Genomic DNA, 43954 nt, shown 5'->3' with positions numbered 1-43954 from the left:
CGGATTTGGTCGATCAGCCCGGCGCTGTCGACGCCCAAACGGACAGCACTCAGGAGCGCGAGGACATCGGAAACACGGGGCCCATCCGGGGAGCCACCACCCACCGGAGCACGCAGAAGCGCGAGCGCACCAATCGTCTCGTCCTCCGGTATTTGCTCCATGCCCCCACTCTTCCAGCCAGCAGAAGGCGCAATAAGACAGCAATTCTCCTATGTGGAAAACCAACCAGCACGCCCAGCACGCCCCGCCCCCGCCCCGCCCTTGTCCGTGCGGCTCACCCCTTCAACCGCCCGCGCAGCGAACGAACGCGGGTTTCGTAACCAGCGAGCGGACAAACGCTAGCGCCCGGCCAGCACCGCCCGCGTCCGCACTGTGATTGCAGCGCCGAGAACCAGGGCAGCAGCAACAGCCGCCGCGATCGCTGTCGGGAATGACTCGGGTGCGTCGGCGCTGCGGCCCACCGTAATCCACACGAGGCCCCACGCGATTGCGGCCGCCAAAGCGAGGCGCCCGTGGCCCTTGATTGCCAAGGCAATGCCCACGACAGCGACCACCACCAGAACGGCGACGGACCAGACTTCGGGACGCAGCCCGAAGCCCCCAAAGCCTGAGGCCTTCAAAGCAGCCGCGATGTTGGCGCACACCGCCACGCTGGTCCATCCCAAGTACAAGCCGAGGGTTCCATCAACAACAACAGCCTCAACCCATGAGCCGGCCCGGCTCTGGCTGTAGCGCAGGAAAGCCAGCACAAGGGTCACCAGCAACGCCAGGATCACCAGGACGCTAAGCAAGAGCCAGCCAGCCTGAACGGTCAAGATCCATGCCGCATTGAGGATCATGGACACGGCGACGATCCAACCAAGCGACCGCTGCCGGATGCTGGAACGCTGAGACGGCAGCCATTGCCATACCGTGAAAGCGGCAAGCCCCGTGTAAACCACGGACCAAATGGAGAAAGCGGGAGTCGCGGGAGCCAAAAGGGTTGAATCGGCGGCCAAAGCGCCACCAGCTGCCTGCGCAATTGGTGTCCCACCGAAGACGCCAACGCCGATCATCGAACTAACGATGCAGACCACCAGGCTCACGGTGACCGTGATCTGCCGCAAAAGATCTGAGCTTTGGGTTGCCATTTGCCGAGCCTCTTTCCGTGTGGGATGTGCGGTGTCATGCATTCACGAGGTACGTGACCTAGTATCAAAATGCTAGTGAAACGAGCTTTACGCTTATCGAAGGAATATGGGATGGACTCGGAAGGCCACGCAAAGGGCTATTGGTACGGGAAAGACCCAGGTCAGAAGGCCATTGCCATTGATGTCCTGAACGCCTTGCGGGATTACCGCGCCTCCGAGCAAGCGATGCGTCGCAGGACCCGCTCGTCCATGGGAATGGGTGAGAAGGATTTGCTGGCCCTGCGCTATCTCTTCGAAGCCGAGGCCGCGGGCAAAGTGATGAAGCCGAAGGACTTGGGCGACAAACTCGGCATAACCTCGGCGTCCATGACCACGCTGATTGACCGGTTGGTGGAGTCCGGCCACATACGCCGCGAACCCCACCCCACTGATCGTCGGGCCCTGATCCTGAAGGCCACTCCGGGCTCGGACCAGGAAGTGCGGCACACCTTAGGTGGAATGCACCGCCGAATGCTGGATGCAGCGTGCGCCTTAAGCCCTGACGAGTCGCAGGTGGTGGTGAACTTCCTGCAGCACATGCGCGAAGCACTGGACACGATCGATGAAGATCCTGCGAAACCTGAGGCCCCCGAACAAACACCGCCTTCATGACGCAAGGCTCCACTGCAGGATAAAGATGAGCGTCACCAGGAATCCTGAACCGTAGTTGAGCCAGATAAACCGCCGCCATGCCACATTGGTGCGTGCCGCCGTTGTATCCGTGACGTTCCAGTAGGGCGCGCAGTTGACGATGTATGGGATGGCGATGATAGCCGCGAGCGGCCCGGGCCATGGCGTGGCCAGCATCGCGAGGCCGGCAACAAGCCAGAGACCGACGGCGAGCCTCACCGTCCGGCGGGCACCGATGACGGTTGCTATGGAGCCAATGCCCGCTTGCCGGTCGGGTTCGATGTCCTGAACGGCGCCGAAGGCGTGGGCGGCCATTCCCCACAGGAAAAACGCGGCCAGCAGGATGAGCAGCCCCGCCGTCACGTCAGCGCCGGCCAGCGCCAACCCGACGACTGCGGGGCTCACGAAGTGCGTGCTCGACGTCAGCGAGTCCAAGACGGGGCGTTCCTTGAAGCGAAGTCCGGCCACCGAGTAAGCCACCACTGCGAATGCACTTACGGCCAGGCTGATCCACGCGGCAGGCCCACCTGCGAACGCCAACACCAGCAGGAACGGAATGTTGGTGATCGCCGCGAGCCACAGCATGGGCCGGTGAAGGTGTGGCTGGAGGAGCGCGCCTTCGATGCCGCCCTTGCGTGGATTCTTGAGATCCGACTCATAATCAAAGACGTCATTGATGCCGTACATGGCCAGGTTGTACGGGATCAGGAAGTAAAACGTGCCGACGATCAGAACCCAGTCGATCTCGCGGGTGGTCAAGAGCATGGCCGCGGCAAAAGGGTAGGCGGTGTTGATCCAACTGACGGGTCGTGACGCGAGCAGGGCCTGGGGGACGAGGCCTTTGAGGTTGGATGAACTGGAACTGGAACCGTCCCCTTTACGCTTCCGCGTCAGCCAAATCCACAAGCCGGGCAACGCCACGACGCCCGCCAGCGGATAAGCGAAATCCTCGATGGGGGCCAGGCCAATTTTGACGCCGAGGATGTGCGAAGCGTCGTAGTGGAAGAGTTCCATGCCGATCATGACGGAATCGAAAACAGCTGTGAGGACGGCCAGGGCCGCGAACGCGAGTCCTACGGCTTTCCAATGCCTGCCGGCCTCTCCGCGCCGGGCGCCATGATGAGCGAAGAGCACGCCGGCAACGGCTGCTGCGGCGATGAAGGCGAGCGCGAGCCACAGATACGTCATACGGTCTCCCGCTCTTTCTCGCTGCGGGTGGCCGGCACCCGATCAAGCAGCCGCCGCACACCCGTGTACAGGACCATCGTGCACAGCACGAGGAAAACCAGGAAGACGGGTTCTTCAATGGGCAGCTCCGGCGCGAGCAGCACCCCGGTGGCGATGGTGCCTTCCCCGCGCAGGAAGATCCCCAATCCGATTCCGGCCAGGTCCCAAGCAAGGAGGAACAAGACCCCGACGGCGGTCACGATTGCCGCTGCTTTTGCGTCCCGCCAGAAGAACAGGCGGAAACGGTGGTCGAGCAGGAGCATGCAGGTGATACTCAGCAGCAACGAGACCAAGTAGAGAACGCCCATCAGCCAATCCTGCTAGCTACAGGCCTCACAGTGATAGGGCCGCTGCTGTGATCGCCGCGGATTCGCTTCAACACCAGTTCGGCGCTGATGAGGCACATGGGCACACCAACGCCTGGAGAAGTGGTGGCACCCGCGTAGTAGAGACCACGGACGCGTTTGGAGGCATTCTGGGCCCGGAACATCGCGCTTTGCCGGAGGGTGTGGGCGGGGCCAAGCATGCCCCCGCGCCACGAGTTATAGTCTCGGGCGAAGTCGGCCGGGCCGACGGTGTGCCGGACCACCACACGTTCGCGGAGATCCGGAATATTGGCCCATTGGGCGATCTGGTCGATAGCGGCGTCCGCAGTTCTTTCAATCAGCACATCGCCGTTGCCATCAGCTCCACCAGCTCCCAACGATGGGTCGGCAGGGACGGGAACCAGGACAAAAAGGTTCTCGTGGTCCTGCGGTGCGACACCGGCATCCGTTGCGCTGGGTTTACAGACGTAAATGGATGCCGGATCCGGAATGCCCGGATCTTCTCCGAAAATCGAGGAGAAGTTTGCCTCCCAATCCCGGGTGAAGAACAAAGAATGGTGAGGAAGGGCCGGCAGCGAACCCTTCACCCCCAACATCACCAGCACAGCTCCGGGCCCACTGGTGCGGGACTGCCAGTACTTTTTGTTGTAGCTCCGGTCCCTGACGCCCAGGAGCTGGGTTTCGGTGTGGTGCAGGTCGGCGCCGGAGACCACCTGGTCGGCAACGCTGTAGTGCTCTGCCCCGGAGTTGTCTCGCCACTTGACGCCGGTGACCTCCCGGCTGTCCTTGCCGGTAAAGCCAGCGGGTAGGTTCAAGCCGTCAAAGCGCCCCAGCTTCTTGGTGTGTGTCGCCTCGCGGGTGGTGATCTTGAGGGCTTCGGCCCCTGTGTGGATCCTCACCCCGGCATCGACTGCCAGTGCTTCCAAACGTTCAACGAGCGCCCAAAAGCCGCCCATGGGGTACTGCACGCCGTCCCCCAGGTCCAAAGCACTCATCAGGTGATACATGGCCGGCGCATCGGAAGGGTTGGTGCCCAGGAAAACTGCCGGATAGCCAAGGACCTGGCGGAGCACTGGATGCTGGAATCGCTGGGACACGTATTTATCGAGCGGCGTCAGAAGCAGCTGCGCTAGCTTGGGCAGGCTGCGCACAACCTGTGGTTGAAGCAGCGCCTGAAGCTTGGTGAACGGGTTATAGAGGAAGAACCTTTCGGCCATTTCCGTGGTGTGCCGCGCGGAGGCGAGGTAGGACCTGAGCTCTTTGGAGCTCCCGGGCTCCAGGCGTTCGAAGGCTTCCATAACCTCGTCGCTGCCAAACGGGACGGTCAACGGGTCGGGCCGCACGCCGTCGTGGTTTGGTTCGCTGAAGATGCGGTACGCAGGGTTGAGGGTGCGGAGGTCCAACTGTTCGGCGGTGCTGGTGCCGAGCAGGTTGAAGAAGTGGTCGAAGACGCCGGGCATCAGATACCAGGAGGGGCCGGTGTCCCACCGGAAGCCATCCCGCTCGAGGCTGCCGGCACGGCCGCCCACCTGATCGCGCTGTTCGAGGAGCTGGACCTCGTGTCCTTCGTGGGCGAGGAGTGCGGCGGTGGCAAGCCCAGCGATGCCACCGCCGATCACTACTGTCCGGGTCATCGGTGCAACTCCATCCAGGTTGAGGCGACGGCGCGGGCGGCGAGCCCGGCTTTCACGGGATCCGGTACACGGACGCGGGAGCGGTAGAGTTCGTCCACCGTGGTCTGTTCGATCCTGTCGGTGAGCGCTTGGAACAGTGCAAGGGCGCTTCGGACAGCGGCCCTGGCGTCGCGCGGCAGCATGGGAATGACGGCGTTCGCGTCGGCCAGCTGTGCCCGGATCGTGCTGACCCAGCCCATGCGGTCGCGGTCCTCGAGATGGTCTGCGGTTCCAAGGTAGCTGCGTCCCAGCCGGGTGGTGTCGTCCGCAAGATCCCGGAGGAAGTTGATGTTCTGGAAAGCAGCGCCCAACCTGCTGGCGCCGTGCTCCAAAGCCGCAGCGTCGCCGTCGTCGATGTTCTCATCCCGCATGAAGACGCGCAGGCACATCAGCCCCACCACCTCCGCGGAACCGTGGACGTAGCCGTCGTGGGCATCGGCGTCGAAACGAAGTGGCGCGGGTGGGGCGGCATTTCGCTCCAGGAAGTCAGTGCGCTCGCCGAGGTCCATGCGCATGGAGTCAAAGAACGGGTCGATGAGTGAGTCATCGATTCCGGCGGTTCGGGCTGTCTGGGCGAATGCGTGGATGATGAGGTCGCTGCTGTAGCCGAGCTTGACCGCCCGGTGCGTCTCATCGATGAAGTGTTTGAGGGCTTCGCACTGCTCCTGGTAGCTCAGGCCGGCCTCCGCGGTCACACCGTCCACGAGTTCGTCGGCCACCCGTACCAGGGCGTAGATGTTGCGGACGTGCTGGCGGTGCCTGGATCCCAGCAGCCTGCACGCCAAGCCAAACGAGGTTGAGTACGCGGAAATGACCTGATTGGCTGCGCGCTCAGCCGTCCGGGTGAAATGCGTAAACGAGGTATCCATGGCGACGCTCATGATTGCCGCCCCTCAAGCTGTCCTGCGAGGTCAAGCAGGACGTTGCGTACGCTTGCCGGGATGGTGGTGGTCAGCTGATTGTTGAAGGCATGCACTTGTTCCTCGATGAGACCTTGGACGAATGCCTCGGCGCCGCAATCGCTGAGGTGCCGGCGGACGTGCTCGCCTTGGCCGACGCTGAGCTCAGGCATGCCGAAGAAAGGCTCGATGTCCGGCCATGCGTGCGTGGTCCGTGCATGGGCGATGATGGCGGTTTCCTTGCCCTCGCGGAGGTCTGAAAAGGGATCCTTGCCGTGGCGGCGAGGATCCCCGAAAGTTGACAGGAGGTCGTCCTGGAGTTGGAAGGCGAGCCCAAGATGCCTGCCGGCTGTTGCGAGCGAATTCTCGACGGCGAAGTCGGCACCGGCCAGCGTAGCGGCTGCACGCAGCGGGAGCTCGAAGGTGTAAGTGGCGGTTTTGTAGCCGCACATCACCAGGATGGTCTGGAGGTCCGGGGCTATGGCGCCGTCACCGAGGCCCACATCCAGTTGTTCGCCGGCCACTGTCTCGTTGATGGTGTGTTCCAGCAGGTCCAGGAGCCGCAGGCGAAGCTCGTGCGGGAGATCCGCGCGGGCGAAGGACTGGTGCGTAGCCGCGAGGAGCATGTCGCCCATGAGTATCCCGCCGGTTTGGGCCCAGTGGAGGCTGCTCCCGGCGCGGGTTCCACGTACGCCACCAGTACCGTCAGTGCCGGCACGTCCGTCCGTGCGTGCGGTGGCTTCCGCGAGGAGGGAACCGATCAGGTTGGGGTGCCCGCGTCGGACGAGGTCGCCGTCGATCACGTCATCGTGCAGCAGGAAGGCGTAGTGCAGGAGTTCAATGGCGGCGGCAATACTGATCGCTGTCTCGCGCTGACGTGAGTCGTCAGAGTCGTACTGTTGATGCCGCTGGGAGAGTGCGTCGTACGTTTCCATGAGCAACAAGGGCCGGACAAACTTGCCGCCCAGGACGTTCCGGCCCGCGAGCGCCCACAGCCTGGCGAAGTCCGGGCCATAGGCAGTTGCCGCGCTGGCCCGCTTGCCGATGAGTCCGCTCAGCTCGTTTTCGATCGCGGCGCAGAGATCGGTGCGTCCGCGTAAGCCACTTGAGGTGATGGTCATGCTTCGGCTCCAGCTTGGAGTGGCAAGGCGTTCGCCTTGAGGAGCTCCGGAAATTGAAGCCCGAGCCAGGGGCTGAAAGCGGACGGTGTGTGTTCCAAAGCATCGGCCAGCAGCGCGGGTGAGATCCAGGCCCAGTCCGCTACCTCGGAGGGATTCGGCTTCAACACCCCGGTGATGTGGGCTATGTAGACAGGGCAAATTTCGTTTTCCACTATGCCCGTCGGATCTACTGCCCTGTATCGGAAGTGGGGGAGGACCAGTTCGATCCTGGTGGCGTCCACCCCGAGTTCGAACTGGGCACGCCTCAGGACAGCATCCTCGAAGTCTTCACCCGGACCGGGGTGGCCGCAGAAGCTGTTGGTCCACACTCCGGGCCACGTTTTCTTCTCGGGTGAACGGCGGGTCAGGAGAACTTCTCCGGCGTCGTTGAGCAGGTAGCAGGAGAAGGCGAGGTGGAGGGGCGTATCCAGTGTGTGAACTCCTGCTTTGGGGGCCTCGCCAATGGGCGCCCCGGCGTCGTCAAGGAGGACCACCATCTCTGTCGCGTTCATGTTGCGCCTTCCTCCACACCCTGTTTCTGCCCGAAACCTCAATATTGCTAGACAAGCTAGAAGAAAGGCTACCATGTAGGAAGTTAGGTGTAACATACCAAACATGTCCAGTCCTGAAGAGATACCTGAAGAAGCCGGGACCCCGGTTTCCGCTGGCATCTATGACTTGGACGCCAACGATCCTCATCAGGAACTAGTGGATCGCTCCGACCTCTCCGAAGCGGATGTCCAGCAAATCAGCGACGTCATGGCAGCGCTGGGAAGATTGCGCGAGGCTGAACAGCGCCTCTCCGACGCCTCGCTTCGGTACATGAAACTTAACCAGTCCGATATGCGCGCACTGCACTACCTGATTGTCTGTGCCAACCATGGCGTGATAGCCACGCCAGGCGCAATAGCATCCCGGCTCAATATCTCGACGGCGTCAACAACCAAGCTGCTCGACCGGTTGGAACGCGCCGGCCACGTCACGCGACGCGCGCACCCCTCCGACCGCCGCGCCCTAGCCATCGCCATCACACCTGAAACGCACGAGGCTGCCATGAGGACCGTTGGGCGGCAGCAGGCCAAACGGTTCCTCGCGGCTGCCAGGCTGAGCCCTCCCGAGCGGGAATCGGTGATTCGATTCCTCGATGACATGGCACAGGAGATCGAAGTTTCAGATGAAGCGTGGGCAGGTTCGGGGACGTAGGACTGGCACTCCGGCTCGGAAAGATGGACTAGTACAGGAAGATCGGCAGCCAGTCACGGTTGTGTGCATGCACTAGAGCGAGGAACAGGACGAAGTCGAAGAGCAGGTGCACCGACACCACGTACGTGAACGACTTGGTGAGCTTGAACGTGTAGCCCTGCAGCAATGCGAACGGGAACGTCAGGAGCGGACCCCATGCCTGGTAGCCGATCTCCCACAGGAATGACGAGAAAACCACGGCTTGAAGAAGGTTGGCCAGCCAGTCCGGAAAATGTTGCCGCAGCAGGGTGAATGTGGTGCAGATGAAGAACAGTTCATCCCAGATACCCACGGCGTTGACGCCCAGGAACAGCCGCCAGAAGATTTCGGGATCGGAAGCATCCGGCCAGTTTTGGTAGACACCGGTCCTGATCAGGTACACCGGCAGGATGAAGTATCCCAGCGCCACTACACCTATCAGGTACAGCTTCGCTGCCAGCGGCCACTTTCGGCCGGTGTTCACGGGAAACTTGATGATGTCCTCGCGGTAGACGAACCGGGACACCAGCCATGGCACCAGCACAGCCAATGCCAGGGCGCCGCCCATGAGGGCCATGTGCTCTGTGCTGAGGTCGGCGTTGAGCGGTACCAGGCTGAAGATAGTCATACCTGCCGCGATCAACGCGAGGTGTCGCATCAGTCGGTGGTCGATGAAAGCCGCGGTGGCCACGCTCGCCACCAGCAGGCCATAGCCAAGCAGCTCGTTGCCTATTGCAAAGAGAGGCACGCCGGACAAGGAAAGCAACGCCGCCGGCAACAGCTTCCAACTGAGTGCGGTGCGGGGTGATTCCGTTGAAATGGATGTCACCCCTCCAGCATGTCAGGGCTTGCCGTCCAATAACACGTTTTCCCTCGTCAGGAGTCACCCCGGTGTCTCAGATGGGCTGATTCCTCTGTAAGATTCGTGACAAGGCCCACACGTTTCGTGGGGGTCATGTCATGGCTGGCTTCGCCAGTGGGGGACACACAAAGGAATAATTAATGGCTCAAGACGCGGGCTCTTTTAAACCGGAAAGCGGCAGCTCACCGAAGGATGACGCTGCTGCCGCCGATGACGCTGTTACGGCGCCGGCAAGCGAAGACATGACCATGCGCGAACAAGTGCTGGACATCATTGAATCCATCCTTTCCGACAGTGATGCCCGGAGCGAAGGAGCGAGGAACAGCCTTCGTGCGTTGCTTGAGGCACGTCCCGAGGATCCCGAGCGCGCCTTGTTGGAGCACTTGCTAGAGACCCGCAAGACACCAGGTTCAGTGGCCAAGGTCCCCGTTCAGCGTGAAGTTGCCAGCCTGCACTTGGAGTCCTCGGACACAGCCCGGACGGTGTCGGTCCCCGTCAGCCACGAAGTCCGCGAAGGCATCCAGTCGATCCTGGCGGACAAACTCTTGCTGACAGCCTTCCAGCCCGTCCATGCACTGCCCGGCGGCGAGGTGGTTGGCGTAGAGGCGCTCACCAGGTTCGTCGGAGAGGACGGAGCCGGAGCCGATGTCTGGTTCAATGAGGCTGCGGCAGCCGGGTTGGGCACGGAACTCGAAATTGCGGCGCTGCACTGCGCCCTGACGGCAGCGCACGACGTCCCGGAGAACATGTCCGTGGCGCTGAACCTCACCCCCGCAACTTCCAGCGACCCCCGTGTGCGGAACCTTCTGGCTGCGGCGGCACTTGCCCCGGACAGGATCATTGTTGAATTGACGGGCAGCTTGGAATCCGTGGAAGGGCAAACGGGCGACGACGGCCTGGGACCGCTGCGTACCCTGGGCCTGCGGCTGGCCATCAGTGCCTCCGGAGCCGCCTTGGTTTCCATGGAGCGGATTGAACAGTTGCGCCCCGACATCATCAAGCTGGACCGCCATCTGATTGAGGGAATAGAAAGCAGCGACGGTCAGAAAATCCGGGCCAGGGCCATCGTGGAGCTTGCCCGGGAGATCGGCGCGGACATAATTGCGGAAGGCATCGAAACCGCCGCCGAGCTTGACGAAGTCACCGCGCTGAAGGTCACAGCAGCGCAAGGTTACCTCCTGGGGCGACCCTCCGTTCACCCGTTGGATTGGTCCGCATGGAGCATACGCGCGCAGACGGAAGCCCAGCCCGCAGGCTAGGCAACTGCCGGGCGTTTGGGTGACTCGCGTAAAGTAGCATGCGGGGGTTTTTCGGTCCCAAGAAAATTGGGGATTGCTGAGGCAAGGACCCACCTAGCCAGGAAGTTCTTCGTTGATGGACAGTTTTTTCAGTAAGCTCGCGGAAATTCGCGGTAAAACAATCCCAGCGAGGTTGGCGGCACGCATGAACTCCCCGCGGGGCCTGCTCTGGGGCTTCGTGGTGATTCACCTGGTGTTCCTGGTCTTTGGTGCCGTGCTCTCGTTGCGCGGCGAAGCCTTCAGCGACACCTTTATCTACCGTGAATGGGCGCTGGCCGGATTCGACGAAGCAAACCTCACGGGGGGACCCAGCCCTTGGGTCTACCCCATTCTGGCGCTGATCCCCATGGGCTTGGCTGGTGTAGCCGGTCCTGGCCCTTTCTTCTTCCTTTGGGTCCTGCTCACCACACTGTTGAACGGCTGGGCGGTGCTGAAACTCACCGACCGCGGCCGCCGGCAGGAAGCAATCCCGGCTGCTTGGTGGTGGCTGGTATTCGTCTTCCTCATGGGCTGGTTGGGCTTCGCCCGCGTTGACGGACTGACTGCCCCCATAGTCCTCGTGGCCCTTGTTTACGGTGTTACACGGCCCTTCGTCGCGTCGGTCCTCCTGAGCGTCGCCACCTGGGTAAAGGTGTGGCCCGCCGCTGTGATGCTGGCCCTGTTCGCAGTGGTCAGGAAACGCCTGCACGTTGTGGCGGCAGGAATTGCGACGACGGCGGTTGTGGTTGCGCTGGCTGCGGCAGTTGGTGCCGTCCCCAAGTTGCTGAACTTCCTGACACAACAGGGAGATCGCGGCATGCAGCTCGAAGCGACCTTCACCACCCCTTGGTTGTGGTTGTCCGTCCTCGGCATCGGGGATTCCCGCATGTACATGAATACTGACATCAACTCCATGCAGGTGGACGGGCCCGGCACTGCGGTCATGTCCGTGCTGATGCAGCCCCTCCTCCTGCTGGCAGCGGCCGCCGTCGCCGGTTTGACCTTCTGGGCCCTGCACCAAGGCAAGCTCAACGGCGGAGTGGACCGGACGGAACTCCTGCTTTCCGGAGCCCTCACACTGGTGACCGCCTTCATCGTTTTTAACAAGGTGGGTTCACCGCAGTTCATGGTGTGGCTGGCACCGGCGGTTGCTGTGGGGCTGGCGCACAACTGGAAAGAGTGGCGCGTTCCGGCCACCATGCTGATCGTGATCGCCGTTGCTACCTACTTCATTTACCCGCTCTTCTACGATGCACTGAGCCACAACAATCCTTGGATGGCCCTGGTCCTGACCATCCGCAACGTCCTGCTGGTGGTTCTCTTCTTCTGGTCGGCGCGTCGCCTGTATTCACTGGGCCGTAAGCCATCCGTGGTCACCGCACCAGCGGGCAAGGAGCACTAAGATTTCTGCGACGTTCTTTGACCAGCTGGTCCGTATCCGCAGCCGTGTCCTGCCTCCCGCAGTTGTAGCGTGGTTCGCCCGTCCCTCCAGCGTGTGGTGGGGATTTGCCGTGGTGCATTTCTACTTCCTGTGCTGGATGGCTTCCTTCTTCCTCAGCGGCAATACCTTCAGCGACACTGAGCAATACCGCCAATGGGCGATGGATGGCTACAATCCGGAGAACCTCAACGGAAAGATCAGCCCCTGGGTTTATCCCGTGCTGGCCCAGATTCCCATTTTCCTTGCGGGAATTGCCGGTCCGGACCTCTACCTATTGATGTGGACCCTGCTGATCACGGCCCTCAACGCCCTGGGCCTTTGGTACCTGACGCGCGGCCCACGACGGGTCACCGGGATCGCGCCCGCATGGTGGTGGCTGTTCTTCACCGTATTCATGGGGTACCTCAGCTTTGCCCGCGTTGAAGGCATCACCACCTCCATTGTTTTGATTGCCCTGATCTGCGCCGCCCAAAGGCCCGTTGTCGCCTCTGTCCTGTTGAGCATCGCAACGTGGATCAAAGTGTGGCCCGCAGCCGTGCTGGTACCCATCATCATCGCTTCCCGCAATCGGCTGCAGATGATTGCTGCCGGGGTGGGCGTCACCGCCGTCGTAGGTCTTGGAACCTACCTCGCCGGGGGCTTCAGCCACATCCTGGACTTCCTGATCAACCAGGGCGAGCGCGGCATGCAGTTGGAAGCTACCTTCTCAACGCCCTGGGTGTGGCTTAGTGTCTTCAACGTTGCCGGATCCAAGATGGCCGACAACACTGCCATCAACTCCACGGAGGTCTACGGACCCGGTGCCGAGGTTGCGGCGTTCCTGATGCAGCCGCTGCTGATCGTTGCAGCGATCGCGGCCGCCATCCTCCTGATTCGTGCACTCAAGCGCGGAGCCGAGCGTGAGGAGCTGTTCCTCGAAGGCGCCTTGATGATGACAACGGCGTTCATCGTGTTCAACAAGGTGGGCTCGCCGCAGTTCATCATCTGGCTGGCGCCTGTGATCATTGCAGGCTTGACGCACGACTGGAAACGTTGGAAGGTGCCAGCCGCCTTGTTGATGGGGATTGCCATGACCACGTTCGTGATTTATCCGCTGTTTTACACCCCGCTTATCCACGCGCACCCGATCATGGCTGCTGTGCTCACCACCCGGAATGTCCTGTTGGTGGTACTGCTCTGGTGGTCAGTGCAGCGGACTATTGAACTGGGACGCCGCGTGAACCGGGATGGCGCTCAGGCGGTCCCGAAGGCGCTTTAGCGGATAGTCGGAGGGCGGTGGAGCAGGCGACGGTCAGTCTGCCCCACCCAACGCGACAGTTTGCCTTGGACCAGCAGCCTACGGGTATGGATGTCCAGGAACACCAAGTAGAACGCGAACAGAAGCGCGATGGCGAAGGCCAACGAGGACAGGTCCACAGAGACCTCCACGAAGGACCAGACTGACAATTGGTCCTGCGCTCCGAAGACCACAAAGAATGTCACGCCGACGTACAGGCACCGCATCTGCCAGTCGTCCCTGATCCCCGTCACGGCCAGGAAGGGGACGAACCAGAGGATGTACCAAGGCTGGATGATGGGGGAGAGCAGCACGATCGCCGCGAAGGCGAGGGCCATACGCCGCACCACGCGGGAGTGGTCACCGCGGAACATCAGGACGAGGACCAGGGCCACAGCGCCCCACTTCATGGCCGCTCGAAGGACGTCCGCCATTGCATTGCCAGGCAGGCCCAAGGCGTTGCCGAGGAACTCGATTTGCTGGCCCAGGAATCCCGACGGCGAGTAGCCCGTGAACCCGGGAGTGGGGTCCGTGATGGCCCAGGCCCAGCCCAGGCCCAAGCCGTATGGGATGCCGCTGATCACCAGGACAGCGAAGCTGATGCTCGCGGTCGCGGCCCAGATTCCAAACTTCCGCGGCCATGACGCCCCGGCACCCGCCCACATCAGCCCGATGAAGGGCAGCAACAAAACGGTGGCCGGTTTGATCCCGATGGAAAGTGTGACCAGCAGGATGCCCAGTAACGGCCGTTTGGTGGCTGCGAAGTAGGTTCCCGCCACGGCGAAGCCCACCATGATGGCGTCGTTGTGGGCGCTGGCGACGAAGCTGATGAGGAAGAGTGGGTTGGCAACCGCAATCCAGAGCGCCCGGGCACCATTGATCCCGTGAAGCTCCGCGAGTTTGGGGACGTACACAACGCACAACAGCACCCCGCCGGCGGCCAAAAGCCGGAAGAGCAGGACTGACACGTCCGGCTGGGCGCCCGTAATGGCAACCACGGCGTGGGCCATCCACAAGAAGTAAGGCCCGTACGGAGTGCGGGCTTCCGCCCATGCCGGGTCCGCGCCCAAGGCGAACCAGTTGTTCAGAGCCGAGATACCGACGTCGTAAGGGTCTTGGCCTTCCATCATCAGGCGGCCCTGGCCTATGTACGCGTAGACGTCACGCGAATAGACGGGCACAGCGAACAGCAAAGGAAGGGACCACGCCCCGATCGCCGCAACGATCGGTTTGAGCGAATTCCCTTCCCAGTTGCCCATTCGTTGGCCCAACCTCAGCCAGGACCGCACCAACAACATGGCACCCACGGTCAGGAGGACGGCGGAGACGGTCACGCCCCAGCCTTCAGTGCGGAGTGCAATGACTATTGGGTGGCGGATCATGGGGGATCCATTGGCGATCCATCCGATGCCAATGGACCCGGCAAACATGAACAAGGATCCGAGGAAGCCTTGCAGGATGGCGGGATACGCTACTGGCTTTGTCCCGGGAGCTGCTGCCTTCGGGGCTTTAGTAGTGATGGGCTTTGTGATCGCTGAAGCCCCGGGATGCGGACTGGGGGTACTGCCTGCCGTCATGACTGGTCGGTTCCCCCACTCACGGTATGGCGCTCCTAAAAAACAAACGCGGATTGATGCCGAAGAGCTTGTACTTGCGGCAAGTGAAATTTTAGCGTCGATCCAGCCAACACCACCACAGGCGCGGCAAAGGGTGACGGACTCCATAGCTACGCCACGGAATAGTCCGGGGTTTCAGGCCTGGTCCGGGATATGCCTCGGATCTTGGCCTATATATGCGCCGGGAGGCATACTAGCTCCGAAGACAGGCCCTGGCTCCGGTCTTTTGGGTTGGTGTCCGTCTTCGCCGTTTCGCTGCGTCAGGCGACGAACCACCCACGGAAAGAGATGTTCCCGAGCCCAGATGATGTCGCCCACCCGGGCCTCACGCCAGTTCCGCTCCGGTAGGGGCTTGGGCGTCAAAGGCTCCAATGAGTGCGGAACGTTGAGGGTGTCCAGCACCATGATGGCGATGGTGTGCTGACCGAGTGGAGAGAAATGCAGCCTGTCCGGATCCCACATCCGTGGATCGGTTAGCATGCGGAGTGCCCAGAGATCTGCGATCACGGCATCATGGCGGGCGGCGACTACCCGGATGTTTTCGTTGTAGATGGCCACCTTGCCTCGGGTGCGGCCCAGCACAGGCGTCGCTCCCCAGTCCGGGCCGGTAAAGAGCACGATCGTGGCACCGGTGGATGCCAGTCTTTCCACACCCGCGTCCAGTTCAAGGGCAAGCTTGTCCGGATCGCTCCTGTGGAAGAGCAGGTCATTGCCGCCAGCGTTAAGGGTGATCAGATCAGGTTGAAGCTCGATCGCCGGGCCCACCTGCTCCTCGAGAATCTGGTGAAGCAGCCGTCCGCTGATGGCAAGGTTCGCATAAGCGAAATCCTCGTGGCCGGTGCTCAATTCTTCGGCGACCCGGTCCGCCCAGCCGCGGAGGCCTCCGGGGCTCCGTGGTTCAGGATCGCCCAAGCCTTCCGTGAACGAGTCGCCCAGAGCCACATAACGGCTCCACGGGTGCAGGCCAGCCCCGAAGCTACCGGAACCACCCTGCGCCAAACCGCTGGCACCGGGAGCGTTCATGCCTCCATAGTGCGCCGAATTGTCGATTTTTTGTACAGCTATTGCCCTATGGGGCCACATCGTTCTGCCAAAACGAATGATGCGTGAAATAAGTCACTTTGCAGAATCACAATGCTAAGATACATTAAACCAAGAAAGTCAGTACTTGCGTACTTTCGATGGTTCCCGGACGGCATGCCCTGCTTCGACTTTGAAGCCCTCACAACTTTAAGGATGTCCGATGGAGACGATGAGCGAACCCAGAATGCAGGATGAGATCAAACCTAACTGGTGGGTGCTCTGCCTTGCGTTTGCCGCTGTAGTGCTCGATGGATACGACACGGTCGCACTCGGGGTGTCCATACCGTCGATGTCCAAGGAATGGGGAGTTGAGCCCGCCCATTTCACCCCGGCCCTCGCATTTACGAGCGCGGGGGTGGCTCTCGGTTACATGGCGGTAGGACGCTTAGTAGCAAAAATAGGCACAAGGAATGTCATCTTTTCCGCCGTAGTGGTCTTCACGATTGGTTCGCTGCTGACAGCGTGGTCAGGTTCAATAGTGGAGCTGACGATCCTTCGCTTCGTGACCGGGCTGGGGTTAGGGGCCGTTTTGCCTGCGGCTGTCTCACATGCGACCGCCGTCAATCCGTCGCGTTTTCGCCAATCTATTGCGGTGGTCGTGATGACAGGTATTTCATTCGGGGCACTCATTGCTGGACTCGGCGGGGGTATGGTCACAAATGCGCTCGGGTGGGAATGGGTTTTCATTCTCGGAGCCATCGCCTCAGGCTTACTCCTGCCGTTCCTGTGGATCGGCCTATCGGGTAAACAGGCGTCGATCACTCCCATGGATCCTTCAGAGGCCAAGCACCACGCCGCGGTTTCCCGACTTTTCGATGGACCAGTGCGGAGCAGAACCGTTTTGCTGTGGTCTTTCTCATTCCTTATTTTCGCCGTTTACTACGTGTTCTCATCCTGGCTGCCCACCCTGCTCACGAGCTACGGCTTTGGTCTTGGTCTGGCGCCCTTGGGATCGGCGGCGTTGGGCGTAGGAAGCATTGTTGGCGCATGTGTGCTGATTCTGGGATCACGTCGACGCCGGATGACCACAGTCTTGGCCTGGACTTCAGCAGCAGCGGTTGTTTTCCTCGTCATTTCGGCATTCCTTGGTCCGGACAAGGCTCTGTTGCTGATCGTCTTCGGTGGCGTTGGTCTTGGGCTTCAAGCCGGAATGATCGGCCAGGCCGCTGTGGCAGTGACTCTGTACCCCCAAGCAACTGTGACCTCGGGGGTGGGGTGGGCAGCTTCACTGGGGCGACTCGGATCGGTGGTGGGCCCGATATTCGGCGGAATTCTCATCGGCCTTGGCGTAGATACCGGCACCATAGTTCTCTCTGTGTGTATACCTGTCATTGTGGCCTTGGTGTTGATGCTGGTCCTAGGGCGGATTACAGCCGCAAGGACTACAGCTCCCGAAACGCCGCAGCTCGATAAGCAACCGCTCGCCTAACGGCTTGCACGACGTGGGTTCCCAGGCAGCTTTCGTTGTCATCCCCATCGCCTACGATGGCAAAACCGACGAAGGAGAAAACGTATGGGCGCCATGGATGAGCTGATCAATTCCAGTGTTATAGCTGAACTGCAATCCATACTCATGAGCGCCGATGCAAACATTGCGCTGCCAACACTGGAGCGCTCACGTGACTCGTTTGGCGGGCAACGCCTCCGGCAGCGGGTTGATATCGTCAGGGACGCGCTCCTTAACGATATGCCGGCAGGCTACTCCGCTGTTCAGCGGATCATGCTCGATGCTCTCGAGGACCCTCGGTTTACGGGATGGATGGTGTGGCCGGCCACCGAAGTGGTGACCGGCAGGGCGCTGCAATCGGGGTCGCTCGCGGACTTTGACGCCGCTCTTACGGTCCTGTCCCGCCTGACGAGCAGGCTAACGGGAGAGTTCGCCATCCGTGACCTCATAGCTGCCCGGCCGGAACGAGCTATCGCGACCATGCAAACGTGGACGAATCACGACGACGAAAACGTCCGCCGCCTCGCTACCGAGGGTTCTCGCGCTTACTTACCGTGGGCCAAAAGAGTTCCTTGGCTGGTGGCCAATCCAGCCGCAACGCAAGGGATCCTGGATGCCACCTATCAAGATCCTGCCGAATACGTTCGACGTTCTGCTGCGAACCATCTCAATGATCTGAGCCGCATCGATCCGCGGTTGGTGATAGCCACTGCCCGCCGTTGGTCAGGAAAGCCTGATGACACCACTCCCAAGGTGATGCGCCATGGACTCAGGACCCTGGTCAAGCAAGGCAATCCGGAAGCACTTGCCCTCCTGGGCTACTCGGGTGGTCAGCTCGCGGTTATGGAGCCTCGAGTCCTCCACACTTCGGTGGCGTGGGACGGAACCGTGGAATTTTCAGCCGAGGTGGTCAATGAGGGCCCCCAGCCCGCTAAGGCAGCCATTGACTATTCCATCGGTTTCCAGCGGGCCAACGGCACGGTAAGCGCCAAAACTTTCAAGCTCACGTCCCGCCGGATTGGGCCAGGCGAGACCGTGACTGTCACAAAAACACATTCCTTCCGCCCAATCACAACCCGTTCCTATTACCCGGGGGAGCACTACGTGGTAGTCCAGGCAAACGGCGTCGCGTCGGTGCCGGCGAATTTCGTCCTGAACAAGAGGGAGCCCAGCTAAAGGCAACCACCACCAGGTCCCGTGATGTGCATCAGACCCCAATCAGCCGCTGCATCTGCTCGCCCGCGTCACTCCCGGGCGCCGGTGTGTAGACCACGATATGAAGATCGGGCCGGTCAGAGGGTGAGACTTGGTGATGCTCCATATGCAGGACGCCAACTGCGGGGTGGTGGAACTGCCGTTCACGGGATTCGAAGCCGAGGATGTCGTACCGGTCCCAGCTTTCCTGGAATTCAGGGCTCGCTTCCTTGAGCCGCTGCACCTGGTACTCCACATCCGGGTCTCCCAGGCGTTGCCCCGTTTCGGCCCTGAATTCAGCCAAAAAGCGCTTGCTGGTGACATCCCAGTCGGGGAGCAGGTCGCGGATGAAGGGATCGGTGAAGACCAGCCACAAAAGGTTCCGGTCCGCGGCGTCGAACGTGCCGATGTTTGGGTACAGCGCCTCATAGGCGCGGTTCCAGCCTGCGATGCCCCAGTCCGGAGACAAAGCGTAGGAGGGGTTGGGGTCCAGCGCGTCCAATAACCGCTGAACGTGAGCGGGCGCATCGGCCGCCACGGGTCCTTTGGGGAGCGCCGACGAGTACCCGCCCAAAGAGAGTACGTAACTCAGCCCGGTGTCCGAAAGATGCAGCGTTCGGGCCACGGCTTCCAGGACTTGGCGTGAGGGGCTGATGTCACGGCCTTGCTCCAGCCAGGTGTACCAAGTGACGCTGACCCCGGAGAGGAACGCGATCTCTTCCCGGCGGAGGCCGCGCTCGCGGGAACGACCCACGGGCGGCAGCCCGTAGTCCGAACGAAGGGCCTGGTTTCGGCGGGTCCTAAGGAAGAGCCCCAGTTCTTTGCGTCTCTCATCTTTCACACATTCAACACTATTACTCTGGTACTTTCACTACTAGTAGCAGCACCGTCTTCCGCCAGCCGTAGAACAACAGCAGGATGGTATTCATGCCTGCACTTCGCTCCCGAACAGTTACCCACGGCCGCAACATGGCCGGAGCCCGCGCACTGCTGCGCGCCTCCGGTGTTGCCAACACGGACATCGGCAAGCCGATCATTGCCGTGGCCAACTCCTTCACCGAATTCGTCCCCGGACACACCCACCTCGCCCCCGTGGGTCGAATCGTCTCCGACGCGATCCTCGCCGCCGGCGCTGTGCCGCGCGAATTCAACACCATCGCCGTGGACGACGGCATCGCCATGGGCCACTCAGGCATGCTCTACTCACTGCCGTCCCGAGACTTGATCGCCGACTCCGTTGAGTACATGGTCAACGCACACTGCGCCGACGCCTTGGTCTGCATCTCCAACTGCGACAAGATCACCCCGGGCATGCTCATGGCGGCGCTGCGCTTGAACATCCCGGTAGTGTTCGTCTCCGGCGGTCCCATGGAGGCCGGCCGCGTGACCCTGACCGACGGCTCCGTACGCTCCCTGGACCTGGTGAACGCGATTGCCGACGCCGTGGATGAATCCATTTCCGATGAAGACATCAACCTCATCGAAGAGAACGCCTGCCCCACCTGTGGTTCGTGCTCTGGCATGTTTACCGCCAACTCCATGAACTGCCTCGCCGAGGCGATTGGCCTGGCCCTCCCGGGCAACGGCTCCGTGCTCGCGACCCACACCGCACGTAAGGCGCTGTACGAAAAGGCCGGCGCCACCGTCGTCGAGCTCGTCAAGCGCTATTACGACGGCGACGACGACTCCGTTCTGCCGCGCTCCATCGCAACTGCCGAGGCTTTTGACAACGCCATGGCTTTGGACATCTCCATGGGCGGCTCCACCAACACGATCCTGCACCTGCTGGCCGCGGCCCAGGAGGCGGGCGTGGACTATGGCTTGGAAGAGATGGACGCCAAGTCCCGCCAAGTGCCCTGCTTGGCCAAGGTGGCCCCGAACGTCGCCGGGGACAAGACCTATTACATGGAAGATGTGCACCGCGCCGGGGGCATCCCCGCACTGCTCGGTGAGCTGAACCGCGGCGGCCTCCTGCACAAGAACGTCCACTCCGTGCACTCCAACGACCTGGATGGCTGGCTGGACGACTGGGACATCCGCGGCGGCAAGGCCACTGAGGAGGCGCAGGCACTATGGCACGCGGCTCCCGGCGGCGTTCGTTCTTCCACAGCTTTCTCGCAGTCGAACCAGTGGACCTCCCTGGACACCGACGCTGAGGGCGGCTGCATCCGATCCGTGGAGCACGCTTTCTCCAAGGACGGCGGCTTGGCTGTGCTGCGCGGCAATGTCGCAGTGGACGGCGCTGTGGTGAAGACCGCAGGTGTGGACGAGTCCATCTGGACCTTTGAAGGACCCGCTGTTGTGTGCGAGTCGCAGGACGAAGCCGTGGAAAAGATCCTGAACAAGACCATTAAGGAAGGCGACGTAGTGGTCATCCGCTACGAAGGCCCCAGGGGTGGGCCGGGTATGCAGGAAATGCTCTACCCCACCTCATTCCTCAAGGGCCGCGGCCTGGGCAAGAAGTGCGCCCTCATCACGGACGGTCGCTTCTCCGGCGGTACCTCGGGCCTGTCGATCGGGCACATCTCGCCGGAGGCTGCCTCCGGCGGCGCCATCGCCCTGGTGGAGAATGGCGACATTATCAGCATCGACATCACCCAGCGGTCCCTCCAGTTGCAGGTGTCGGACGAGATCCTTGCCGAACGCCGCGAAAAACTCGAGGCCAACGGCGGCTACAAGCCGAAGGACCGGGAACGCCACGTGTCTCCCGCGCTCCGTGCTTACGCAGCCATGGCCCTGTCAGCCGACAAGGGCGCCGTCCGCGACGTCTCGCTGGTGGAAAACCTCTAGGCTTCGTTTGGCGCTGAGTTAGGCAGGCGGGACTCGCCCTCGGCGTACGTGTCCAGCAGCCTCCGTGCGTGCTCACCGTCCGCGCCTTCTTCCGCCAGTGCCGAACGCATGCCCTCCAGCTTCTCCGCTCCGGCAGGGAAGGGCGGGAGTAGCGGGATGCTCGGATCTGTCAGGACTTCGATGACGGCCGGACGATCCACGGAAAGCGCGTAGTCCCAAGCGTCGCCGAGCTTGGCGGGATCCTCCACCCGGATTCCCGCCAGGCCCAGCAGCTCCGCATAAGCCGCGTAAGGGAAGTCGGGGATTTCCTGGCTGGCGGGGAACCTCGGCTCTGCCTCGGTTTCGCGCTGCTCCCAGGAGACCTCGGCGAGGTCGCGGTTGTTGAAAACGCACACCACAAAGCGGGGATCCGCCCAGTCGCGCCACCGGTGCGCTACGGTGATCAATTCGGCGACACCGAGCATTTGCATGCCTCCATCCCCGGCCAGGGCCACAAGGGGACGTTCCGGGCGGGCAAGTTTCGCCGCTAATCCATAAGGGATGGCACACCCCATGCTGGCGAGCGTGCCGCTCAGATGGGCAGGGACTCCGGGCGGAAGGATCAGTTGGCGGGCGTACCAGTAAACGCAACTGCCGACGTCGATACTCAGCTGAGCGTTGTCGGGCAGCCTGCCGTTGAGCTCGCGGACCACAAGTTCCGGGTTCACCGGCTCCGCGGGAATGTTGGCGCGTTCCTCTGAGAGCTGGCGCCATGCGCGGACCTGATCTTCGACGTCGGCACGCCACGCTGCGCGTGATGGCTGTTGTTTGCCGTCAAGGTGTTTAGCCAACACGCTCAGCGTTTCCGCTGCGTCTCCCACCAAACCCACCTCAACGGGGTAGCGGTTGGCGATCTTGCGCCCGTCGATGTCGATTTGCACGGCTTTGGCGTTGCCGGGCTTGGGGTAGAACTCGGTCCAAGGATCGTTGGATCCGATGATGAGCAGGGTGTCACAGTGCTCCAGAAGAAAGGCGCTGGCGGTGGTGCCGAGATGGCCCATGGTGCCTACGGCGTAGGGGAGTGTCTCGTCAACGAAAGGCTTGCCGAGCAGGCTGGTGGTGATGCCGGCGTCGAGCTTTTCGGCAAGCGCCGCAACCTCTTCTTGGGCTCCCTTGGCACCCTGCCCAACGAATAACGCGATCCGCTCACCCTTGGAAAGGATGTCCGCGGCGGCCTCGAGTTCTTCGTCCCGGGGCATGACGCGGGCAGGATGCCAGACCGGAGCAGTGACCACGATTCCGTGTTCATGCTCAAGCTCGGGCGCTTCGGCGGTCTGGATGTCGTGGGGGACGATCACGACGCAGGGTGATCTCGTCTCCAGGGCAGTGCGGAATGCCCGGTCGATCAGCATGGGGACCGGCTCGGGGGAGCTGGCCAGCTGGGCGAACTGGGCTCCGACGTCCTTAAAGAGCGTCAGCAGATCAATTTCCTGCATATAGGCCGAGCCCAAGACTGTGGTGCTCTGCTGCCCGATGATCGCCACCACCGGGACGCTGTCCATCTTGGCATCGTAGAGACCGTTCAAAAGATGGACGGCACCGGGACCTTGTGTGGAGGTCACGACGCCGACGCCGCCCGTGTACTTGCCATGCCCTACGGCCATGAAAGCCGCCGCTTCTTCGTGTCTCGCCTGGACGAATTCGATCTTGCCCTGGGACCGGCGGAGTGCGCCCATGAAGCCGTTGATGCCGTCACCGCTGTATCCGAAAACCCTGTCCACGCCCCATGCTTGGAGGCGTTGCACCATGAGGTCCGAAACGGTTCGTTGAGTCATGCTTGGCTCCTCGTCAGATAGTGAGTCACTGCCTGAATCATAGTAAGCATGCTTAGCTATGCGGCGCGCGGGGGGTTCAGTTCTCCTTCAGCGCAGTATCTCCACCAAAGCCACCCACGAGAAAACCACTGCGCCGATCAGGGCGACGATGGTCCCAAGCGCCACGATGACCGGGCCCGCGGGCAGCGATAACACTGTCAGAACGCCACCCACCGCGTAGATGACCAAGGGAAAACGAATGATGCGATGTGCTGCGCGTCCCAACGGTGCGGATGCCCGGGGGAGTCATCATCCAGGATGGCGCGGGCGGCCAGGAAAGCGATCACCCCGCCTGCGAGGGTTCCAACCAGAACCTCGACGCCGAACCGGCGATCGCTACATTGAACTCAGCCCAGGATTCCAATCCCGATTCCATGGGCTCAGGGTAGCGATACCGTGGCAGTGCGTGGAAGGTTTACCGGGCTGTTGTTGGTGTTGTCCTCTCAAAGCGAGGCGTCGGCGCCCAGGTCCTCAAGGGCCCATGACAAGATCCGCAGCTCGAAGGGGTGTCCTTCCTGGATTCCGAAGACGTAGGCGTCGAGTTCAAAGATGGGAGCATTTCCGCCGTGGGCCCAGTACCTGATCCAGAGGTCTTCAAGATCAATGGTCCGGCTTCGTATGAGGTTTCGCGCTGTTCGACGTGGATCTTCCATGGCAGATATCCCGCTGCAAGCGGCGGCTCGCTCTCAAGTAAACTTGTCAGGTTACTTACTTTTGAACTGTACCTTCTGCTCTGTTTCCTGGGCAATGGGTGACGGGAAGCCGAAGTGTTCCTACGATTAGGCTCATGGAACCCTCCGGAAATGCCGAACATATCAGAAGCCTGCATGAGCTGGTGGTCGGTAGTTCCGACATCCACGGGATTCTCAACGGCGTGACCAGCTTCGCTTGCGATGCCATGAGCAAGGTGGCCGGGGAAAACATCGACTGCGCCCTGACCTTGCGTAGGCGCAAGCGAACCGCAACCGTTGCAGGCAGCAGTGAGCGGGCTGTGTATCTGGACAAAATTGAACAGGAACTTCGGCAGGGCCCCTGCCTGGAAGCCCTGGACCTTGGGCGACCGGTGCTGCTGGCAGACGTTGCCACCGACACTAACTGGCCGTTGTACAGCAAGGCCTTGGAAGCTGAAGGCGTCCACAGCGCCTTGGGCGTGCCTATGGACCTCGGGGAGACATCCGAAGCGGTTATCAACTTTTTCGCCCCTACCGCGGGAACCTTCACAAATGTTGTGATGGCTGAAGCAGCGGCCTTCGCTGACGTGGCCGGCAGTACGTTGCGCCTGGCCATCAGGATCGAAACCGTGGAGCAGCTCAATGCTGATCTGAAGACGGCGATGTCCTCCAGAACGGTCATTGATCTCGCCTGCGGCGTCATCATGGCCCAGAACCGTTGCGGCCAGGACGAGGCGTTCGGTGTGTTGACCAAGGCCTCAAGCCATCGAAACCAAAAACTCCATGCGGTTGCGTCAGAGATCATCGCCAACCTTAGTGGCAACAGTGGCAACCAGTTGCGCTTTGACGACTGAGCTAGCGATACAACCCCATTAGCAGCTCGACAATCTGCTCGCGCTCGCTTGGCGGATCCTTTCTGATCCAAGCAGCGTAAACCGGCACAGGAGGGGCGTCGCGCACCGGACGGTAGACGAGGCCCCTCCGCCGATATTGATGGGCGGTCGATTCGGCTGTGATACCGCGGGCCTTTCCGCTGCCGATCACGTTCAACCAGTCCTCGATGTCGTGGATGGGAATGACTTCCCGCGGACGCCCTTGTTCAGGCCAAAGTTCCAAGCTGGTGCTGCCCGTGCGAAGGTCCATCGCCACCGCCCGCTGCGCTATCTGCTCCAATGTCACTGAGCGTTTCGCGGCCAGGGGGTCATCGGAGGACATGGAACAGTATCGCTTTTCCTCACCAATTCGGACATGCTCGACGGCGGCCGTTGCAGGCAGGCGGCGAAGGATGGCGAAGTCGGTGGTTCCGTCGCTCAGGCCTCCCGTGGGCGTATTGGAGCGGACGAGTTGCAGTTCAGTCGAGACGAATGCAGCAGCCCATCGGCGCTGGAACTCGGTGGTGTGCTCGCCAAGCGCAGACCAGGCATAGCCGATTCGAACGCGCCCGGTTCCGGCCCTTGCCTCGCGTTCGAGGTCAGCAAGCAGCGAGAGGATGCGCCGAGCTTTGGCGAGAACGCGCTCGCCTGGCAAGGTCAGGTTGATGCTCCTCGTGGTGCGTTCCAGGAGCCTCACGCCGAGGGACTGTTCCAACGCGGCGATATTGCGTGAAACAGCGGCTTGAGACATGCGGAGTTCGATTGCGGCGTCGGTGAAGGTGCCCTCATCCATCACTGCCGCCAAGCACCGCAATTGTCTCAATTCAACGTCCATACCGCCCATCTTATTCATGCGTCCAGCGTATAAAAGTGAGTGCTCGTGCATTTAGCGGAAGTGCTGCAGAAGCGCAGAATTTCCCCATGATCCAGTCCACCCCAGCAGGTGCCCCCGGGCAATCCCAACGCAAGGCAGGTGGAGTTGCGACGCTTATCGGGAGTGCGCTGTCCAACCAGATCGGCGCCGCCACCGGCTCCATGGCATTCCCTGCGATGGGGCCGGTTGGTGTGGTGGCGGTGCGTCAACTCGTTGCCGCCGCCGTCCTTTTGCCGATGGTTCGGCCGCGGCTGCGGGACCTAACCTGGAGGCAGTGGTGGCCGGTTCTCCTCCTGGCTGCTTCTTTCGCCACCATGAACCTGGGGCTTTACGCCTCCATCGAAAGGATCGGCCTCGGTCTGGCTGTGACACTGGAATTCCTGGGCCCGCTCGCGGTAGCGCTGATCAGCTCCCGCAGGAAGGGCAGCGCGCTCTGTGCGGTAATGGCAGCAATCGGTGTCGTCGCCATTACCCAGCCGAAAGCGTCCATGGATTTCCCAGGCATCGGTTTCGGGCTCATCGCAGCCTGCAGCTGGGCTGCCTACATTCTCCTTAACCGCACCGTTGGCCGGCGAATTCACGGCATTCAGGGGACAGCTGCCGCAACCGGAGTATCCGCAACTTTGTTCCTGCCGGTGGCGGTCGTGATTTTCGTGAACCAACCTTTGGATGTTTTCGCAGTTGTGTGCGCAGTGGGTGCCGGCGTTCTTGCGTCCGTGTTGCCTTATGTGGCGGACTTGATCGCCCTGCGAAGGGTTCCGGCGAACCTCTTTGGTGTGCTGATGAGTATCAACCCTGTATTCGCTGCGATCATCGGCGCACTGGTCCTTCACGAGGACCTCGCCGTGGGGCAGTGGGCGGGCATTGGGCTGATAGTCGCGGCGAATGCCGTAGTGCTGCTTCTGGCGAGAACGAGGTGATGCTAACCCCCGCGGCTTTGTCGCTGAAATAATTCTCGAAACGTCGCGTCACGTTTCTGCAGGTCAAAGCACATATCCAGTGCCCATGTCGTTTGAACCGCGTACTGCGCCGTTGCCCTTTTCGGCTGCGTTGCGGTTCATCGACGGAGTTGGCAGTGATGGGTGTGGCGGGTTCTGGGGCCCGCCCGGGGCGCCATCACTGTGTAAACCGGGCTAGTGCGGTCGGTCGTCTGAGTCGCGACCGGCCGCACGATCCGGGAGGGCATGGGTGCCATCAGACGACTACAGGCAATCCGTCCGGACTCTGGTGGATTCCGGAGAAGTGAACCTAGACTGACCGCATGGCGCAGACCCAGGCCCGCACCGTCCGCATCGTTTCCCTTGCGTTCGTTGCGGCCGCCTTGTTGGCAGGCTGCATGGGAAGCGGCCCCGGTCCTTTCGTGGGTGTATGGGGTGACACGAGCGATCCCAAGCAACCCTCCCTTGAGCTGAAATCGGATGGTAGTGCGACCGGAACTGATGGCTGCAACAGGCTGATGGGATCTTGGAAAGAGGACGGTAAGACCATCGCGTTCGGGGGGCTCGCCTCTACCCGCATGGCCTGCGAAGGCGTGAACACGTGGCTGTCCAACGCCTCCACGGCAAGGATTCAGGAAGACGGAAAGCTAGCGGTATTCGGCCAGGGCGGGGATGAGATCGGCACGCTCGCTGCCGGCAAGTAGCCCGCTACACAGAGTCAGGCTGTGGGTCTGCAGACTCCGGATCGGGCGCTTCCGAAGTCAAGGGGTTCTCGATCTCATCGGTCATCATGCGTGCAACGAAGAGCGCCACGAAGGCCATGATGGGGCACGCCAAACCACCGATGAAGAAAATGAGCCAGATGGGGACAACCTCGGCGATTGGGCCGGCGAGAGCCATGGATACCGGCATCAGCGCCAGCGAAACGAAAAAGTCCAAGCTGGAAATCCGCCCCAACAGATGCCGTGGCACGCGCCGTTGCAGCAATGTGCCCCAGATGACAGTTCCGATCCCCTCTGTGACTCCGAAGATCAGCATGGCAACGCCCAGCATCCAGAAGCTGTCCATGAAACCAATGGCGGCAACCGGAAGGCTCCCCAGTCCCCAGGTCAACACCATGACGGTCAGGTAGCGGCGGGGAAGTCGCAAGGACGCCGTTGCCAGTGCAGCTATGGCACTGCCGACGCCCATGATGGCGAGGAGAAATCCGAACATTCTCGAGTCGCCGCCCAGCTGATCCTGAACAACGAACGGCAGCAAGACCTCGATGGGTCCGATGAGGAACAGCACGGACAGGCAGGCCCAAATGAGGGTCCAGAGAAGCCAGGGTGTGCGGATGGTGTAACTGAATCCTTCCCGGAGGTCTTTGAAGAGGGAGGATTTTGCCGTGGCCCCAGCCGTTCCGGGGGTGTTCGGCCCCAGCGTCCGGCGGCTCAGGAAGTTCACGATCCCGAACGCCAGCAAATGGCAGACAGCAACACCCGCGACCGCGTGCGCCGGGGACAGCGCTGCTACAAGGATTCCCGCAAGGGCAGGACCGGCCGCCTGCTGTAAAACCGGGCGGACAGTGCCTTCCAAGCCATTCGCTGCCAGGAGGTCGTCCGCGGGCAGGATGCGCGGAAGGATGGCCGAGTACGCGGGAAAAAAGAACGCCTGGCCCACTCCCAAGACGAAGGCGCCGATGGCGAGGTGCCACAAATGAAGGACGTTGAACATGGCAAGTCCTGTGATCGTGGCAATGACAGCCAGGTTGGCACCCTCCACGGCGATGATCAGGAGCCTCTGCGGGAGCCTGTCAGCAGCGATTCCGCCGGCCAGCACGAAACCAACCAGTCCGATGCTGGCCGCGGTAGCAACCAAGGACAGTTCCAGCGGGCCGCCACCAAGGTGGATCACCTCGTAGACCATCGCCACTGCCCACATGCCGGATCCGAAGATGGAAATTGACAGCGCAGAAATCAGCACCCGGAATTCCCGGTGCGCAAAGGGACGCAGCGCTCTCATCGCGGCCATTTCACTAGCCTAGACCTGCGCATTGACGCTGTGGAAGGCGCGTTGGAGCCGCAGCTGGCGTCCGCTCGGTTAGGGGCCCAGTGACCGGAACGAGGTCCGGGAGAAAGCTAAGTTATGAAGCGCCCGACGGCGGGGCGTCGTCGTCGATGTCCGGACCTTCCGCGGCGTCCTGGCTGTGAATGCCTGTGTCGTGCGAAACCCAGCCTTCCGTTTCACCCTCCGCCGGAGCGTCGGTGTGGTGCCGGATGACATGCTCGGTTTTGTCTGTCGCCTTCATTACGGACACTCCCTGTCCTAGCTTGGACTGCTTCCGTGAATGCATCCCAGTCTACGCCGCAGGACCCCCGTTTTGGGGTCAGCTCTGCGCGGAAAAGTGTCCACATAAGGCCTTCAGCGGGTCTGGCAAGGCGGGGGCGTGGCATAGGCTGAAGCCAGCAGTTCCCCGTGAAACGACTAACTGCCAAGGAGAGGTCAAGATGCCCAAGCGCCCCAACCCGGCGGTGAAGATCGCCCAGGAAACAGCCCACAACGCAGTGTTTGACGCCGAAGGCAACGCCAAGCCAGGAGTACACAATGTGCTGCTCAAAGCTGTCGAAGTCCAGCGACCCCTGGTCCTGGCCAACCTTCGCAGGCTCCAACGCAGGCACCCCAATGATTCACCGGCGCAGCTTGCCGCCAAACTCGAGCGCCACTACCTGCTGGCCATTTCCGGCGGGGGTGCAGCAGTGGGCGCTACCGCCGTCGTGCCTGGAATTGGAACCGCGGCGTCGCTGGGACTTTCCGCGCTCGCAACCGTGGGCTTCCTCGAGACCACCGCACTTTACGCGTCCTCCCTGGCTGAGCTTCACGGCATCCGGCTAACTGACCCTGTGCGTGCCCAAACATTGGTTATGGCCATCATGCTGGGCGAGGAAGGCACCTCCATGCTGGGCGCCCTGAGCGGACAATCGCTAGGACGTGGTAAGGGCGTGACCAACGCATGGGGCCGGACGCTTACCAAGAAGATTCCCGGAAGTGGCTTCGGGGTCATCCGCGACTCCATCCAGCGCGCCTTCCTCAAGAACCTGCTGAAACGGCAAGGAACCGCGTTTCTGGGACGTGCCCTGCCGTTCGGTGTGGGCGCAGTGGTAGGTGGTGCGGGCAACCTGATGATGGGCCGTGCCGTGGTATCCACTGCCAAGGAAGCTTTCGGTCCGCTGCCGGATACCATCCCTGGCGAGTTGCTCCCGAACGCACCAAAAAACGTCTTGAACAACACAACGCTGGAAGGCGGTAACGGTGGATCTGAACGCTGACCTGGGGGAGTCTTTCGGCTCCTGGACCATGGGAGACGACGCCTCGATGTTCCGCATCGTGAGTAGCGCCAACGTGGCCTGCGGCTTCCACGCCGGTGATCCCCTCACAATGCTGGACAGCTGCCGTGCGGCGTTCGAACTGGATGTCCGCGTCGGCGCCCATGTGGGGTACAGGGACTTGGCCGGCTTCGGCCGGCGCTCCCTGGACATGACCTTTGACGAGTTGTTCGGTGACGTTCTGTACCAACTTGGCGCCCTGGACGGCATGGCCCACGCGGTAGGAGCTTCGGTGGATTACGTGAAGCCCCACGGTGCGCTTTACAACAGGATCGTTCGGGACGCTGAGCAGGCCGAAGCCGTCGTGGCTGCCGTCCACGCTTATGATCCGGGGCTCCCGGTCTTGGGTTTGCCGGGCTCGGCGTGGCTGACGCTTGCTGAGGAATCCGGGCACCCGGTGTTCCGTGAGGCATTCGTGGACCGGGCCTACCTGCCCGACGGAACACTGGTACCGCGCACCCAGGAAGGTGCCGTGCTTCATGATCCAGACGCCGTGGTGGCCCAAGCCGTGCGTCTCGCAACGCGCAAGGAAGTTCTGGCCATAGACGGAACCGTTGTGCCAATGGAAGCCGACTCATTGTGCATCCACGGCGATACTCCCGGTGCGGTGAACATGGCTGCTGCTGTTAGGGAGGGCCTTGAACAGGCCGGCGTTCAGATTGAAGCGTTCGCCTAACTCTGTGTCCGGGGAGGTCCGATGAGCGCGGTAGTGGTGGAGCCGGGACCGGCCACGTTGGTTCTCGGCCCGGAGCAAGCACTCGATCGCGCGTCCATGCACATGGCCAATGCCCTACTGGGTAACCCGGACTCTGCAGCCGGACTTGAGGTGCTGTTGGGTGGGCTGAAGCTGAGGTTTGTCACGGGGTCGGCCGTGGCAGTCACCGGGGCCGAGGGCATGGTGACACTCAACGGCAACGAACTGCCCTTCAACAAGGCCGTGCGGGTAGCGCCCGGCGCAGTTATTGAGTTCGGTCCCGCCCTGTTTGGTCTCCGGTATTACGTGGGGGTCCAAGGTGGAGTTTCCGCCCGGAGAGAGCCGCTGCGAGCTGGTGCGGCGCTGTCATTTGGTCGGACGCACGGGCACCGTTTCCCCGAGGTGACCTACCCTGCCCGGCGTGCTTTGGACCCGGAACGTCCTGTGGTTGCCAGGGTTTCGCGCGGACCGCAGGCCCGGAATTACGACGCCGGCACGTGGCTTCGCTTGACCAGCGAACCCTGGATTCTCTCGCCGGAGTCGGACCGCGTAGGTGCGCGATTGGCGGGCAGGCCGCTGGACGTTGCGGCGGCCTATGAGAATGCGGCCGATGAAGCACCCGGACGTCAGCCGCTGGTATCAGGCTCCGTCCTGTTGCCGACGTCGGGCCTTCCGGTTGTCGCCTTGGCCGGACATCCGGACACTGCAGAGTCGCCGGTTATCGCAGTGATCCGGGACGAGGACCTGGACCTCATCGGACAAGCAAGGCCTGGCCAGATGGTGCACCTGCTGGGCTGAACGGGAGAAGAGTTCTACGCTGTACCTGTTCACACCTCGAAGAGAGGCTGCCATGGCACAGGATCCAAAACCCACGTTAGAGCAACTGAACATCCTCGTCGGCGAATGGGAAACGTCCGTCCCGGGATTGGATGTCCCCGGCCGGACCAGCTTTGAATGGCTGGAAAGCGGGGGCTTCCTGATCCAGCGCTCCACGGTGGAGCGGCCCGAGTACCCCAATGCGGTCAGCATCATAGGTGCCACCGGCTCGGATGGCGCCTTCCAGCAGCACTACTTCGACTCCCGCGGCGTTGCACGGATCTACGACATGACGCTTAAGGACAATGTGTGGACCCTTTTTCGCGATGGGCCCGACTGGCCACAGCGCTTTGTTGGCCGCCTCAGTCCGGACGGCAACGTCATCCATGCGCGCTTGGAACGGGGAAGCTACCCTGGTGGTCCCTTGGAACACGACTTTGACATGGTGTACACCCGTATCCGGGCCTGAACTACTTCGTTCCTCTTTCGGCCAGCCGCTGGAGTTGCCATGAATGCACGTCCGCCAGCCAGTCCAGGGGAGCCGACGGGCCGACCCGAGGGTCCTCGGGGTCACGGCCGTCCTGAAGTGCCTGAACGTACGCGCGATCCATGGCAATGCGGTTCCGCAACTGCTCAACGTCACCCACGGAACCATGGCCGGGGACCACAGCAACAACTTCGCCAGCCACGGTCTCGAACTGCGCCAAGGCTTCAAGATAGTCATTGAGCGGGTCCGCGGCTTCCAGGTCGAGGAACGGCATGAGGATGTCAGAAAGCATGTCACCCGCGACGAGGACGCCGGCTTCTTCAACCAAGAGCGCTGCGTGGCCTGGAGCGTGGGCTTGGTGCTCCAGAATGCGGACGGTGGGTCCATCCCATGGGATATCCGTAGCGCCAGGAGGTAGGCCGGTGATGAGCCCGAGCGAGTCCATCGGGATCTCCTCGGCGTACTCCGGGGGCAGCCCCTCAGCCACTTTTTCCTTCCAATCGGACTGTGACAGGACATCCCGGATGGATGCCGCGCAACGCGCTGTGCCATGACGCGGCGGATCGCCGAAGACCGGGTGCCACAGCAAGTGGTCCCAATCAGCATGCGTGGAGAAACCTGCCACGACGCGTTGGCCCAACTCGCGAAGGTCGCTTGCGATGTCAGCCATCTCATTGGCTGTGATGCCTGGATCGATCAGCAATACACCGTCCCGGCCCAGCACCACAGTGCAGTTGCTCTGGATGAATTCGCTCTCGTGAACCAGAACGCCTTCAGCAATTTGCTTCAGCATGAACCTGCCTCCCTCAAAGCTTCTGTGCCAGCATGACCAGGATGCCGCTGGGGCCGCGAAGATAAGTCAGTTTATAAACGTCCTGATATTTCGCCACCCCACGCAGTGGATGGCATCCGTGCTTTGCAGCGATCCCAAGTGCATGGTCGATGTCGTCAACTGAGAAGGCGACGCGGTGCATTCCGATCTCGTTGGGAAGAGTTGGCTTCGTCTCGATTGCGTCAGGGTGGAGGTATTCGAAGAGCTCAAGTTGACCGTTGCCATCAGGGGTTTGGAGCACCGCAATTTTGGCGTGGTTGCCGTCCAGCCCAACGGCAGTGTCGGCCCACTCGCCGCTGACCGTGTCCCTGCCCAGCACCGTGAGGCCGAGATCCGTGAAGAAGGCGATTGCTTCCTCAAGATCGCGAACCGCTATACCGACGTTCTCAAGTTTGATAGGCATGCGTTGAAGCTACCAAGGCGGATCGGTTAGCTCTAGTGCTGCCCGTTAACCAAACAGCAGGTGCGCCACCGTGAAGATCGCCAACCCGGCCAATGCACCCACCACTGTTCCGTTGATGCGGATGTACTGGAGGTCTTTGCCCACCTGAAGCTCGATCTTCTGGGACGTTTCCTCGGCATCCCAGCGGGCCACGGTGTCCGAGATGACCCCGGCGATGTCCGAACGGTACGTATTCACCAAGTAGCCCGCAGCGTCACCGATCCAAGTGTTGACCTTGCCAGCCAGTTCGTCGTCGTTGACCAAGCGGGTGCCGAAGTCCCGCACGGCGCTCTTGAAACGCTGACTGAGTTCGCTGTCGGGATCGTCGACGGCGTTCAGCAACGCAGTCTTGACCGTTCCCCACGTGCGCGACGCCAGTTCGCGGACCTCGGGATCACCGAGGATCTGGGCCTTGATGGATTCCGCGCGCTCGATCATGGCAGGGTCGTGCTGCAAGTCCTGGGCCAGATCAGTCAGGTAGGCGTCGATCGACTGCCGCACCTGGTGGTTCTGGTCAGCCTGTACTGCGCGGACAAACTTGGACAGTTCCACGTAGACGCGGTCACCTACCAGTCCGTCAACGAATGTCGGCACCCACAGGGGCGAGCGATCCGAAACGAGCCTGTTCACCGTTGCATGGTTGGCGTCCACCCAGTCGGCTGCCCGGTCAACCAACAGGTCAACCAAGGTGTGGTGGTGGCCGTCGGCGAAGATTCGCTCGGCCATCCTGCCCACCGGTGGCCCCCAAGGCGGGGTGAGGAGGTGCTTGCGGACCATGCCCTCGATCACTGCCTGGACGTCGTCGTCGTTTAGTACTGTGAAGGCGCCTCTAATCACTGCGCCGCCTTCCTTGGCCACGCGCTCGGCACCGCCGGGCGCTGACAACCAGCGCCCGGCCTTGCGGGCAATATCGATGCTTGCCAGCTTGTCCTGCACAACCTCCTGGGACAGGAAGTTGCTCTCTACGAAGTCGCTGAGTGATTCCCCGATCTGGTCCTTGCGACGCGGAATGATGGCCGTGTGCGGGATCTTCAGGCCCATGGGGTACTTGAACAGCGCGGTGACAGCGAACCAGTCTGCCAGCGCACCCACCATGCCGCCTTCGGCTGCAGCCCGGACGTATTCGAGCCACGGGTACTGCTTCTGGAACGCGAACGCCACGGTGAAGATCACCGCCATCGCGATCAGCAGCGCCAAGGCCAACCGTTTCATGCGGAGCAATGCTGCCGCTTTTTCCATATCTCCCGCGGAGGGAGCGACGACGGCGGACGCCCCTCGTGCGGGTGCGGCGCCGCTAGTCGGAGCCGGGTTGGTGACGTCTTCGGTTGGGATTTGTTCAGAGTTCACCTGCATTAGCCCAGCGTAGCCCCCGAGAGTCCAGCAGGGTGGGCTAACGTGTCTGCATGACTAGCGACGACTTCGCCCCGAGCCGGCCCAAGGTCTACGCCCACCGTGGCGCCAGTGCTGCCTTCGCCGAGCACACCCGGGCTGCTTATTTGAAGGCCCTTGCCGATGGCGCCGACGGTGTTGAATGCGATGTCCACCTGACCCGGGACCAGCATGTGGTGCTGCTGCACGATGCGAACCTGGACCGGACATCCACCGGCACGGGCCCGGTTGGTGAGCACACTCTCGAAGAGCTCCGGGCCTTGGACTTCTCGTCGTGGAAGGGTGCCCGCATACCGGATGCTTACGGGGGAGTAGCTGACCAGTTCCTTACCTTGCCGGAGCTGCTGGATATTCTCCGCTCAGCCGGGCGCGACATTGGGTTGGCCATCGAGCTCAAGCACCCCAGCCCGTACGGGCTGAAATTGGAGGATCGCGTACTTGCCCTGTTGGAAGAGGAGGGCTGGACGCCTGCGGAATCCCGATTGGGGAACATCCAAATCTCCTTCATGAGCTTTGACACTGACTCCGTTCAGCGTTTGCTGGAGACCGTTCCCAAGGAGTACATCTGCCAATTGGTGGACGACTTCACCGTGAAAGAGATCCGGCAGGAGCTCGGCCTCGGTTTCCTTACTGGCGGCGCTGTAGCCAACGTTATGCGGGCGACTCAACTCGAGGCCGAACGTGTCCTTGATGCAGGCGAAGTAGCTATCGCCGGCCCGGGCATCGACTACGTGAGGGAGCACGCGCGGAACGTTCAGCGCTGGTTGGAGTCAGGCCGCATCTTCCGGGTGTGGACCGTTGACTCGGAGAAGGACGTGGCCCTGTGCCAAGGACTCGGCATCCACGAAATCACCACCAATAAGCCGGCCCAGGTGCTCGCGCAGTTGATGGTATCCAACTAAGTCGCAGTTCAGGTCGTTTTGAGCGCTGGGAACGGCCTGATCTGCTACCTACTTGGGTCCGGCTTTGGGGGGCACCGCGCTTGTGATTGAGTGGTCTCATGTCTTCTCGCTGGTCAGCACAAGCAACCCGAACCACCTCAGCAGTAGCTTTGAGCGCACTGCTCCTGGCCAGCGCCTCCAAACACTTCCGTACCCCCAAGTTCTATTACCCGGTTGTTCCGGACTACTTGTGCCGCAGGGATGAGCCCGGGAGCCGTCCGAACGGTCCGTTGGCAGTTATGTCCCGCGAGGAATGGGTTGCCTCGTCGGGCCTGCTGGAGGTGGCCGCCGCCGTCGGACTCTTGATCCCCGCCACCCGTAGGGTTGCCGCGGACGCTACCACGGCAATGTTTATTTCATTCCTCGCCGGGCATATAGATGCACTCCGACGCGCCTACGGTCCCAACGGCACAGCGGCTGAACGCCGGATTCACACTGTTCGCCTGCCGCTTCAGGTTCCGCTCGTTCTGTGGTCCTGGAGTTTGCGGAAGTGAGCACGAGTTCCACCCCGATGAAGCTCAGAGAGTCTCCGGCGTTCAAGATCGCGATGTCCCTAAGCATTGCAACGGGTCTTTATGGCGTGTCATTCGGTGCCCTGGCCGTGGCGTCCGGGTTCGATTTCTGGCAGACGATGGTGCTGAGCCTGCTGCTGTTCAGTGGAGGTTCGCAATTTGCTTTCATCGGCGTAGTCGCTGGCGGGGGTTCGGGGGCGGCAGCCATGACGGCCAGTGCATTGCTGGGGTTGCGCAATGGCATCTACGGCATGCAGATCAACGCCATGCTTCGTCCCGGTGGGTGGAAGCGTTACGTTTCGGCGCACGTGACAATCGATGAATCAACGGCGACGGCGTCCGGCCAGTCTGATCCCGACGAGCAACGCCGCGGGTTCTGGACAGCCGGCGTGGGAATATTCATCCTATGGAATATCTTCACGGCCATTGGTGCGTTGGCCGGTGACGCCATGGGCGATCCCAAGCAGTGGGGCTTGGATGGCGCCGCTGTTGCGGCGTTCCTGGCGCTGCTGTGGCCGAGGCTGAAAGGCCGGGAACCTTGGGCAATCGCCGCAGCATGTGCGCTGGCCACCATCCTGGCCGTGCCGTTTGTTCCCTCCGGAGTTCCCATCCTCGTGGCGGCAGTAGTGGCGGGCGTCATCGGCTGGTTCAGCCACGCACGCATGGATGAGGGACTTGAACCGGACGTGGATCCGTATGCAGTGAAGCACCAGCGTGAACACGGAGGCAAGAAGTGAACCTCTGGCTTTGGATCCTCGTTGCCTGTGCGCTGGCGTATTTGACCAAGCTGGTGGGCTACTTCGTCCCCGCCAAACTGCTTGAAAACCCGCGCATCATGCACATCGCCGGAACCATGACCATCGGTCTGCTGGCATCCTTGACGGCTGTGAATGCCGTGGCCTCAGGGCAAGGCCTGGTTCTCGATGCCCGCATGGGCGCCTTGGTGGCCGCCGCCGTCGCGCTTTGGCTCCGCGCACCGTTCCTCGTTGTAGTGATCTCGGGCGCAGGAGCCGCAGCATTGCTGCGGCTGCTGGGTTGGGGCTAGACAGCCTCGGTGAACGTCACGCCCGGGATGCCCGACTGATCGGGTAGCGGCCGCGAGGGGCGCTCAGTCCGGATGGCATCCTCGATCAATGCCACGGGACGCTTCCAGGCTTCGGATCCAGGTTCCATGGTGTCCACTGCGCCGATCAGCATTGCCAGCAGCCTGACCATGTCCTCGATGGTGATATCACGCCGCAGCGTGCCTTGGCTTTGCCCGCGTTTGAGCAGGAACTCCATGGATCCGATGAGACCGCCGGTGATGCCCATGAGGAGGCCGCGTCGGCCTGCGACCGCGTCGAGGAGGTTCGCGTCATCGCTGGCAACCTTCATTACGGCGTCGATGACGTTGATCAGACCCTCCGCGGCGTCCATGCCGTCAGCCGCGGCGGCTGCAACCGGGTCCACGTGGAGGCGTAGCTGGCGCGACAGTGCCGCAAGCACCAATTGTTCTTTGTCCGAGAAGTTGCGGAACAGCGTTGCGGGGCCAACTCCAGCGGTGGCGGCGATGGTCTGAAGGGGTACGTCGGGGCCGTGTTCCCGGAAGCACTGCCTGGCGGCGGTGATGATTTTGTCCACATTACGTGCGGCGTCTGCCCTGAGGGGCTTGCGTTCAGAGGGCTGTTCCATGCTTGTCAGGGTAGCAATGGAGGCCTCCCGGCCCCTTGTTACGCGGGAGTAGGTTGTTATGTGACAAACCGGCACGTGAAACACTGGATTTCATGTTGCTTGCATTCTCAGTCGCCCCTTCGGGCCAGCCCGCTTCCGCCGCTGACGGCGGACCCACTCCCGACGCCTCGGTGCACGACGCCGTCGCTGCCGCCGTCAAGATCGTCCGCGAGTCCGGATTGCCCAACCAGACGGATTCAATGTTCACCACCATCGAGGGCGAATGGGATGAGGTTTTCGACGTCGTCAAGCGCGCCACTGAGGCTGTTGGCCGCTACGGCAGCCGCATCTCGCTGGTGATCAAGGCTGACATCCGTCCCGGATACAGTGGAGAGCTGACCGGCAAGGTGGAGCGCTTGGAAGAGGCCATTTCCGCCACGGACTAGATCCTTTCCCCAAGCTGCGGTGAGTGCCAGACTGGGGGCCATGATTGAACACGGAACCGAGCCTGGTTGGGTTGACGTCGAGCATTACCTGACTGACGTCGTCGTGCGTCCTGATCCGGCCCATAAGCGCGCCGTCACTTCTGCCGCTGAGGCGGGGATGCCTGCCATTGAAGTAGCACCCAACGCCGGCAAGCTGCTGCGCATGCTGGTTCAAATGTCGGGGGCCCGGCGGGTCCTCGAGATTGGAACCCTTGCGGGTTTCAGCAGCATGTGGATGGCCCAGGGACTGCCCGACGACGGCAGGATAGTCACGTGCGAATTCCTCCAAAAGCACGCCGACGTGGCGCGCGCCAATTTGGATGCTGCCGGAGTGGGACACAAGGTGGACATTCGCGTTGGTGCTGCGTTGGACACCCTGCCAACCTTGGCCGGCCAGGAGTCGTTCGACTTCGTGTTCATCGACGCCGACAAGGAAAATGACGCCAATTACCTCGACTGGGCCATCCGTCTCGGTCACCCGGGAACGGTGATCGTGGTGGATAACGTGATTTGGGATGGGGCCATCCTGGAGCCCGAGCGGGACGAGGTCAACGCACCAGGCATCGTGGCCATGCTGGAAAGAATGGGTCAGGATCCGCGACTCGATGCCACAGCCATCCAAACTGTGGGCAGCAAGGGTTGGGACGGTTTTGCGATAGCGCGGGTGCGGTAAGTGGATTTCACGATTCGGCCGGCAACGGTGGATGACGCCGAGGCCATGGCACTCATGCACGTTCAGTCGTGGAGGGAGAGCTATGGGCATCTGCTGCCTCCGCAGTTCTTCGAGAAACAGGAAGCGGCGTTGCCCGAACGCATCGAACGGTACCGGGCGTTCATCGCCGCAGGCCATACCAGGATGCTGGCCCACGATCCGGATGGTCAACTGGTTGGCCTCGGCGCAGCTGGTCCCGGACAGGATGAGGACGGTCCCTGCGAACGGGAGCTCTACATGCTTTACACCTTGGAACGCATCCACGGCCGGGGTGTTGGGCAGGCGTTGGTGGAGGCGCTGATCGGCGATGGGCCGGCGTACTTATGGGTGCTGGACGACAATCCCCGTGCCCAGGCTTTCTATCGTCGCAACGGTTTTGTACCTGACGGCAAACGTCAGCTCTGCGACCCAACCTGGTACTCGCTGCCGGAACACCGGATGGTGCGCCCCGCCGTCGGGCCTTAGCGACATCCCAACGCTCGCGAGCTGTTCCCACAGCTGACTCATGTCGATATGGTGATCACGGGCGGTGTCGATGACGATCGTCCGGTTTGGAATCAGGCGTCGATATCCGGAGCCTGAGTACGCCATTCGATTCTCGGGAGGAAGCATGACCATTCCAGAGCAGGATCCAAGCGAGCAGGAAGGCCCGGCAGACGGTGGCGCGGCCGGCGTCCCGGGCACCCATGATGGCGGCGCTGACGGCGGTGCCGACGGCGGTGCTGACGGTGGTGCCGAAGGCCCGGCAGACGGTGGCGCGGCTGGCGTCCCGGGCACCCATGATGGCGGCGCTGATGGTGGTGCCGATGGTGGTGCCGAAGGCCCGGCAGACGGTGGCGCGGCTGGCGTCCCGGGCACCCATGATGGCGGCGCTGATGGTGGTGCCGACGGCGGTGCTGACGGCGGCGCCGGGCAACAAGGCAGCTGAGTTTGAGCTCTACGAGTACTGATTTCCAGGACCCCGGCGCTGTGAAGGAGGCCGGGGTCCTGGAAAGACGCCTGATTGACATCGGTCAGGAAAGGTTCGCCACTGAGGTCTGGGGGCGCACCGCATTACTCACGCGTGGCGTCAGCGATTTCTCCGATTTGTTCTCGGCCAATGCAGTTGACGAGCTGATTTCGCGCCGGGGTCTGCGGACCCCCTTCCTGCGCGTTGCCAAGGGTGGCTCCACTCTTCCCGAGTCCTCCTTCACCTCTCCGGCAGGCGTCGGTGCCACCATCGCTGACCAGCTGGACGACACTCAGCTTTGGCGCAAGTTCGGCGACGGAGCCACCCTTGTCCTGCAGGCGCTGCACCGCACGTGGGAGCCTGTGTCGAGCTTCAGCACAAAGCTGAGCACCGAGCTCGGTCATCCTGTGCAGGCCAACGCATACGTCACCCCGCCTCAGAACCGTGGTTTCGACGATCACTACGACGTCCATGACGTCTTCGTCCTACAGATCGAGGGGACCAAGCGTTGGATCATCCATGAGCCGGTCCACGTGGACCCACTGCGAAGCCAGCCTTGGACCGATCGCCGCTCCGCCGTCGCCGAGGCCGCTCAGGGTGAGCCCTATATTGACACCGTCCTGGAACCCGGCGATGTCCTCTACCTGCCGCGCGGTTGGTTGCATGCCGCCCAGGCGCAGGGGAAGGTATCAATCCACCTCACTCTGGGAATACACAGCTGGACCCGCCATGCTCTGGCCGAACATCTGGCACAGGCCGCACTTGAAGCGCTGTGCGACGATCCCGAGATGCGCCGGTCATTGCCAATGGGCGTGGATGGTCCCGAAGCGGAGATTGTTGCGGTTCGTGAACGTCTCGCCGCCGCCGTCCTGGCGGCTGACACCACGTCCCTTTTCCAGCGCACACGGAGAGGACAGGGACGCCCGGCCCCACTTGGTCCGGTGGCCCAGCTCGCGGCCGTCGAGGGTCTCGGCCCGGAATCGCTGGTGCGGCTTCGGGATGCGCTTGAAGCCCGGTTTGAGGGCTCACGCTTGACTACCCGCGTCGGTTGGCTCGACTTTCCGGAGGTGGACCTGCCGTCCGTGCGGCGCCTGTTGGATGGCGATGCTCACCTTGCCGGTGATCTCGGCGTTGAACTTGTGGAAAGGCTGTTGCGCGCAGGAGTTCTCGTCCCCGTTGAACAGTGATATTGCCGTGAACTGCGACCCTGAACCGTGACGTCGCCAGTTGCCGCAACGGCTCGTTTCTTCTGCGCGGAAAGTGCCCGGCTTCGTGGCGACTCGATAGCCGGCACCGCGTCACCGGGCCTGGTTTGGGTTCTCGTAGAGTATCCGGGCGCCTGGCCGCCCAACGGTTTCGAGGGCCTTGATCTTGACGCCGGGACCAAGGCCCTGGTCATCTCCGCCGCGCGGACGGCGAATGCACGGATCCTCCTTGTGCGGCGTCCTGGCCCACGGCGGCTCGGTGCTCGTCAGCGCCATGGTCCGGCGAGTTGGGCCGTACTCCGCCATCAAAGCTCCGGTGCCTATCGACAGCTCTGGGGAGCTTGGGAACTGGATCAGGACCTTGCAGGGATAGTGTCAGCCCTGGCATCTCCCGGAGAGATCGGTCTTCCGCCGGTTGTCCTGGTCTGCGCTCATGGACAGCATGACGCCTGCTGCGCAGTGCGGGGACGGCCCGTGGGGCGTGCGCTCAGTGAGCGTTGGCCGGAATTGGTGTGGGAGTGTTCCCACATTGGCGGTGACAGGTTCGCGGCCAACGCCGTGGTCGCTCCCGACGGCGTGTACTACGGCGGACTCGACGCCGCGTCCTCCGTCACCACTTTTGAGGATCACCTCACCGACCGTATTCGATCAGAGTATTTGCGCGGATATACGGACCTCCTCCCGCCACAGCAGGCCGCCGTCGCTGCGGTGCTCGAACGTTTCGGCCCTGCCGGTCGGCATGATTATCTGGTCACGGAGACTGTGCGCGAGGGCGACCACTGGCGCATCCACATCACCGGCAAGCCGCCCCACCCGGCGCATATTGAGGTGGAATTGCAGGCCCGCCGCACGCCCGTGCGTCAGCTCACCTGCCGGGCGCCTACGGAGGGCTCGGTGATAGTCTACGAACCCACTTCCATCCGCAGAACCTGACACTTGCCGACCGCGGCACGGGTTGGAAGCTTTAGCGGTGCTCTGGATCTTCAGGCTGGTCCATATCCAACGGCGAATCGAGGAGACTCGGTGGCTTGGGGACGCGAGCGAGTAGCAGGCAGACCACCGTCAGCCAGGCGACTGCGACTGTCAAAACCTCCGCCCACACCGATGCTCCGAGTTCCATGTAGAGATCATATGGCCCCTGGAGGCCAAACGGTAAGTAGCCTTACTTTTGATGTGACCGTTCGGAGTAATGTGGCGCTCCACTAGGCTTGAGGCATGACTCAGGCAGGGCGGAAGTAGTGGCAAAACGCGGCAAGGCAAACAGGTCTCAGAGGTCGACCGCGGGAGTCGTCCAGGTGCCAACCGGCACCCGCCCTGACGGTCCGGTCGCGGGGGTCTACTACATCGATACTGGCGACTGCGAGCTGCTGCAGGACCAAGACAACTCCAATGGCTGGCTTCTGAGAATCAACGGCGTCATGAGCTCGCACATTGACTTGGCTGACCCGCTGTTCCTGGATTTTGAATACATGCGCTGGATCGCTGCCCTGGTTGAATCGCGTTGGCCGCGAGAGCAGAAGCCCAAGCTACGTGGCCTTCATTTGGGCGGGGGAGCTTGCTCCATGGCCCGCTACTTCCACGCGGCCTACCCTGAAGCACGGCAGGTAGTTGTTGAACTCGACGGCAAGCTGGCTGACTACGTGCGGGGCTGGTTCGATCTACCCAAGGCGCCCTTGCTGCGGATCCGTGTGGGCGAAGCCCGGCAAGTCACTGAATCCCTTACTCCGGACAGCCGCGATCTCATCATTCGCGACGTCTTCGCCGGAGCCTTCACGCCCCGCGCCCTGACCACGCGGGAGTTCACAGCGCACGCGGACTCGGTTCTCGCCCCCGACGGACTGTATGTGGTGAACTCGGGCGATGCTCCGGACCTCAAGAACGCCCGGGCTGATGCCGCCACCATCGCGGACACCTTCGAGCACACCATGATCATTGCCGATCCGGCCATGCTGAAGGGGCGCCGCTACGGCAATATGATCATGGCGGGCAGCCATGCGCCGTTCGGCGACGACCCCACCTTGGCCCGCAAATTACTGGGTGGAGGCGTCCCCGCGCACATTTGGGATGACGCCAAAGTGCGTGCATTCGCCAAGGGAATTCCGGTGCGGCATGACCCGCCGGCCGAGCCCTTGGTTGAAGCCTCAGTTCCGGCTAAGTGAGCTGTTCCACGCCTCCCACAGGTGGGCGTAGCGGCCGCCGCCCGAAAGCAGTTCCTGGTGCGAACCCGACTCGACAATCCGCCCCTGCTCCATGACCACCACGGTGTCCGCCGACGCTGCCTGGGACAACCGGTGCGCGATCACCACGGATGTTCGGCCGGCCAAGGCAGCTTCCGCGGCCTGATCGAGCATGGCTGCAGACCCGGTTCCCGCTTCTGCAGTGGCTTCGTCGAGCACTGCAATGGGCGGGTCTTTCAGCATCAGCCGAGCCAGGGCCAGCTGTTGCGCCTGCTCAGGTGTGAGCTGATGCCCGCCAGCGCCTACGAAAGTCTCCAAGCCGTCGTCGAGCGTATCAACCCAAGCAGCCCCAACACCCTGCAGGGCGCGTGTGAGTTCCTCGGTAGACGCTCCGGGTTTGGCGAGCCTGAGGTCCTGGGCGAGCGTACCCGAGAAGACGTGCACTTCCTGGCTGACCAGGGCTATGCGCTGATGCAGGTCCGCCGGGGCAGCAGCGGCTGAGTCCAGCCCGCCCACCCAAGCGGTCCCGCTGCCGGGGTGCTCCAAACCCATGATGATTTTGGCCAATGTGGTCTTGCCCGCGCCCGAGGTGCCGACAATCGCTACTCGCTCGCCCGAGCCGATCGTGAGGGAGACTCCGTTGAGGGCTGGCCACTGGCCCGGATAGGCAAACGTGACGTCGTCCAGGACAACGCCGGCATCATTGCCAGCCGCAGAGGCCTGGGCAGTGGATGGCCCCGCGGACATCGTCAGGCCGAACATGCGCCCCAATCCGGCTGCGGCTTTCTGAAGCTCATCG

Annotated in this window: 50 protein-coding genes (1 of these 50 running past the window's edge); 26 read left to right on the top strand and 24 right to left on the bottom strand. The window is 62.1% G+C overall.

Annotation, left to right across the window (positions count from 1 at the left end):
- Window positions 1-338: 338 nt before the first annotated feature.
- Window positions 339-1130: a tryptophan-rich sensory protein gene (locus ACIQTW_RS11715; RefSeq protein WP_402936954.1), complete on the bottom strand. Its 792-nt coding sequence runs from the start codon at window positions 1128-1130 to the stop codon at window positions 339-341.
- A gap of 111 nt (window positions 1131-1241) precedes the next feature.
- Here ACIQTW_RS11715 and ACIQTW_RS11710 point away from each other — a divergent pair, with 111 nt between their 5' ends.
- Window positions 1242-1781: a MarR family transcriptional regulator gene (locus ACIQTW_RS11710; RefSeq protein ID WP_309073854.1), complete on the top strand. Its 540-nt coding sequence runs from the start codon at window positions 1242-1244 to the stop codon at window positions 1779-1781.
- Here the strand turns inward: ACIQTW_RS11710 and ACIQTW_RS11705 are convergent.
- From ACIQTW_RS11705 to idi, 6 genes are read right to left on the bottom strand one after another with little or no spacing between them, the layout of a single operon-like run.
- A complete protein-coding gene (locus tag ACIQTW_RS11705; RefSeq protein ID WP_402936953.1) occupies window positions 1776-2987 on the bottom strand; it encodes a prenyltransferase in 1212 nt (403 codons plus the stop codon). The genes ACIQTW_RS11710 and ACIQTW_RS11705 overlap by 6 nt on opposite strands.
- On the bottom strand, window positions 2984-3334 hold the full coding sequence (locus ACIQTW_RS11700; protein ID WP_402936952.1) for a lycopene cyclase domain-containing protein: 351 nt from the start codon (window positions 3332-3334) through the stop codon (window positions 2984-2986). Before ACIQTW_RS11700 ends, ACIQTW_RS11705 begins: the two co-directional genes overlap by 4 nt.
- Window positions 3334-4986: a phytoene desaturase family protein gene (crtI, locus tag ACIQTW_RS11695; protein WP_402936951.1), complete on the bottom strand. Its 1653-nt coding sequence runs from the start codon at window positions 4984-4986 to the stop codon at window positions 3334-3336. The genes ACIQTW_RS11700 and crtI overlap by 1 nt, the downstream gene beginning before the upstream one ends.
- A complete protein-coding gene (locus ACIQTW_RS11690; RefSeq protein WP_402936950.1) occupies window positions 4983-5906 on the bottom strand; it encodes a phytoene/squalene synthase family protein in 924 nt (307 codons plus the stop codon). The genes crtI and ACIQTW_RS11690 overlap by 4 nt, the downstream gene beginning before the upstream one ends.
- Complete coding sequence (locus ACIQTW_RS11685; protein ID WP_402936949.1) at window positions 5903-7045, bottom strand: polyprenyl synthetase family protein; 1143 nt, start codon at window positions 7043-7045, stop codon at window positions 5903-5905. The genes ACIQTW_RS11690 and ACIQTW_RS11685 overlap by 4 nt, the downstream gene beginning before the upstream one ends.
- Window positions 7042-7596, bottom strand: a complete 555-nt coding sequence (idi, locus tag ACIQTW_RS11680) for an isopentenyl-diphosphate Delta-isomerase (RefSeq protein WP_402936948.1) — start codon at window positions 7594-7596, stop codon at window positions 7042-7044. The genes ACIQTW_RS11685 and idi overlap by 4 nt, the downstream gene beginning before the upstream one ends.
- Window positions 7597-7699: 103 nt before the next feature.
- Between idi and ACIQTW_RS11675 the strand changes: the two genes are divergently transcribed.
- The gene (locus tag ACIQTW_RS11675) at window positions 7700-8287 is read left to right on the top strand and encodes a MarR family winged helix-turn-helix transcriptional regulator (protein WP_402936947.1); all 588 of its coding nucleotides are present in this window, start codon (window positions 7700-7702) and stop codon (window positions 8285-8287) included.
- 28 nt (window positions 8288-8315) lie between these two features.
- Here ACIQTW_RS11675 and ACIQTW_RS11670 read toward each other — a convergent pair whose 3' ends face one another.
- Window positions 8316-9134, bottom strand: coding sequence for a CPBP family intramembrane glutamic endopeptidase (locus tag ACIQTW_RS11670; protein WP_402936946.1), 819 nt, complete (start codon window positions 9132-9134; stop codon window positions 8316-8318).
- A 173-nt stretch (window positions 9135-9307) separates the two neighbouring features.
- On the opposite strand from ACIQTW_RS11670, the gene ACIQTW_RS11665 reads away from it, so the two are divergent.
- The 3 genes from ACIQTW_RS11665 (at window position 9308) to ACIQTW_RS11655 (ending at window position 13143) form a co-directional block, all read left to right on the top strand.
- Window positions 9308-10426, top strand: coding sequence for an EAL domain-containing protein (locus ACIQTW_RS11665; RefSeq protein WP_402936945.1), 1119 nt, complete (start codon window positions 9308-9310; stop codon window positions 10424-10426).
- A 115-nt stretch (window positions 10427-10541) separates the two neighbouring features.
- The gene (locus tag ACIQTW_RS11660) at window positions 10542-11846 is read left to right on the top strand and encodes a glycosyltransferase 87 family protein (RefSeq protein WP_402936944.1); all 1305 of its coding nucleotides are present in this window, start codon (window positions 10542-10544) and stop codon (window positions 11844-11846) included.
- A gap of 109 nt (window positions 11847-11955) precedes the next feature.
- Window positions 11956-13143 carry a glycosyltransferase 87 family protein gene (locus ACIQTW_RS11655; protein ID WP_402936943.1) on the top strand — a complete coding sequence of 396 codons (1188 nt, stop codon included), beginning with the start codon at window positions 11956-11958 and terminating at the stop codon, window positions 13141-13143.
- Here the strand turns inward: ACIQTW_RS11655 and mptB are convergent.
- On the bottom strand, window positions 13140-14738 hold the full coding sequence (gene mptB, locus ACIQTW_RS11650) for a polyprenol phosphomannose-dependent alpha 1,6 mannosyltransferase MptB (RefSeq protein ID WP_402936942.1): 1599 nt from the start codon (window positions 14736-14738) through the stop codon (window positions 13140-13142). The genes ACIQTW_RS11655 and mptB overlap by 4 nt on opposite strands.
- A 174-nt stretch (window positions 14739-14912) precedes the next feature.
- The gene (locus ACIQTW_RS11645) at window positions 14913-15800 is read right to left on the bottom strand and encodes a GDSL-type esterase/lipase family protein (RefSeq protein ID WP_402936941.1); all 888 of its coding nucleotides are present in this window, start codon (window positions 15798-15800) and stop codon (window positions 14913-14915) included.
- 229 nt (window positions 15801-16029) lie between these two features.
- Here ACIQTW_RS11645 and ACIQTW_RS11640 point away from each other — a divergent pair, with 229 nt between their 5' ends.
- Window positions 16030-17289, top strand: a complete 1260-nt coding sequence (locus ACIQTW_RS11640) for an MFS transporter (RefSeq protein WP_402936940.1) — start codon at window positions 16030-16032, stop codon at window positions 17287-17289.
- A gap of 84 nt (window positions 17290-17373) precedes the next feature.
- The gene (locus tag ACIQTW_RS11635) at window positions 17374-18483 is read left to right on the top strand and encodes a DNA alkylation repair protein (protein ID WP_402936939.1); all 1110 of its coding nucleotides are present in this window, start codon (window positions 17374-17376) and stop codon (window positions 18481-18483) included.
- Between the two features lie 31 nt (window positions 18484-18514).
- On the opposite strand, the gene ACIQTW_RS11630 is transcribed toward ACIQTW_RS11635, so the two are convergent.
- Window positions 18515-19342, bottom strand: a complete 828-nt coding sequence (locus ACIQTW_RS11630) for a helix-turn-helix transcriptional regulator (protein WP_402936938.1) — start codon at window positions 19340-19342, stop codon at window positions 18515-18517.
- 86 nt (window positions 19343-19428) lie between these two features.
- Here ACIQTW_RS11630 and ilvD point away from each other — a divergent pair, with 86 nt between their 5' ends.
- On the top strand, window positions 19429-21291 hold the full coding sequence (gene ilvD, locus ACIQTW_RS11625) for a dihydroxy-acid dehydratase (protein WP_402936937.1): 1863 nt from the start codon (window positions 19429-19431) through the stop codon (window positions 21289-21291).
- On the opposite strand, the gene ACIQTW_RS11620 is transcribed toward ilvD, so the two are convergent.
- Both ACIQTW_RS11620 and ACIQTW_RS11615 read right to left on the bottom strand, forming a co-directional pair.
- Window positions 21288-23105, bottom strand: a complete 1818-nt coding sequence (locus ACIQTW_RS11620) for a thiamine pyrophosphate-requiring protein (protein WP_402936936.1) — start codon at window positions 23103-23105, stop codon at window positions 21288-21290. The genes ilvD and ACIQTW_RS11620 overlap by 4 nt on opposite strands.
- Window positions 23106-23192: 87 nt before the next feature.
- Window positions 23193-23333, bottom strand: coding sequence for a hypothetical protein (locus tag ACIQTW_RS11615; RefSeq protein ID WP_402936935.1), 141 nt, complete (start codon window positions 23331-23333; stop codon window positions 23193-23195).
- A 20-nt stretch (window positions 23334-23353) separates the two neighbouring features.
- Here ACIQTW_RS11615 and ACIQTW_RS11610 point away from each other — a divergent pair, with 20 nt between their 5' ends.
- A complete protein-coding gene (locus ACIQTW_RS11610; RefSeq protein ID WP_402936934.1) occupies window positions 23354-23533 on the top strand; it encodes a hypothetical protein in 180 nt (59 codons plus the stop codon).
- Between the two features lie 54 nt (window positions 23534-23587).
- Here ACIQTW_RS11610 and ACIQTW_RS11605 read toward each other — a convergent pair whose 3' ends face one another.
- Entirely contained in the window at window positions 23588-23797 is a 210-nt protein-coding gene (locus ACIQTW_RS11605; RefSeq protein ID WP_402936933.1) for a hypothetical protein, read from the bottom strand.
- A gap of 134 nt (window positions 23798-23931) precedes the next feature.
- Between ACIQTW_RS11605 and ACIQTW_RS11600 the strand changes: the two genes are divergently transcribed.
- Entirely contained in the window at window positions 23932-24669 is a 738-nt protein-coding gene (locus ACIQTW_RS11600) for a GAF and ANTAR domain-containing protein (protein WP_402936932.1), read from the top strand.
- 1 nt (window position 24670) lies between these two features.
- Here ACIQTW_RS11600 and ACIQTW_RS11595 read toward each other — a convergent pair whose 3' ends face one another.
- Window positions 24671-25540 carry a LysR family transcriptional regulator gene (locus ACIQTW_RS11595; RefSeq protein ID WP_402936931.1) on the bottom strand — a complete coding sequence of 290 codons (870 nt, stop codon included), beginning with the start codon at window positions 25538-25540 and terminating at the stop codon, window positions 24671-24673.
- Window positions 25541-25608: 68 nt separating this feature from the next.
- Here ACIQTW_RS11595 and ACIQTW_RS11590 point away from each other — a divergent pair, with 68 nt between their 5' ends.
- Entirely contained in the window at window positions 25609-26481 is an 873-nt protein-coding gene (locus ACIQTW_RS11590) for an EamA family transporter (protein WP_402936930.1), read from the top strand.
- A 341-nt stretch (window positions 26482-26822) separates the two neighbouring features.
- Window positions 26823-27203: an META domain-containing protein gene (locus tag ACIQTW_RS11585; RefSeq protein WP_402936929.1), complete on the top strand. Its 381-nt coding sequence runs from the start codon at window positions 26823-26825 to the stop codon at window positions 27201-27203.
- A 4-nt stretch (window positions 27204-27207) separates the two neighbouring features.
- On the opposite strand, the gene ACIQTW_RS11580 is transcribed toward ACIQTW_RS11585, so the two are convergent.
- Together ACIQTW_RS11580 and ACIQTW_RS11575 are read right to left on the bottom strand one after the other, a co-directional pair.
- Window positions 27208-28512 carry an MFS transporter gene (locus tag ACIQTW_RS11580; RefSeq protein WP_402936928.1) on the bottom strand — a complete coding sequence of 435 codons (1305 nt, stop codon included), beginning with the start codon at window positions 28510-28512 and terminating at the stop codon, window positions 27208-27210.
- Window positions 28513-28624: 112 nt separating this feature from the next.
- A complete protein-coding gene (locus tag ACIQTW_RS11575) occupies window positions 28625-28789 on the bottom strand; it encodes a hypothetical protein (RefSeq protein WP_402936927.1) in 165 nt (54 codons plus the stop codon).
- A gap of 199 nt (window positions 28790-28988) precedes the next feature.
- Between ACIQTW_RS11575 and ACIQTW_RS11570 the strand changes: the two genes are divergently transcribed.
- From ACIQTW_RS11570 to ACIQTW_RS11555, 4 genes are read left to right on the top strand one after another with little or no spacing between them, the layout of a single operon-like run.
- Window positions 28989-29807, top strand: coding sequence for a hypothetical protein (locus ACIQTW_RS11570; protein WP_402936926.1), 819 nt, complete (start codon window positions 28989-28991; stop codon window positions 29805-29807).
- Complete coding sequence (locus tag ACIQTW_RS11565) at window positions 29791-30540, top strand: LamB/YcsF family protein (protein WP_402936925.1); 750 nt, start codon at window positions 29791-29793, stop codon at window positions 30538-30540. Before ACIQTW_RS11570 ends, ACIQTW_RS11565 begins: the two co-directional genes overlap by 17 nt.
- Window positions 30541-30561: 21 nt before the next feature.
- The gene (locus ACIQTW_RS11560) at window positions 30562-31356 is read left to right on the top strand and encodes an allophanate hydrolase (RefSeq protein ID WP_402936924.1); all 795 of its coding nucleotides are present in this window, start codon (window positions 30562-30564) and stop codon (window positions 31354-31356) included.
- A 52-nt stretch (window positions 31357-31408) separates the two neighbouring features.
- Window positions 31409-31843 carry a hypothetical protein gene (locus ACIQTW_RS11555; RefSeq protein ID WP_402936923.1) on the top strand — a complete coding sequence of 145 codons (435 nt, stop codon included), beginning with the start codon at window positions 31409-31411 and terminating at the stop codon, window positions 31841-31843.
- A 1-nt stretch (window position 31844) separates the two neighbouring features.
- Here the strand turns inward: ACIQTW_RS11555 and ACIQTW_RS11550 are convergent, their stop codons facing one another.
- The 3 genes from ACIQTW_RS11550 to ACIQTW_RS11540 are packed head-to-tail and all read right to left on the bottom strand — an operon-like array spanning window position 31845 to window position 34488.
- Window positions 31845-32654 (bottom strand): MBL fold metallo-hydrolase, encoded by an 810-nt coding sequence (locus ACIQTW_RS11550; protein ID WP_402936922.1) that lies wholly within the window; start codon window positions 32652-32654, stop codon window positions 31845-31847.
- Window positions 32655-32667: 13 nt separating this feature from the next.
- Window positions 32668-33096, bottom strand: a complete 429-nt coding sequence (locus tag ACIQTW_RS11545; RefSeq protein ID WP_402936921.1) for a VOC family protein — start codon at window positions 33094-33096, stop codon at window positions 32668-32670.
- A 45-nt stretch (window positions 33097-33141) separates the two neighbouring features.
- The gene (locus ACIQTW_RS11540) at window positions 33142-34488 is read right to left on the bottom strand and encodes a DUF445 domain-containing protein (RefSeq protein WP_402936920.1); all 1347 of its coding nucleotides are present in this window, start codon (window positions 34486-34488) and stop codon (window positions 33142-33144) included.
- Window positions 34489-34538: 50 nt separating this feature from the next.
- On the opposite strand from ACIQTW_RS11540, the gene ACIQTW_RS11535 reads away from it, so the two are divergent.
- From ACIQTW_RS11535 to ACIQTW_RS11520, 4 genes are all read left to right on the top strand, one after another.
- Window positions 34539-35426: a glycerophosphodiester phosphodiesterase family protein gene (locus ACIQTW_RS11535; RefSeq protein WP_402936919.1), complete on the top strand. Its 888-nt coding sequence runs from the start codon at window positions 34539-34541 to the stop codon at window positions 35424-35426.
- A gap of 98 nt (window positions 35427-35524) precedes the next feature.
- On the top strand, window positions 35525-35959 hold the full coding sequence (locus ACIQTW_RS11530) for a hypothetical protein (RefSeq protein WP_402936918.1): 435 nt from the start codon (window positions 35525-35527) through the stop codon (window positions 35957-35959).
- A gap of 17 nt (window positions 35960-35976) precedes the next feature.
- Window positions 35977-36714 (top strand): AzlC family ABC transporter permease, encoded by a 738-nt coding sequence (locus ACIQTW_RS11525; protein WP_402936976.1) that lies wholly within the window; start codon window positions 35977-35979, stop codon window positions 36712-36714.
- Complete coding sequence (locus tag ACIQTW_RS11520) at window positions 36711-37022, top strand: AzlD domain-containing protein (protein WP_402936917.1); 312 nt, start codon at window positions 36711-36713, stop codon at window positions 37020-37022. Before ACIQTW_RS11525 ends, ACIQTW_RS11520 begins: the two co-directional genes overlap by 4 nt.
- On the opposite strand, the gene ACIQTW_RS11515 is transcribed toward ACIQTW_RS11520, so the two are convergent.
- Window positions 37019-37648, bottom strand: a complete 630-nt coding sequence (locus ACIQTW_RS11515; RefSeq protein ID WP_091464799.1) for a TetR/AcrR family transcriptional regulator — start codon at window positions 37646-37648, stop codon at window positions 37019-37021. The genes ACIQTW_RS11520 and ACIQTW_RS11515 overlap by 4 nt on opposite strands.
- A gap of 92 nt (window positions 37649-37740) precedes the next feature.
- On the opposite strand from ACIQTW_RS11515, the gene ACIQTW_RS11510 reads away from it, so the two are divergent.
- Genes ACIQTW_RS11510 through ACIQTW_RS11500 form a run of 3 tightly spaced genes read left to right on the top strand, consistent with a single transcriptional unit; the run spans window position 37741 to window position 39289 of the window.
- Entirely contained in the window at window positions 37741-38073 is a 333-nt protein-coding gene (locus tag ACIQTW_RS11510) for an MTH1187 family thiamine-binding protein (protein ID WP_402936916.1), read from the top strand.
- Window positions 38074-38113: 40 nt separating this feature from the next.
- Window positions 38114-38785 carry an O-methyltransferase gene (locus ACIQTW_RS11505; RefSeq protein ID WP_091464802.1) on the top strand — a complete coding sequence of 224 codons (672 nt, stop codon included), beginning with the start codon at window positions 38114-38116 and terminating at the stop codon, window positions 38783-38785.
- Complete coding sequence (locus tag ACIQTW_RS11500) at window positions 38786-39289, top strand: GNAT family N-acetyltransferase (protein ID WP_402936915.1); 504 nt, start codon at window positions 38786-38788, stop codon at window positions 39287-39289. It abuts the gene before it with no gap.
- 55 nt (window positions 39290-39344) lie between these two features.
- Here the strand turns inward: ACIQTW_RS11500 and ACIQTW_RS11495 are convergent, their stop codons facing one another.
- Window positions 39345-39743, bottom strand: coding sequence for a hypothetical protein (locus tag ACIQTW_RS11495; protein ID WP_402936914.1), 399 nt, complete (start codon window positions 39741-39743; stop codon window positions 39345-39347).
- 11 nt (window positions 39744-39754) lie between these two features.
- On the opposite strand from ACIQTW_RS11495, the gene ACIQTW_RS11490 reads away from it, so the two are divergent.
- Both ACIQTW_RS11490 and ACIQTW_RS11485 read left to right on the top strand, forming a co-directional pair.
- Window positions 39755-40960, top strand: coding sequence for a cupin domain-containing protein (locus ACIQTW_RS11490; protein WP_402936913.1), 1206 nt, complete (start codon window positions 39755-39757; stop codon window positions 40958-40960).
- Between the two features lie 96 nt (window positions 40961-41056).
- The gene (locus ACIQTW_RS11485) at window positions 41057-41911 is read left to right on the top strand and encodes a sucrase ferredoxin (RefSeq protein WP_402936975.1); all 855 of its coding nucleotides are present in this window, start codon (window positions 41057-41059) and stop codon (window positions 41909-41911) included.
- A 31-nt stretch (window positions 41912-41942) separates the two neighbouring features.
- Here the strand turns inward: ACIQTW_RS11485 and ACIQTW_RS11480 are convergent, their stop codons facing one another.
- On the bottom strand, window positions 41943-42098 hold the full coding sequence (locus tag ACIQTW_RS11480; protein WP_402936912.1) for a hypothetical protein: 156 nt from the start codon (window positions 42096-42098) through the stop codon (window positions 41943-41945).
- Between the two features lie 118 nt (window positions 42099-42216).
- Here ACIQTW_RS11480 and ACIQTW_RS11475 point away from each other — a divergent pair, with 118 nt between their 5' ends.
- Complete coding sequence (locus tag ACIQTW_RS11475) at window positions 42217-43137, top strand: spermidine synthase (protein ID WP_402936911.1); 921 nt, start codon at window positions 42217-42219, stop codon at window positions 43135-43137.
- Here ACIQTW_RS11475 and ACIQTW_RS11470 read toward each other — a convergent pair.
- Window positions 43120-43954 carry the 3' end of an ABC transporter ATP-binding protein gene (locus tag ACIQTW_RS11470; protein WP_402936910.1) on the bottom strand. Its footprint extends 920 nt past the window's final position, so only the last 835 of its 1755 coding nucleotides appear in the window; its start codon lies beyond the right edge, outside the window; its stop codon occupies window positions 43120-43122. The genes ACIQTW_RS11475 and ACIQTW_RS11470 overlap by 18 nt on opposite strands.

Origin of the sequence: Paenarthrobacter sp. NPDC090517, assembly GCF_044769165.1 — a bacterium.
Taxonomy (GTDB): domain Bacteria; phylum Actinomycetota; class Actinomycetes; order Actinomycetales; family Micrococcaceae; genus Arthrobacter.
Note: the sequence above shows the minus strand (reverse complement) of the source record. Positions and strands in the feature narration are given on the sequence as shown.

What these genes read in the sequence shown, in the direction of transcription:
- ACIQTW_RS11590 (WP_402936930.1), top strand. Translation starts at nt 25,609, where the DNA reads ATGATCCAGTCCACCCCAGCAGGTGCCCCCGGGCAATCCCAACGCAAG.
- ACIQTW_RS11545 (WP_402936921.1), bottom strand. Translation starts at nt 33,096, where the DNA reads ATGCCTATCAAACTTGAGAACGTCGGTATAGCGGTTCGCGATCTTGAG.
- ACIQTW_RS11480 (WP_402936912.1), bottom strand. Translation starts at nt 42,098, where the DNA reads ATGGAACTCGGAGCATCGGTGTGGGCGGAGGTTTTGACAGTCGCAGTC.
- ACIQTW_RS11685 (WP_402936949.1), bottom strand. Translation starts at nt 7,045, where the DNA reads ATGACCATCACCTCAAGTGGCTTACGCGGACGCACCGATCTCTGCGCC.
- idi (WP_402936948.1), bottom strand. Translation starts at nt 7,596, where the DNA reads ATGAACGCGACAGAGATGGTGGTCCTCCTTGACGACGCCGGGGCGCCC.
- ACIQTW_RS11505 (WP_091464802.1), top strand. Translation starts at nt 38,114, where the DNA reads ATGATTGAACACGGAACCGAGCCTGGTTGGGTTGACGTCGAGCATTAC.
- ACIQTW_RS11555 (WP_402936923.1), top strand. Translation starts at nt 31,409, where the DNA reads ATGGCACAGGATCCAAAACCCACGTTAGAGCAACTGAACATCCTCGTC.
- ACIQTW_RS11540 (WP_402936920.1), bottom strand. Translation starts at nt 34,488, where the DNA reads ATGCAGGTGAACTCTGAACAAATCCCAACCGAAGACGTCACCAACCCG.
- ACIQTW_RS11640 (WP_402936940.1), top strand. Translation starts at nt 16,030, where the DNA reads ATGAGCGAACCCAGAATGCAGGATGAGATCAAACCTAACTGGTGGGTG.
- ilvD (WP_402936937.1), top strand. Translation starts at nt 19,429, where the DNA reads ATGCCTGCACTTCGCTCCCGAACAGTTACCCACGGCCGCAACATGGCC.
- ACIQTW_RS11675 (WP_402936947.1), top strand. Translation starts at nt 7,700, where the DNA reads ATGTCCAGTCCTGAAGAGATACCTGAAGAAGCCGGGACCCCGGTTTCC.
- ACIQTW_RS11700 (WP_402936952.1), bottom strand. Translation starts at nt 3,334, where the DNA reads ATGGGCGTTCTCTACTTGGTCTCGTTGCTGCTGAGTATCACCTGCATG.
- ACIQTW_RS11560 (WP_402936924.1), top strand. Translation starts at nt 30,562, where the DNA reads ATGAGCGCGGTAGTGGTGGAGCCGGGACCGGCCACGTTGGTTCTCGGC.
- ACIQTW_RS11620 (WP_402936936.1), bottom strand. Translation starts at nt 23,105, where the DNA reads ATGACTCAACGAACCGTTTCGGACCTCATGGTGCAACGCCTCCAAGCA.
- ACIQTW_RS11515 (WP_091464799.1), bottom strand. Translation starts at nt 37,648, where the DNA reads ATGGAACAGCCCTCTGAACGCAAGCCCCTCAGGGCAGACGCCGCACGT.
- mptB (WP_402936942.1), bottom strand. Translation starts at nt 14,738, where the DNA reads ATGACGGCAGGCAGTACCCCCAGTCCGCATCCCGGGGCTTCAGCGATC.
- ACIQTW_RS11580 (WP_402936928.1), bottom strand. Translation starts at nt 28,512, where the DNA reads ATGGCCGCGATGAGAGCGCTGCGTCCCTTTGCGCACCGGGAATTCCGG.
- ACIQTW_RS11605 (WP_402936933.1), bottom strand. Translation starts at nt 23,797, where the DNA reads ATGGAAGATCCACGTCGAACAGCGCGAAACCTCATACGAAGCCGGACC.
- ACIQTW_RS11530 (WP_402936918.1), top strand. Translation starts at nt 35,525, where the DNA reads ATGTCTTCTCGCTGGTCAGCACAAGCAACCCGAACCACCTCAGCAGTA.
- ACIQTW_RS11535 (WP_402936919.1), top strand. Translation starts at nt 34,539, where the DNA reads ATGACTAGCGACGACTTCGCCCCGAGCCGGCCCAAGGTCTACGCCCAC.
- crtI (WP_402936951.1), bottom strand. Translation starts at nt 4,986, where the DNA reads ATGACCCGGACAGTAGTGATCGGCGGTGGCATCGCTGGGCTTGCCACC.
- ACIQTW_RS11525 (WP_402936976.1), top strand. Translation starts at nt 35,977, where the DNA reads ATGAAGCTCAGAGAGTCTCCGGCGTTCAAGATCGCGATGTCCCTAAGC.
- ACIQTW_RS11600 (WP_402936932.1), top strand. Translation starts at nt 23,932, where the DNA reads ATGGAACCCTCCGGAAATGCCGAACATATCAGAAGCCTGCATGAGCTG.
- ACIQTW_RS11575 (WP_402936927.1), bottom strand. Translation starts at nt 28,789, where the DNA reads ATGAAGGCGACAGACAAAACCGAGCATGTCATCCGGCACCACACCGAC.
- ACIQTW_RS11715 (WP_402936954.1), bottom strand. Translation starts at nt 1,130, where the DNA reads ATGGCAACCCAAAGCTCAGATCTTTTGCGGCAGATCACGGTCACCGTG.
- ACIQTW_RS11595 (WP_402936931.1), bottom strand. Translation starts at nt 25,540, where the DNA reads ATGAATAAGATGGGCGGTATGGACGTTGAATTGAGACAATTGCGGTGC.
- ACIQTW_RS11510 (WP_402936916.1), top strand. Translation starts at nt 37,741, where the DNA reads ATGTTGCTTGCATTCTCAGTCGCCCCTTCGGGCCAGCCCGCTTCCGCC.
- ACIQTW_RS11690 (WP_402936950.1), bottom strand. Translation starts at nt 5,906, where the DNA reads ATGAGCGTCGCCATGGATACCTCGTTTACGCATTTCACCCGGACGGCT.
- ACIQTW_RS11665 (WP_402936945.1), top strand. Translation starts at nt 9,308, where the DNA reads ATGGCTCAAGACGCGGGCTCTTTTAAACCGGAAAGCGGCAGCTCACCG.
- ACIQTW_RS11710 (WP_309073854.1), top strand. Translation starts at nt 1,242, where the DNA reads ATGGACTCGGAAGGCCACGCAAAGGGCTATTGGTACGGGAAAGACCCA.
- ACIQTW_RS11705 (WP_402936953.1), bottom strand. Translation starts at nt 2,987, where the DNA reads ATGACGTATCTGTGGCTCGCGCTCGCCTTCATCGCCGCAGCAGCCGTT.
- ACIQTW_RS11660 (WP_402936944.1), top strand. Translation starts at nt 10,542, where the DNA reads ATGGACAGTTTTTTCAGTAAGCTCGCGGAAATTCGCGGTAAAACAATC.
- ACIQTW_RS11635 (WP_402936939.1), top strand. Translation starts at nt 17,374, where the DNA reads ATGGGCGCCATGGATGAGCTGATCAATTCCAGTGTTATAGCTGAACTG.
- ACIQTW_RS11550 (WP_402936922.1), bottom strand. Translation starts at nt 32,654, where the DNA reads ATGCTGAAGCAAATTGCTGAAGGCGTTCTGGTTCACGAGAGCGAATTC.
- ACIQTW_RS11570 (WP_402936926.1), top strand. Translation starts at nt 28,989, where the DNA reads ATGCCCAAGCGCCCCAACCCGGCGGTGAAGATCGCCCAGGAAACAGCC.
- ACIQTW_RS11585 (WP_402936929.1), top strand. Translation starts at nt 26,823, where the DNA reads ATGGCGCAGACCCAGGCCCGCACCGTCCGCATCGTTTCCCTTGCGTTC.
- ACIQTW_RS11645 (WP_402936941.1), bottom strand. Translation starts at nt 15,800, where the DNA reads ATGAACGCTCCCGGTGCCAGCGGTTTGGCGCAGGGTGGTTCCGGTAGC.